The following is a 57,671-nucleotide window of genomic DNA, read 5'->3' on the forward strand; positions in this document are numbered from 1 at the left end:
TGCCGGTGACCACTGCCGCAGCGCAGCCGCCCGCCGCCGACTCACCCGCCGAGAACGCAATCGCGGCCCGATTCGCCAGCGCCTACGAATCCGCCGACATCGACGCGTTGGTGGCGCTGTTGACCGACGACGTCTTCATGTCCATGCCACCCATACCGCTGGAATACCGCGGCCGAGACAGCGTGGCCCGCTTCTTCGCCTTCGCCTTCGGTACGGGTCGGACATTCCAACTGGTGCCGACGCGAGCCAACGGCCAGCCCGCATTCGGCGTCTACCAACACACTCCCACCGGTATGCACGGAGCCGGCGTCTTCGTCCTCACCCTTACCCACGACCGAATCAATGCCATCACCCGCTTCGAAAACACCGTCTTCTCCACATTCGGCCTGCCACAAACCCTCCCGAACACACCGTAAACCGCCTCTGCGGCCATCCCACGCGACACCGACCCGACCAGCGATACGTGATGTCCGCCCGATTCAGCCGCGAAGGCCGCCCAATTGCACCGGCGCGCGGGATCTACCTGGATGACGAGCCGACCGCATCGGCCGATGTCACCTACTGACAGGAGTTCGAAATGACTACCGCAACTCTGACGTTCGTGCTGGTCCACGGGGCATTCCAGACCGGCGCGATATGGGAACAGACCGCAGGCGCGCTACGCGGCAACGGGCACACCGTGCACACCCCGACCCTGGCCGGGCACCGTCCGGGCGATCCGATGACGCTGACACACGCCGACGCTGTCGCCTCCCTGACCGCCTACCTTCACGACCACGACCTGTCCGATGTCGTCCTGGTCGGCCACTCGATCGGCGGCGCCTACATCGCCCAAAGCGCCGAACAGGCGCTGTCGCGAATCAAACGATTGGTATTCCTGAGCGCATTCGTCCCCGCCGCGGGCCACGCACTCGCCGACGAATTCCCACCGGCAGACGCCGCCTTCTTCGACATGACCGACCCCGCGCAGGGCTTCCTCATGCCGTTCCCGGTAATCCGCGAACGCGCTTGCAACGACATGGATTCCGCCGCCGCGACAGCGATCTACGCCCAGATGTCGCCCATGCCGGTCAGCTACTTCACCGACAAACTCGACCTCGAAACGTTTCACGAGCTGATCGCGTCGGGAGGACTGCAAGCCAGTTACGTGAATCCGATCAGTGACTTCGCCATGCCGCCCGGCGAGTACGCTTCCTTCCCGCGATTCGCCCAGCGATTGGGTCCCCTCGCCCGAATCGTGCAGCTTCCGGGCTCGCACTACCTGATGTTCAGCCGACCCGCCGAGCTGGCCGACGGCCTTGTCGCGGCAGGCCGCGACTGATTGGAAACGAGGACGATGCCGTGACAGCCGAGCTGATCGCCAGGTGCCGCGCCGGTGACGCCGAGGCATTCCGCGAGCTCGTCGAGCCCTTCCGTCGAGAACTGATGGCGCACTGCTACCGGTTCCTCGGTTCGATGCACGACGCCGAGGACGCCTTGCAGGAAACCCTGTTGGACGCGTGGAAGGGACTCTGCGGGTTCGAGGAACGGTCCTCGGTCCGGACTTGGCTCTACCGCGTCGCGACGAACCGCTGCCTCAAGACGTTGAGGTCCGCGAGTAGGAGGCCCCGAATGGCGACAACCAGTGAAAGCCCGGCCAGGTTCGACCTGCCCGAGCCGACCGCGCACGGCGAGGTCGTGTGGCTCGAGCCATATCCCGACGTCCTGCTTGCGGGCCTGGGTGACCCCGCTCCCGGCCCCGAAGCACGCTACGAGTCCACACAGGCGATATCGCTTGCCTTCGTCACCGCGGTCCAACTGCTCCCGCCACGTCAACGGGCCGTGCTGATCCTGCGTGACGTACTCGGCTACCGCGCCGCCGATGTCGCCGAATTCCTCGACATCACAGAGGAATCGGTCACCAGCGCCCTCAAACGCGCCCGGGCGGGCGTGCGGCAGCGGGCCGGGACACAGCAGCCGCCACCGCCGCCCGACTCACCGGCCGAGCGGCGGCTCGTCGAACAGCTCACCAGGGCCTTCGAATCCTGCGACGTCGACGGCGTCGTCGCATTGCTCACCGACGACGTCCGACTGACGATGCCCCCGCTGCCGGTCGAATACCTCGGGCGCGAGGCAGTTACACGCTTCCAAACCGCCGTTTTCGCCCACGCCCCCCGCTATCGTCTGATCCCGACACGCGCCAACCGTCAACCGGCCTTCGGCGTCTATCTCCTGGACTCCCGCACGTCGACCTGGCACTCCACAGGTCTGATGGTCCTCACCCTCGCCGCCGACCACATCACCGCCCTGACCCGGTTCGACAACAGCATCCTGGCCCGATTCGGCCTCCCTCGCACACTTCCTGGATAAGCACCGCCCAGTTCTGCCCGAGCGTGGGATCTGAACAAATGACGGCGCACTCTACGGCGCGCCGAACCGTTCAGACGACATCGAAGGAGTCGGCAATGGCGAAGTTCGTGTTCACCTACCGAATGCCCCCAGAATTCACACCCGGCAAGCCCGAAACGCTCCTGGCGTGGGCTGCCTGGTTCGATGCCCTGGGAGACCAGGTCATCGACCAGGGTCTGCCGACACACGGAGCAACGACCGTGGGCGACTGCGGCATGGGCAGCGTGCCCAGCGGCTATTCGGTCGTGGAGGTCGAGAATCTGGGGGCGGCGGTCGCGATCGCCGAGCGCTGCCCAGCCCTGGCCGAGGGCGGTGCAGTCCAGGTCGGCGCGGCGGTGGACCTCGAGGCGGGCACCGCACCAGCCGGTGGTGCGGCATGACCATCGAAATCGGCACGCCGGAAGATCCGATCAGCCGGGCGGGCGCTACGTGGAAGGTGATCGAGTACGTTCTGGTTTCGGCGGACGGCGTCTACGAGGATCCGGTAGGGATGATGCGGGTCGGCGAATACCAGGACGAGGCATATTTGCGCGATGGTTTGGGCCTGCTGCTGGCATGCGACGCAATTCTGTTCGGCCGCACCACCTATGAGGGGTTCGCCAAGCTCTACGGCAGCGGCACCCACAAGCCTATGTGGGCCGACCGGCTCAACACGATCCGGAAATATGTATTCAGCTCCACGTTGGAACACGCCGACTGGGGCAACACGACCATCGTTCGAGGCGACGTCGTCGCCGAGGTGGCCCGGCTCAGACAGGAGGCAGGAGGGAACCTGCTGATCCTGGGCCACGGCCGACTCGGTGAGACGCTGCTGCGAGAACGCCTGATCGATGTCATCGACATGACCGTTTACCCACTACTGCTCGGCCGCGGCAAACAGTACTTCCAAGAAGGTCAATACGCCGAATTGAAGCTCACAGCCGTGAAAACCTTCTCGAAGGTCGTCAAGCTCACCTACGAGACCCATGAGCTGAGATCACGATGACCGACACCCAAAAGGTCGCCTCGGTCACCAGCGCGATATCTGGTCGCGTCTCTTGATCCGCCGCACCAGCCCGTCCAGCTTGCGCACGCCGTGATCGAGCGGATCGGCATCGGCGGGATGGTCGATATCGGCCTCCGTCCGCGACCCGCAACATCGACCGCCACAACCCTCCACGAGAACGACCTCCATGTCATCATCGCAACGAAACACTCACTGCCGCAGTACTTTCCACGAACGCATCAGTGTTCCAGGGAAGAATTTCCAGGGGCAAGTGTGATAGCCGATGGAAGGTCGAAGCGGTCGAACAGCGTGGGCTCTGCGAACAGCGAGATTCGCGTGAGGTGGGTCCGGCTCGTCGCCAGGACGACGATCGTGAAGGGGCGGTAATCGCCGCTGGCGTCGAGACGATAGGCGGCAGCGGCGAGCTGGCCGTTGGCGTGCAGCGGAACCATTCGCCAGTCGCCGGGCCGGCCGATGGCTTGGGTGGCGATGTACGGCACACACGTTGTCTTACCGGCGAACCACGTAGGGGTGCCGGTCATCTCCAGGATGGCGTCGTCGGCCAGGAGATCCTCGATCGCTTCCATGTCCGACTGCTCGAACGCGGCGATGTACCGATCGAGGAGCTGGCGGGCGCGCTTGTCGGTGGGCTCGGCGAGGTCCTGATCGACCACGGTGCGCTGTGCGAGTCGTGCTCGCGCCCGCTGGAGAAGACTCTTGAGAGCCGGGAGCGACACACCGAGCGCGGCAGCGGCCTCGGCGCCGGATTGGGAGAGGACATCGCAGAGTAGGAACGCGGCGCGTTGCCGCGCTGGCAGGATCTGCGCGGCGGCGACGAGCGCGATCCGCACACTCTGACGCGCGACGACCACTTCTGCCGGGTCGCCACGCTCGTCAACAACCAGGCGGTCGGGAATCGGCTGAAGCCAGGCAACATCACCGGCCGGTGGGGCAGCAGCCGCGTGGGGATCAGTCGACGGTGACCCGAGTCCCGATGGCAGCAGACGTCGGTTGCGGCCGTTCAGCGAGGTCAAGCACACGTTGGTCGCGATCCGGTACAGCCAGGTCTGCACCGACGCGCGCCCCTCGAACCGGTCGAACGCCCGCCACGCTCGCAGATAGGTCTCTTGGACCAGATCTTCGGCGTCCTGAACGGAGCCCGTCATCCGGTAACAGTGCGCGAGCAGCCCCCGCCGGTAGCCGGCGGTCGCTGCCTCGAAACGGTCGGAGTCCACGCTGGTCATCGTCACACCATGTCGACTCCCGCCGCTTCTCGAAAGAATCGGCAACCCCGCGATTCCTCGATGCCTTTCGCCGAGTCCAACAGATATGACCGATCTCGACCATCCGATCCTCAATCAAACCGTCCACTCCATCCTTGCCGACTTTCCGCACCTTGCGGTCCTGGCCACCATCGACCCGGACGGCAAGCCACAGACCTCGGTGATCTTCGTCAAGCAAGACGGTGACACCCTCCTGTTCAGCACCATCAAGGGCCGCCGCAAGACCACCAACATGAGCCGCGACCCGCGGGTGAACCTACTCATCCACGGCCTCCCGACCGACCGCCCCAACCAGGCCGGCGACGGACCGAACTATGTCGCCATCACGGGCACCGTCGAACTCACCGACGACCCAACCGGGGCGTTTCACCAGGAGATGTACGACCTGTACATGGGCGGCGCCACTCCTCCCCCCGAACCGGGAGCGCAACGCGTCACTGTCCGGATCATCCCCCAACACGTCTACGTGCCGACGTTCGCGAGCATCTTCGGAGCCGCCGGGAGTGCAGATGAGCAGCGGGCTCAGGAGTAGTGGCACGTCATCGGCCGGGCACGTCCTCGATGGATTGGATGAGCGCGTGGTCCTCGTCCTCGATCTCGAGCACCTCGAACACAGACACACCCTGCTCGCCGATCCGTACACGCTGCCCGACACCGAGTTCGATCACGTGTCGACAACAAGACCTCCGCTTTCGCAGTTCTTGACGAACGGGCGTTCGATGCATATCGCGCACTCGGCGGCGTGACCGGATGGTCGGATGTCGGCACCCTGATCGAAAGCCTGGCCTACGCGCCGGCTGTGACGGGCGAACATATGGGTGAAGCGCATCCGCTGGTGCCGGTCAGCCGCTGACGTGTGCGGTGTTGTCGAGCCAGTGCTGAGCGAGGTCGGTGTCGCCGTCGACGCTGAGGTCGGGTCCGGTGAGGGGCAGTCGCCGGGTCAGGGTCAGAAGCAGCGCTCGTGCCGGGCCGCTCCACCCGCGCTGTGCAGTACGGACTCTCACGTACCTGCGTTTGATCGGTGCGGTGCGCGTTGGGCTCGGATCTTCGCCAGTTCGGCATTGAACTGGACACCGATGACCAGGGCGAGGTTGGAAAGCCAAATCCAGATCAGGAAGACGGCCAGGCCGGCCAGCGAGCCGTAGAGCCGGCCGTAGGTGGCTGCGTGGGAGGCGTAGAGGGCGAAGCCGGCGGAGGAGGCCAGTGACAGCGCGACGGCCAGGATTCCGCCCGGCGCCATCAGGGGTATCGGGCGCGTCCAGCTCGGGCCCGACCGGTACAGCACGAGCACCAGGGTGATGGCGAGGGTGAGGAGCACGGGCCACCGCAGCGCGTCCCAGACCGTGAGTGGGGCGCTGCCGATTCGCAGCAGGCGGCCCATTTCGGCCGCCAGGGTTCCGGTGAGGACGAGAGCGAGAGCACTGGCGACGAGCAGCGAGACCACGATGGCCGCGCTGATGAGAATGCGTGGGGCCGTTCGCCATACGGGGCGGCGGCTGTCGGCGTGATGGATGGCGTAGATGGCGCGCCGGAAGACGCTCAGGTAACTCGATCCCGACCACAGGGCGGCAGCCGTGCCGAAGCCGGTCAGCAGCCAGGCATCCGAGCGCTGGCGGATCATCGCTTGCAGGGCGCTGCGAATCAAGTCCCGCGATTGCGCGGGAACCAGGGCTGTGACGTGCTCGATCAGACCCGGCGTCGCGGCGGGCTGGGACAGCCCGAACACGGAGACGATGACCAGTAACACGGGGAACAGGGCCAGGAAGGTGTAGTACGTCATGGCGGCCGCCCAGTCGGTGATGCTGTCGTCCCAGGCGGTGATCACGGTGCGCCCGAGTGCTGTCGAATACGCGTGCCTTCCCGCCGGGCCGCCGTCGTTGGCGTCGGTGGCCGGTGCGGCGCGGGCACCACCCGTGGGGACGGGATGCTCGGCCGTTGCTTCCTCAGCTGGATGATCGTCTGCATCGCGCGGCTCCTGGCCGCCTGAGCCGATGTGGTGCATGGCGCGTTCCTCTTCGAAGCGGGCGATGATGCGCTGCAGGCGATCGTGGTGGCGATCAGCCGATCGTGCCCTGCGCGCGACTGCGGCGGACCGTCCACATCCTGCCAAAAATCTACAGTAGAAACTCTAGACATTACGTGTTCCGATGTGTAACTTCACTCTCGTTGAAGTGAGAGATCGAGTGACTGGGCAGGTGAACTGCCTGGTATGCGGTACACCCGCCCCCTCCGGCGCAGACGAGAATCCGGCCAACCTCCCGGCCTGGACCGCCGCCGGAGGGGACGGTGCACACCACGATAAGGACCTTCGCAGGCAGGATTCGGCACATATCGGAGGTGGTGGCCACTGAGTAGTCCCTGTCAGTTCCGCACCCGAGAAACTTCGGGTGCGGTGCGCATCATCGGCCCTCGAGGCCGGTGACAGTTGTCCCCTTTATATGTAGATTCCAGGCCCCGGCGCACCCGCGCCGGGGCCTCCCGGCGTTTTCAATCTCGAGAGGTGTTGTGCAGCAATCGGATACGACTCCCACCGACGGTTCCGCTGGGGCCGGCAGACTCGATGACGAGGACTTCCCCGCCTACAGCATGGGCCGCGCGGCAGAGATCCTCGGCGTTACCCAGGCGTTCCTGCGCAGTCTCGACGCCGTGCGCATGTTGACCCCGCAACGCTCCGCGGGCGGGCATCGCCGTTACTCGCGCTACCAGCTGCGGATCGCCGCGCGCGTGCGCGCACTGATCGACGCCGGCAACTCCCTCGAAGGCGCCTGCCGGATTGTGATCCTCGAAGATCAGCTCACCGAGGCCCAGTCCTTGAACGCCACCCTGCAACACGCCTTGGACGAGCACGAATCACAGGACCCGCACCGCTGACGGCGCTCCCGACCAGCGGTGTCACCGGCCGGGCCGCCGGACGACGGACAGCAATCATCGGGGCCGACGGATACATACAAGCGGCCATGTCACGACTTCTTGCCCACAGGGACAAATGTGATTAGCCTTCACATTGTGAATACTCATCACATAGGGGCGGTGCAGCCGCCCTCACGAGCCGTATTGGTAACAGGCTGTTCGTCCGGACTCGGGCGAGCCACGGCGCTGGCGTTCGCCCGAGCCGGATTCCCGACGTGGGCTTCAGCACGCCGGCTGACCGATATCCGGGACCTGGAACAGGCGGGATGTCGAGTAGTGGAACTGGACGTCACCGACGAACAGTCGCGCCGGGCTGCGGTGCGGCAGGTCGAAGCCGAGCACGGCGCGGTTGGTGTGCTGGTCAACAACGCCGGTCACGGTGGCGGCGGGCCGGTCGAAGAGGTGCCGCTGACGATGATGCGAGAAACCTTCGAGACCAACGTCTTCGGACTGATCGCGATGTGCCAACTGGTGCTGCCGAGCATGCGCACCCAACGAGCGGGCACCATCGTCAACATCGGTTCGGCGGCGGGCCTGGTGACACCCCCCACCGGATGCCCGTACGCGATGACAAAGTACGCGCTCGAAGCGCTCTGTGATGCGATGCGGCCGGAGGTGCGGCCCTTCGGCGTGCGGGTAGTGCTGATCGAGCCGGGCTCGGTGCGCACCGAATTCCTGGCCAACAGCGCCCGCCGCACCCCCGCCGAGGCCGGGACCGGCGTCTACGAGGCCTACAAGAACAACGTGGCCGCGATGACCGAGCGAGCGCACCATGACGGCGCCCGCGGCGTGCTCGCCGCCGCCGACGTGGCCGCGGTCATCGTGAAAGCCGCCGCCGCACGAAACCCGAAGGCGCGGTACCGGATCGGCGCGCAGGCCCGGATCGCACCCCTGGCCCGGCGGGCACTCGGCGACCGTGGCTGGGACGCGGTCATGCGCAGGCTCGTTCCCTTCCCGGTGCCGGCGTGACGGGCCGCGCCGCGCGGGCAGGCCGCTACCACCACGGAGACCTGCGCGCTGCCCTGATCGACACCGCCATCGCACTGCTGGCAGAACAAGGCCCGCAGGCCTTCACCATGGCTGAGGCGAGCCGCCGTCTCGGCGTCGCGGCCTCGGCGCCCTACCGACACTTCCACGACCGGGACGCACTGCTCACCGCGGTCGCGGTCCACGCCGCCGAGCTGCTGTCCCACCGTCTGGCCGACATCGAACCGCGCCGGTCCGCGACCGACCGCCTGGCCACTGCCGCACACATCTATGTGCGGTTCGCCTGGGAACACCGGCCGCTGTTCTCCACTCTGACCGGGTCCGGACTGGACAAAACCCGGCACAGTGAGATCGACACCGCCGCAGCACCGATCCATGCAGCGTTCACTAGTCCCGCCGCCGAGCTCGACCGCGAGCACGCCGACCGTATCGCCTCGGCGATCGCGGCCACCGCGCACGGTCACGCATTACTGTTGCTCGACAACGCATTCGGAACAGACGAACGAGCCTGCAACCACGCTGCGGACCAGGCCGCCGCAGCGGTGCGCGCGCTCATCGCAGGGCGGGAGGAACTCACCCGGGCAACGCGGTAACGCCGACACCCCGGCACAAACGACCACACCTACACCGGCATGTGCCGCCGCCGGCACCGAAGTGCTCGGCCGCCGCAAGAAGCGTCACGCGCCCCAGCCCCAGCACGGTCGTCGATGTCGGATTCGACATCGGGCCAGAGCTTTTCGCCGCGCGCAAGGCGGCCTTCGAGACGTCCGCGGAGGCCGGTAAACGAGTTCGGCCGCACATCCGGCGCGCTGATAGCACACCTACTGGACTGCGCCGAAACCGACAGGGACATAACAATTTTGGTCGAATCCTTGCCGGGGTCGAGGCCTTGGCTCCTGAGCACCTTGTCGATCTTCGTGTTGTCAGGGAGCTTCTCGGTGATCGTGTCCAGATCTGGGGCATTCATCAGCGCGCGGTGAGCTAGGCGGGACCCGTACCTCATCTCTGAACTCGTTGGTCCGCAATACTTTCCGAAGGGGCACATCATTATGTGGCGGTTCAGATCGACCCCGCCGATGCCGCCGTCCAACGGCGCCCGCGTGCTTGCGACCCACTGGTCTTTTCCTTTCCACCGGGTCCAGGGATGTCGTAACGCGCAACGGAACGATGCGCTGCCCCGCTCACCCGAGGTTCCGATGCGGCCTGAACGGTGTCGGCCCGTAGTAGCCGTCCGTGACTGCCCCACATCGCCAGGGCGAGATACCAGTCTCGATGACACGAGGGCCACGGCCACTGCTCGAATGGCGGGACTTGCCAGGCGAAGGACGGAGTTCGCCCTCTGCCGGTAGTGCTGGCGTGCGCCTGCGAGAAGGCATGCATATCACCGAAAACGATGGTCGTATTCTCCGAATGACGGGTGCTCACTGGATGTCCGGGGTCGCCTGAGATCGACTTTCGGTTGCCGGACAGGGCTTGATACGGCGCCGGGGTGACACGCCTACGGTGACGGTCGATATCGAGTGGGGCGCAACATGTTCGGGAAACTGGTCGGGGCCGGATCGTGGCGAGGCATTGCGGTCGTCGGGGCCGTGGTCGCCGGGTGGCGCGAGGGTGGCGCACTGACGCTCGCGGCGTTCGGGAACCTCTGACAGGATGCTGGGAGTGCCGTTCGGCGAGCGTGGGAGACGGGATGACGGACAAGACTTTACGGGCTATCGGCGAGTTCTTGAGGTCGGTGCGGCCGCCGGGCTCCTTCGTCGCTTGCCGTACCGCATCGGTCGCGGATCTGGCGATCGAGGTGGAAGGGATTGGCCCGCTTGAGTTTCCGGTGATGCCGGTGCAGGCGCTGAAGTTGCGCAGGATCGCCCGTCCGGCCCGTTACGGCCTGGGTGAGCAGACGCTGCTGGATCCGAGCGTGCGCGATACCGGGGAGATTCCCCGCGAACTCATCACCGTCGACCAGGACCGCTGGCGCCGCGGGGTGGCGCCGGTCCTGGATGCGCTGCGGTTCGATCTGGGTCTGCCGCCGGGTTGCGAGCTCTCGGCCGAGTTGCATTCGATGCTGATCTACGGACCGGGGCAATTCTTTCGGCGGCACCGGGATTCGGAGAAGTCCGACGGCATGATCGCCACGTTGGTGGTAACGCTGCCGTCGACTTTCACGGGCGGGGAGCTGGTGGTCGAACATCACGGTGAGCGGGTGGTCGACCACGGGTCTCCCGGCGAAATCGGCCTGGTCGCGTTCTACACCGACTGCGAGCACGAGGTGCTGCCGGTGACCCGCGGCACTCGAATCTCGCTGACCTACAACCTGATCGCAGGCCCACGCGCCGTCCCGATCGCCGATACCGGCGCGACGGACCCGGCCGTCGCGGCGCTGGCCGAACGGCTGCACGAGCACTTCACCACACCGGTACCGGATACGAGCTGGCGCGGCGGCGATCCCGCATCCCCGCACCCACCGGACCGGCTCGTCTACCTCCTGGATCACCAGTATTCCCAACGCGGATTCGGGTGGGATCGGCTCAAGGGCGCCGACGCGGCCCGCACGCAGGTTCTCCTCGCCGCAGCCTCGGCCGCGGGTTACGACACGGCCCTGGCCCTGGCGGAGGTGCGGGACCACCACAGCAGCGACGACCTCGCGGACGAGTTCTGGATGTGCGGGCGGCGGCGCCGCTGGGAACACATCGACGGCAACTGGGAACTGGTCCAGGACGAGTGGGAACCCAACGAGATCTTGGAGGATGGTCCGCTGGAAGAGGAACGCGCCGAAGGTTCCCTGCCCATCGACCATCCCGACCGGATGACACCCGAAGAACTGGACAAGCCGAACTCACATCTCACGTTGACGTGGTGGATCGACCGAGCGGGAGAAATGACCGGGCCGGTTACCCGAAAGGTCTCTCCCACCGAGATCTGTATCGACACAACAGAATTGGAGCTACAGCCGTTCGCTGTCGAAGCCGAGGGATTCACCGGCAATGAGGGCAACACGGTGGATCGCTGGTACCGGCGCGCAGCCGTCATCGTGCGCCCCGGGAACGGACCCGTTTGAACGAGGAGCAGCACCATACCTGAGCAAGATTCGTCGAGCACGAATCCGGTGAGCACCAATGCCATGCCGAAGGTGTTTCCGACGAGCACTCCCACTCCGACCAGGAAATATGACCTGATAGCACCGAACCCGAACCAGTTGCGTGAAGTCGACCCGTAGCCCGTAGCGGAGCGACGGCCGCGGTGGCCGGTCGCCTACAGAGTCGGCGCAAGACTTTTCCGACACCATGATCTTCGGTGGACTGGCGGTTTCAGCCCGACCAGGCCGAGACCAGCCGGGTCGATGTCACCTCCACCGCTGTCGACAGCGGGCGCGCCGCGGTCACATTGGTGCATTCCGGATTCGAAAACCACGGCGACGGTCCGCAATCCATGCGCGACGCGGTCGGCTCCGATGGCGGCTGGCCGGCGCTGCAGGACGGCTACGCGAAGGCCGCAGCGTTCGACAGGACGACGCACCGCGGCCGGCGGACCTCGGAGGTCCGCCGGCCGCCCCTCATCTGCCGGAGCGAGCGGCAGGGTCGGTTGGCGCCAGCTGCTGCCGAGTGGTGCCGGTTGCCGTCAATTGCCGGTGACGCCAGGCGTTTTGTTCGCTTCGATCGCATAGGCGTCGGTGTAGGTCTTGGACAGGTCGATGTCCTTCGTCACGTGGCCGGCGTCCTTGTCGACGGCCAGGGCGGTCTGGGGTGCGCCGGCCGGCATCATGCCGTCGGGCAGGAACTGGTCCTTGTCTCGTTGCAGGGCCGCGATGTAGTCCGGCTTGGTGATCAGGCCGTTGGAAACGAACTGTGGCGGAAGATGATCGGCGATATCGGTGGCGCTGTGTGTGGCGATGTAGTGCATCGCGGCCACGAGCGCGTTCACTACCGCCTGGGTCTGTTTCTTGTGTGAATCGATCCAACTCGACTGAGCCAGTACCGCGGCGCCGGGATAGACGCCGCCGAACCATTGCTTCGCACCCGCGGTGGTCGCGATGTCGATGGCGGGGGCAGCGACGCCCTTGTGCTGTAGCGCGGTCACGGTGGGCTCGGTGGTCATCGCGCATTGGATCCGGTTCTGCTGCAACGCGGAGACGAGGGTGGAGCCCGCGCCTACGCCGAGGCGGCTGAAGTCCTTCGTCGGCAGACCGGCGTGCGCGGCCAGGCCGAGGGTCAGATCGTCGGTGCCCGAGCCCAGGTCGGTGACGCCGATGGTCTTGCCTTTGAAGTCGGCGGGAGTGTGTACTGCGGAGTCCTTGGCGCACATCACTCGTTCGCCCGGCGCGCCGCTGAGTTGTGCCACCGAGATGATGTTCTTGCCGGCCTGCTGGAAGTTGATGGTGTGCACGTACCAGGCTCCGGCCATGTCGACCTGGCCCGAGGCCACGGCGTCCTCGGCGCCGACGCCGCCTTGTTGTTCGGTGCTCAACTGCATGTCGACCCCGAACTTCTTGTACAAACCCAGCCCGTCGGCGAGTTGATAGGGCAGGTAGATCTGCTTGTCGATGCCCCCGACCATCATGGTGACCGTAGGCAGGCCACCGCTGTTGCTACTGCCGCCGCAGGCAGTGAGTGTGACGGCCAGGCCGACCACAGCGGCGGCCCCGAGCGCACGGAGTGCGGTTTTCATGGGTATTCCTTCGATGAAAAACGTTGCGAATCAATAAAGTCACGGTCAGATGCCGGCGGATGCGGCCGGCGTCGCGGGGCGCCAGGCCAGCAGCCGGCTCTCCAACCGGGTGATGAGGAATTCCGCGGTCAGCGCGATGATGCCGATGATGATCATGGCCGCGAACACCCCGTCGGGGTTGAAGTTGTTCTGCGCGGTGGAGATCACCAGTCCCAATCCCTTTTGCGAGCCGAGGAATTCGCCGACGATCGCGCCGATCACCGAGAAGCCGAACGCGACGTGCAGGCTGGCGGTGATCCAGGTCAGCGCCGAGGGCAGGACCACGTGCCGCACAATGTGCCAGCGCGAGGCGCCCAGTACCCGGACGTTGGCGAGCAGATTGTGATCGACCTCGCGGACTCCCTGGAAGGCGTTGAAGAACACCACGAAGAAGACCAGCACCGCGGCCAGCATCACCTTCGACGCGGTGCCCAGACCCAGCCACACCACGAAGATCGAACCGAGCACGATGCGCGGCATCGCATTGAGCGCCTTGATATATGGGCCCGCTACGTCGGCGAGGAATTGCACCTGACCGAGCAGGATGCCTGCGACGATACCGGCGGCGACGCCGTAGACGAAGCCGAGCAGCGCCTCCTTCATCGTGATCCAGATCTGCTCCCACACCGAGCCGTACTGGGTGCCGTGCTCGATCCAGTCGATCAGGGTGGACACGATGCCGCTGGGCCGGCCGAAGAAGAAGGGGTCCAGCACCTTCCAGCCGGTCAATAGCTGCCAGCCGCCGACTACCACGACGAACACCGCGACCCGCGCGGCATTCACCTCGATCGCGCGCCTGCGCGCCTTGCGGCGGGCCGCAACGGTGAGGTCGATCTCGCTGGTCACGTGGCGGATGTCGTGCTGCAGTGCGGCGAGCGCGGATTCGGGCTGTGCTTGTTCCCGAGCTGCTTGTTCCCGAGATGTCATGTTCGCGCTCCTTCCTGCGGTGCGGCGGTCTGTGCGTAGGCCTGCTCGACCTCTTCGCGTAGCGACTGCCAAATCTGTTGGTGCAGTTCGAGAAAGCGGGGCTGGAACCGGATCTCCTGCACCGCGCCGCGCGGCCGTGGCAGGTCTATCTCGTAGCGGGCCTTGACCGTGCCGGGGCGGGCTGTCATCACCACCACCACATCGGCCAGCGCGATGGCCTCTTCCAGGTCGTGGGTGATGAAAACGACCGTGGGCCGGGTCTGTTCCCACAGCGCCAGCAGTTCGTTGGACATGATCGCCTTGGTCTGCACGTCCAGCGCGCCGAACGGTTCGTCCATCAGCAGGATCGACGGCTCGTTGATCAACGCCGCCGCCAGGCTCACCCGCTTGCGCATACCGCCGGAGAGCTGATGCGGGTAGTGGTTTTCGAAACCGGCCAGGCCCACCCGGCGAATCCAGTCGCGGGCAAGCTGCTGGGCCTGCCGTTTGGGCAGATGCCGGAACATCGGCCCGAGTCCGACATTGGCGAGCACGCTCTTCCACGGCAGCAGTGCGTCGGCTTGGAACATGAAACTGGTGCCCGGCGTGATGCCGGAGACCACCGTGCCGCCGACCCGCGCCGCGCCCGCGGTCGGCCGGTCCAGCCCGGAGATCATGCCCAGCGTGGTCGATTTGCCGCAGCCGGTGGGGCCGACGATCGCGCAGAACGTCCCGGGTTCGATGCTCAAGTCGACATCGTGCAGGGCGGTGAACGCCTCGCCGGTCGGGCTGGTGAATCGTCGGGTTACCCCGGACAGTTCGATCCGGGCGTCGGAACGGGTCGCCGGTGGGGGCTGGGTGGTTCGAGCGAGCATCGCATCGTCTCCTGAACTGGTGGAGCTGGTGATACCGCTCGACTATCGAGGGTGAACCGGGTCACGTCGACCTTTCCGGCACCGGTCGCGCTTTGTGTGGCTTACGCGCATTTCTGTATATAAAGCTCACTGATCGGACGGCGAACCATGCGTTACGATCCCCGGAGTGACGCCCTTCACACGCCGGCGCCGTGGCTGGCGTATCTCGACCCAGGTACTCGTGCTGCTGCTCGGCATTCTGTTCGTGTTCGCGGGCGTCGACGGCTATCTTTCGCTGCGCGACGAAAGTCAGGAGCTGGACCGCGACGCCGGTACGAACTCACTGACCATCGCGCGCATGGTGGCCGCGGACCCTGTTGTGGTGCAAGGGCTTTCCGGATCGGATCCCGCGCGGGTGATCGATCCGATCGCCGAAACGTTCCGGCGCACCACCGGCGCCACCTTCGTCGTCGTGGCGGACCGGCGCGGTGTGCGCTACTCGCACCCCGATCCGGCGTTGATCGGCACCTCACTGCTCAACGACCCCGGGGAGAACCCGGACGCGGTCCTGACCGGTGGCACCTACATCGGGGTGCAGCACGGGTCGATGGGCCGGTCGGTGCGCGCCAAGGCGCCGATCCGCGACGACACCGGCCAGGTGATCGGGCTGGTATCGGTCGGCACCCGGGTACAGGACGTGCACCGGAACCTGTGGTCGCGGCTGGTGCAGAGTTTCCTCCCGCCGTTGCTGGCGCTGGTGCTCGCCGTGATCGGCGCGCTGCTGGTCGCCCGGCGAATCAAACGCCAGACCTACGGCCTCGAACCCGCGGAGATCACCGCCATGCTCGAACAGCGCGAAGCCATGCTGCACAGCACCCGCGAGGGACTGATCACCCTCGACCTCGACGAGCGGGTCACACTGGTCAACGACGAAGCCGAGCGGCTGCTCGATATCGATCGGGCGGCCGCGGTCGGCGAACTCTTGGCGGATCTCGTGCCGGCCGGGCGGGTGCGTGAGGTGCTGGCCGGTCGAGTCAGTGGGCGGGACGAGATCATCCTTGTCGGTGACCACATCCTGGTCGTCAATCACATGCCGGTAGAGGTGCGCGGGCGACCCGTCGGCGCCGTGGTCACCCTGCGTGACCGGACCGAACTCGACGAACTGCTGCGGGAATTGAACGACACCCGCTCCCTGGCCGACGCGCTGCGCGCCCAGGAACACGAATTCGCCAACCGATTGCACGTCATCGGCGGACTGATCGAGCTGGGCCGCTATCAGGATGCGGTGGACTTCATCGACCGCACCTCGCTGGTGCACCAGCAACTGGCCTCGCGGGTGGTCGAGGGTGTCGGTGACCCGATACTGTCGGCACTGTTGCTGGGCAAGGCCGCGGTCGCATCCGAACGCGGGATCGAGCTGGCGGTATCGACCACCGGCACCCTGCACGAGGAACTCGACGGCGTCGAGGGTTTGGTGACCGTGCTGGGCAACCTGATCGACAACGCACTGGAATCCGCCCACGCCGGAGGCCGAGTCCAGGTCACCATCGTCGTCGGCGACGCCGAGCTCGAGTTCCGGGTACACGACTCCGGGCCGGGCATCGATGAATCGTTGTCGCAGGAGATCTTCCGGCACGGCTACACCACCAAGGCCGCCCGGGCCGCCGACCGCCGCCGCGGCCTCGGGCTCGCGCTGGTCAGCCGGGAAGTGCACCGCCGCGGTGGCCGCATCGAGGTCCGCAACGACGGCGGGGCGCTGTTCACCGTCGTCACCCCGTTGCGATACGCGAGCACGACAGCGCAGGACCGATCATGATCCGCACACTCGTCGTCGACGACGACCCCCTGGCGGTGTCGGTGCACCGCCAATTCACCGAGCGTGTCGATGGGTTCCAGGTGATCGGCGAGGCCACCACCGGCACCGGCGCCCTGCGCGCGGTCACGACCCTGACGCCGGATCTGATGCTGCTGGACATGTACCTGCCGGATATGGGCGGCATCGAGGTGCTGCGCCGAATCCGGGCAACGCGCACCACGGCGGTCGACGTCATCGCGATCACCTCCGCCAAGGACGTCGAAATCCTGCGCTCGGCAATGCATTTGGGTGTCGTGCACTATGTGGTGAAACCATTCACCTTCCGGATATTCCAAGAGCGGCTGACCAGCTACGCCGCCGCCCGCACCCAACTCGATCGCATGCGCACACCAGCACAGACAGACATCGATCGGCTCTACGGGCGGCTGCGCAGCAGCGGCGCGGACTCGCTCCCGAAAGGGATCTCCGCGACCACCCTCACCCACGTCTCCTCCCTACTACGCCAAACCCCCGGGGGACTAACCGCCACAGAGCTGGCCACCGCCGCCGGATTCAGCCAAGCCGCCGCCCGCCGATACCTCAAGTTCCTGCACGACAACGGAACTGTGAACATCGCACTGCGCTACGGCGCAGCCGGGCGACCCGAACACCTCTACCGCTGGGGCGAACACGGCGACGGGCAGTGAAGCCGCCGCCGATTCTGGACTCTGTCGAGATCACCGGTTCCGACTCCTCGACGGCGGGCCGCGGGGTTACGGGTGCAGGGCCGGGCCGACATGTGCGGGATGGTTCGGATGCGCTGCTGCACAACGGGTTACCAGACCCCTTCCAAGCTCCCCGCCACCGTCGGCGGTGGCGATGCCGGGCCCGGCCGGCGCCGTTGTGCCCTTGTCGGCCGATCCCGACTCGGTGACGTCGATGAGTGTCGGCCGGTCGGTTCGGTCACGTTTGCGGACCGGTGGCGCCGGGCAGCCAATTTGCGTCTTCAGCAGTATTCGCATCTTCAGCAGTACAGAAGTCCTCGGTTCACTCGAAATGGTGGATAAACCGGCGGCGAGCGGTTCGGGAGCTGGTCGGCCCCGGATCCATGGTCGTGCGCGGGCGTTGAGGCGGCGGTCGCGCGGCGGGCGGCCTGGTCGATCTCGGTGTGGTCGGCGAAGGTCCGACCGGCGGATTCGGTTCAGCCGTGCGGATCAATATCCGGAGGGCGCGGTGGTCAGATGTTCGCGCACGAGGAGCCGGTGAGCCTGCTGGGCGGCGACCGATCGGTTCTCATCGCCGGTGGCCGGCGGTTCCTCCAGGCCGCGGGCGAGTGCCGCCACCGCGTCGCCGAGCAGTTGCAGGCGGTGTTCGAGCGCGTCCATCCGGCGGCCGTCGCCGTGACCCGCGGCACCCGCCGTTTCTCGCGGAGCTTCCGGATAACCGCGCACCAGCTCTCGCAGGGGTGCCGGCAGGACCGCGAACAGCCCGTCCAGCTGGCCGCGGGAGCAGCGTTGCAGCATCACGTCGGTGACCGCGCCGACCAGGGCGGGTACCTGGTCGCGGGTGACCATCGCCTCATGCGCGAACTGAGTGACGAATTCGTCGGTACGGTGCCGGACCGGTACATGGCCGGGTACCCAGTCCTCGTAGTAGATGCCACGCAGGATTTCGGGGAGTTGGGCGGTCAGACGGGCCGAAGCGGCGACGCCGATACGGTCGCGCACGGTGTGCAGCCAGGCGCGCACCACATGGTAGGTGAAGGCGCGGTCGTCGGTGCCGATCCGCTCGGCGACCGCATGCAGCCATTCGTGGGCGGTATGAATCGCGGGTGCGAGGGGATCGCTCTGTGTTGCCATGTATCCAGCGTCGAACTGCCACACGAACGCAACTAGAGTCCGATGTCACTTCGCAGCCTGGTCGACCAGGCCCCGGCGCCGACGGGCGGTCAGCGGAGCTGAAGGGTGCGGGTGTGCGCATCGATGGCGCTGCGCATCTCGGCTCGAGACAGCCCGTGACCGCCGCATTCGCAGCCGGCGGGCACCATATCGTCGGCACCCGGGCCCGCATCGAGCAGGTCGACGTACCGGGTTCGCTTTCGGGGAGCGTGATGCGCCTCGTCGACGAAGTCGCGCCGCCCGTGTGCGTGCATGCCGACCCACGACTCGTAAACCGCGCCTGCGACAGTGCCGAAAACCGTCGCCACATGGTGGCCTCGTCCGCAGCGCACACGCAGCAGAGCGTGCACGTCGTGGTCGCGGTCCTCCAGCGCTCGCCGGGCGAGGAGTTGCCGTTGATCCGGGCCGAGATCCGTTGGCTGCTGCATGGCGCCTCCAAGGCGGGACACGGTGGTCGGTTCAGTCTCGGCCGCACGACAGGGCAGGTGGAAGTGCCACAAGTCGCGGCTTTCGGGGACGGACGACTCGAGGCCGGGTGTCGGCAGACTTTCGCCTCTGTCGACATCCCGGCAATCAGCTGACGATGAAATCGGGCGAACGGGAGTTCGGCATCTACTCGAGGAGGCAGCCACCATGACCACAGCTCGGCAAATCATGCACGCCGGCGTGGAGACGATCTCCGCCCAGACCTCGCTCGCCGAGGCCGCGCGCCGAATGCGCGATCTGGACGTCGGCGCCCTGCCGGTGTGCGATACGCACGGCAACCCGGTCGGCATGGTCACCGATCGCGACATCATCGTCGAATGCATAGCCACCGGCCAAGACCCGCGACACGCCACCACCGGCATGCTCGCAGGCGAGGAACTGATCACGGTCACCGGCGACACCGATATCGGCGACGTGCTGGCCACCATGGAAACCCACCGGATCCGCCGGCTACCGGTCATCGAAGGCAAGGAACTGGTCGGCATCATCAGCGAGGCCGACCTGTCCCGAACACTGCGCGAACAACAGGTCGGCGAATTCGTGGAAGCGGTGTGCGCGCAATAGCCACACCGGCGAACCCTTGACCTGTTTCCGGCAGACACCGAATCGAGACCACGCCTCAGGTCTGTCAGTCGATTGCGGTGCCTCGGAATCGGTTGTGCAACAAAATGTTCGGATCGTGACCGACGATTCGCCCAAGCGCGGGCGGCAAGGCGAATTACGGACCGGTAGCGCAGTAGCCGAATCGGCACCGCACAAGACGTGCGTACCCGTCTGCCCGGCCGAGCCGGACGCCAACTGCCGGGGCGGCCGAACAAGTTGCTCCTGCGAGTGCATCCGCGTGGCGCAACGGCGGCGCAAGCCGGATGGGGTCCGCAGTTCAGCGCGTGGTGTGGGCGCCGCCGTTGAGGTGGATGGTCTGGCCGGTGATGTGGCGGGCGTGCGGGGAGGCCAGGAATTCGATGAGATCGGCCACGTCTCCGGGACGTCCCGGGCGTTTGTCGTGCGTCGCCGCGATCAGCTGTGCGCGGCGTTCGTCGGTGAGCTTGCCCTGGAAGAAGTCGGTGTCCTCGATGTAGCCGGGTGAAACGACGTTGACCGTGATCCCGGTCGGCGCCAGCTCGGCCGACAGGCCCGCCGACCAGGCGGCCAGGGCGGCCTTGGCCGCGCCGTAGGAACTCGAGGCGTACTCGGCGCCGATCGAGCCGACATTGATCAGCGACCCTCCCGAGCGGAGACGGCCGCGCAGCGCGGAGGTGGTCAGCACCGCGCTGAGCAGATTCGCCGACAGGTTGGCATTCCATTGCGCCGCAATATCTTTCAACGACTCCGGCGCGGGAGCGACGAGATCGGCATTGCCGCCCGCCATGTTGACCAGCACGTCCACCCCGTCATCGAGTCGCGCGGCGAACGCCTCGACGCTCGCGGGCTCGCTCGCGTCGCACTCGACTCCGGTGATTCCCAGATCGGCGGCCGTTTTCCGGACCCGATCCGAACGACCGGTGATCACCACGCGATCCCCCAGTTCGCAGAAGCGTTGCGCCACCTGTCTTCCGAGTCCCCGGCTGCCACCGGTGATCACGACGGTTCTGGCCATTAGCACCCTCCTTCGATATATTTAGCGCTAAACATACATGAGGAGTGCGAGGAATGTCGGGCGCGACGAGGGACACCGTGCCGACGGCGGAGCAGATCGCCGCCGCCTGGCAACGCGAATTACCGGGTGCTCGAACCGAATCCATCGAGGTCATCACCCCACTGTGGCGAGTGGCCAAACTGTTGAGCGATGAGCGGCGCCGGACTCTGGACCGGCTCGAGATCGATGAGTCCACACTCGATCTGCTCAGTACGTTGCGCCGTGCCGGTGCGCCCTATCAGCTCACCACCCGCCAGATCACCGCCCGCGGTCTGGTGACCGCCGGCGCCATCTCGCAGCGACTGGCCCGCGCCGAAACCGCGGGCCTGATCACCCGTGCGCCGACCACCGCTTCTCGCCGCGGCGTCCTGGTCACCCTGACCCGCCGGGGCCATGAGCTGATCGAGCGAGTGGTCCGCGAGTTGCTCGATTACGAGACCGCACTCACCGAATCCCTCACCGCGGACCAGCGCACCGCCCTCACGGACGGATTGCGTTGTCTGGCAACGGCGGTACGCCCGGATCACCTGATCTAGGGTCTCGGCCGGCCCTGCATCACTCCGCCGGTCCGAGGCGAGCGGCTGAACTCGGCGCCGACCTCTCGGCCGTCGGCGGAACCGGTAGCAGCGGCGGATTCGGAAACCGGACACCCTCGCCGCTCACCACTTGCGGATGTACACCGCAGGTACAACTTTCGAGGGAAGGGCAGGTGCAGCGCAGACCCCATTCGATGAGAGCCCGCGCCTGCACGAGGGTGGCCATGCGCGCATCGATGTCGGCGAGCTTGGCCGCAGCGAGCGCCCGGGTCGCGGATCGGTCGGGCGTCTCGTCGGCGAGCAGCACGACGATCTCGTCGAGACCGAATCCGGAGGCCTTGCAGATCTCGATCACCCGAAGCCGGGTCAACACCGACTCGTCGTAGCGCCGACGTCCGCCCACGCGTTCCGGCGGCCGCAGCAGCCCGCGATCCTCGTAATAACGCAGTGTCGTCGCCGCGACGCCGGAGCGCCGGGCGACCTCACCGATGGACAGCGGGGCGTTCATGGCACCGATAATGACTCGACATCGGGCTTGACTTCCAGTCGGCTCGAAGTTGTCGAATATCGGCATGTCGCTCTCCTACCCTGACCTGGCCCGGTCCCGTTACGCGCTGCTGCGCAGCTTTCGGCGCGACGGCACCGCGGTCGACACCCCGATCTGGTTCCGGCTCGACGACACCACCCTTCTGTTCCGCACCAAGATCGGCCCGAAGACCCGGCGACTGACCGCCTCCCCGCGCGTCGAGCTGCGGCCCTGCGACTATCGCGGCCGGATCACCGGCGATCCCGCGGCGGTGACCGGACGCGCGACGATTTTGTCCGGCGACGACGCAGAGGCCGCGAACCGAGCGTTGCGCAAGCGGTACGGCTGGCAGTGGAACGTCGTGCCGATGATCCGTATCCCCGGCGTGGTGAACGTCCACCGGGATCTGAGCGCACGCGAGAAGCTGCGGCGAACGCGGGCGAAAACGTTGTGGCCGGACAGTGCGATCGTGCGCGTGGAGCTGGATCCGGCGGGCTGACACCGCCTCCCGTGCACGCGGAACCGGAAGCCGAGGTTGTCGGCGCCGGGGGCTATGGTCTCCGGGCATGCATCCCGACACCGCGCTCGTGGCCGAGATCGTGACCGCGATCGAACCGCTGGACCCGCTCGAGCGGCAGCACATCGACCGGACTCTGGCCTGGCTCGCCAGTACCGACGACATCTTCCGTCGCGTCAAACCCGCAACTCCGCCACAGCATCTGGTCTCCTACGCCGTGCTCGTCGATCCCGATGAACACGGCATCTTTCTCGGCCGGCACCGGCTCGCCGGACTGCACCTTCCGATGGGCGGGCACGTCGAGCCGGGCGAACACCCCCGTACCGCGGCCACCCGCGAGGCAGCCGAAGAACTCGGCGTCGACGCCGAATTCACCGTTGTCGGCGAACGCCCGCTGTTCCTCACCGTGACACAGACTGTCGGCAAAGACCTTCCGCACACCGACGTCTCCCTGTGGTATGTCATCCGCGGCTCTCGCAACCGCGAATACTTCTTGGACCCAATGGAATTCGACGGCGGCGACTGGTGGGACATCACCCGGCGCGGTACCCCGGAATCCGACCCGCACCTCGGACGGTTCCTCACCAAACTCCGGGCCGAGATCTCGCAGGGCAACTCGGCCTGAGCGACGCCGTCCCCGACGACTCCGTCGAACCCGAATTCCGGGACGCGGGAAGGAGTTCGGCGCAGAATGCGCCTGCCGCCGCGCTCTCGCACGCATCGCCGCGGGACATCTCAGCGGACGCGCCCGCTGTCCGGATGCAACCGTCCGGCCCGCACGAGCGTGCGATACGCCGCGCGCTTGCGCGGGCACTCCTGGCGACGGCATGTCCGATGCGCCTGCATCACCCGATGCGCCTGCGCCGCGGTGAACGGCCGCGCCGGTGCGTCATGCGTCCACACCAGAACCCGCGGCGGATCCGCCGCGACTTCGTCGTCGTCGTGCTCCTCGCGCAGGAACACCACCATCACGCCACCGAATACGGCAACCAGGCCGGCGAACACCAACCACCCCGCCCCGGAACTCATCCGGACCACCCGGCCCGCGTATCGGCCCACCGCGAGAACGTCAGGCGCGGAACCACGGACTCCACAGCGACCACCGCCATGAGCGAGTTCAGCTCGAGCGGGCCGAGATGCTCTGGGCTGGAGACGATTACGACATCAACGTCGGCAGCACGCACCTGGTCGGCCAGCGGAATGAGGGAATTCTCGGGCTGCCAGATCACGACATAGCCGAGATGTCTTGCAAGACGCTGGATTTGGGCGCGATGCCACTGCTCCGCGTCACAGTCCGAACCGATCACACCAAGCGCTGTCGGTACCCGCCGCACTTCCCCTGCCTCCCGTCCGTTGGAAAGCTCCGACGCCTCCGGTGGTGGTGGTGGTGATTGTCTGGTGCAGAAAGTTCTCACCCCGCTCACCCCGGCGTCGGGGCCCAGCTGTCAGCTTCACGGCCCGACAGGGCGGTAACAATGGCACTTTCTCGAGCGATCCTCCGGAAGTGCCACATTCGATCGAAAGACGTTGTGCTGATTAGTATTCCAGTAAGAGCAGATCAGACATCTCCCGCATCTCAGCTGTGAGCGTGCGGCGGCGGCCGACGATTCTGCCGAGCAGATCCCGGGCCATGCGTTGCTCGACAAGCCACGGCCCGGCTTCCTTGGACAACCGCACCAGGACCTCGAACGCATGGTCATATCGCCGAAGATCCACATACGCCGCAGCCACGTCCAGGAGGTGGCGGTTTCGGTTATCCGACGTCGGCCTCAGCCCTGGTGGCACGTTTCGGGCGAGCCGCAAAGCCAGATCGGGCCTGTCGTCCACCACGGCGTTCTCAACGCGCTTCATCGCGACGGTAGCCGGATCGAAAGTCGTCCAGTACGAGTGGTATCCGCCGGCCTCACGGCGCATAGCCACGGCACCGGCCTGAGCCAACCGCATCATGTCGTCCGCTTCATCGGCCCGGTTGTCGCGGATCGCCGCAGCCGAACCACGCAACAGCAGCCATCCCCAGGTAGATATTTCCTGCGACGTAGCCACCGATAGTCGCGGCTCGACACGATCGGCCCATTCGGCGGCAACCGTGCGGACCTTCTCGAATTGCCGTTCCACGATCCACAGCCAGCACAGCGTGATCACGGCCGATCCGGCGTCCAAGGTATTGCCGGTGGCCTCGGCATCGGCGAGCGACCGTTCGAGGGCGAGCCTGGCAGGCTCCAGTTGCCGCGTCTGGACCATGACCGACCCGGCGAGTTGCAGAATCCTCGAGCGCATCAATGGGGTCGCGTTCTCTCCGTCCTGTATCAGACGGGGCAGGATGCGCGACAACTGCTCGTACTCGTTGTCGTGGTACAGCTTCGTGGCCGCGGTGAGGGCTTCGGCGAGACTGCGTTCCGCCACCGGCTCAACGGATTTCGCGGCGGCAGAGGTTGTGATCGCGTCGCGAGTCGGCAGCCATAGTGTGCCGTTGCCATTCTCGGGCGAGGCCGGGATGGGGCCGAGAAGCATGGTCACCGAGCAGTCGAGGGCGACAGCCAACCGCCGGAGCGTGTCGATGCGCGTGTTGTCGCGCTCGTCCTGCTCGATCTTGCGAATCAAGGACAGTGAGACGCCCGAAGCTTCGGCCAGTTCGGGTTGCGTCAGCCCGCGTCGCTTCCTGACCGACTGCAGGCGTTCGCCGAGACCGGGACCCATAATGACAAGGGTAGACGCACTACTTGCCGCAAACCTGCGCGGATTGACCTGTAGACCTGCCCAGCCTTCAAGCAAATAGCCCGTAAGGCATTGGGACGCAGAACCTCTGAGATATCGCGGTAAGGCATTGTGCGTGCCGGGTCAACGGAATAAGTCCGTTCGGTCCCGGTCCACAGCGTGAATGCTCCCTGGGTGTCGACCTCGTCAGCGATATGCTAGCAATTTGCCATTGCCCGCAGTCGCACCAATACGTTGGGGCATATGTGGGTATGAGCTGGTCTGATAGTCGCATTATTCGCAGTAGCCAGCGATTCTCGAACATGCTCGGCGGACGTATAATCGGACTCATGACCAGTGGCACCGCACCGGCGGCGGCAGGGCGAAATTCGGACTTGTGGGCGCGGGTTTTCGCGGCAATGTACGACCCGCTGCTGTGGCGGGGCGAACGGGCGGGCATGGGAGCTCGTCGACGCCGGTTGCTCGCCGGCGCGAGAGGGCGGACGGTCGAGCTGGGCAGCGGTACCGGCCTCAATGTGCAGTACTACCCCGGCGACCTCGACGAGCTGATTCTGACCGAGCCCGAGGCGGCGATGCGTGCGCGGCTGGACCGGCGGCTGCGCAGCAGCCAGCGGAAAGCCAAGGTGCTCGACGCGTCGGCGGATCAGCTGCCGTTCGAGGAAGGATCCGTCGATACGGTCGTCTCCACGCTCGTGCTGTGCACCGTCGACCACCCGGAGGCGGTGTTGCGCGAGGTCGAACGTGTGCTTCGCCCCGGTGGCAGGTTGCTGTTCGTCGAACACATCCGCTCGCAGTCGCCGCGACTCGCCAAGTGGCAAGACCGCCTCGAAGCGCCGTGGCGCCGGTTCGCGGAGGGCTGCCGCTGCAATCGCGCCACACGCGAGCTGATCCGGGCATCCGGATTGCAGCTCGACGATGTTCAGGAGGCGACCTGGGAGGGAATGATGGTCCCCATCGTCCGGCCGCTGATCGTCGGCGCGGCAACCAAAACGGACGGCCGAAGCTCTCAGTAATCACACGGCGGAAATGTCGGTCGTTTGCAGGACAGAATAACGACCGGTACAGCGCATACGATCAATTCCTGAAAGGTTCGTCCTGTATTCGCGGTGATCCTCCGGATGACTGTCGGACAGGTAATCCCTCAGGCGGATTGGCGGCCGGCCCCGGTCAAGGTCGGCGGCGCCACCGTGCGCGACTGCTACCACCCGGTCAAGTCGCCTTCCACGGACTGCAAGCCGGTCGGGTATCTTCCCGAGGGCTCGACGGTTCATATCGTCTGCCAAACGGTCGGGCAGGCCGTGTACGGGAAATCCGGCATGACCGAGATCTGGGATTACGTGGTAGCGGACAACGCGAACAATCACCCCAAGATGGAGGGCTGGTGTCCGACTCGAATATCTACACCGGAACCAACGGCGTGGTTACCGAATTCTGTCGCTGACACCGTCGGAATATTCACACCTCGCCTTCCTCTGCCGCAGCTCGCGCGGTGGCGTCACCGACCGCGCGAGCCGCCGCGAGAAAAGCGTCGACCAATGGGGATTCGCGGGATTCCGGTACGGCCAGGCAGACCTGATCGGGGGCCAGTTCGGGAATGGGGACGTAGCTGATGTCGGGCCGCGAATAAAAAGCAGTGGCCGAGCGCGGTAGAAACGAAATGCCTCGGCCGGCCGCGACGTGCTCCAATTTCTCCTCCACGCCCCGCACGAAATGGCCGGTGGTGGGATGCGGGTGCCGGGTCGGCTGGGTATGCGGGTCGACGTGCCAGATCAGCGGCTCACCGGCCAGATCCGCCTCGCACACCTCGGCCTTGCCGGCCAGGCGGTGGTCGGCCGGCAACACCACCACGCGCGGTTCGGTGAACAGCGGCGTCACCCGCAGGCCGGTCTCCTCGATCGGCAGGCGCACATAGGCGACGTCGACCCGGCCGTCGAGCAGCATCGCGGCCTGATCGTCCCACTCCAAGCGCTGCACGTCGACGATCACGTCCGGATGCGCGACGTTGAAGGCGCGCACGGCGTGGGTGACCACGATGCCCATCCGGAATCCGACCACCAGGCGACGACTTTCCCTCGCGGCCACCGCAACTCGGCGCCGGGCCGCGTGCGCGGATGCCAGCAGCGGCCGGGCATCGGCGAGCAATTGCGTGCCCGCGACGGTCAGCGTCACGCCGTGACTGTCCCTGGCGAACAGCGATGCGCCGAGATCGTGTTCCAGCGCGCGAATCTGCCGGCTCAGCACGGGCTGAGCGATGTGCAGGTCCTCGGCGGCCCGCCCGAAATGCAACCGGTCGGCGACGGCCACGAAGTACCGCAGCTTGCGCAGATCCAGATCCATGGCGACCTCCGTTGTCCGGCAATGCCTTCAGGGTATCGCCGACGCCGAAAGAGGTCTTGGACACCCCTTCCGACCAGCGGCATCGTGAAGATGTCCAACCGCGCAAGAGAAAGAAGACCTACGAGATGACTCTCGAAGACAAGCGTGTCGTACTCCTGGGCGGCACCGCCGGTATCGGCCTGGCCACCGCGCAGGCGGCGGCCGCGGCGGGCGCACGGGTCGTGGTGGTGTCCAGCAACCCGGACAATGTCGCCAAGGCCCTGACCCAGCTGCCTGCCGACGCGCAAGGCGAAACCGTCGACCTGACCCGCGAGTCCGAGATCGAGGCGCTGTTCGCCCGCCTGGGCGCGTTCGATCACCTCGTCTACACCGCGGGCGAGTCGCTGGCGCTGTTCCCGTTGCAGGACGTGGCGATCGATACCGCGCAGCGGTTCTTCCAGACCCGCTTCTGGGGCGCCTACACGAGCGTGAAATACGCTGTGCCACATATCAATACCGGTGGCTCGATCGTACTGTCCAGCGGCAGCGCGGTGCAGCGGCCGATGCCGGGCTGGACGGTCTCGGCGAGCATCCTGGGGGCGATCGAGGCGCTGGGCCGGGCGCTGGCCGTGGAGCTGGCGCCGATCCGGGTGAACGTCGTGCGGCCCGGGCTGGTGCGGACCGAACTCTGGCGGGAGTTCCCCGCGGACGTGCGGGAGGAGTTGTTCCGCACGCACAGCGGCGCATTGCCGGTCGGGCGGGTCGGCGCGCCGGAAGACTTGGCCCGCAGCTATGTGCACCTGATGGAACAGGAATACGCCACCGGCGGCATTCTCACCGTGGACGGCGGCGGCCTGCTCGTCTGACCGGGGACCGAAACACGCCGGAACGCAATTCGCACAATTCGAGGTTCGGCCCGCGGCACCACCGCCTAAACTCTGCGACCAGAACGCACGTGATATTCGAGGTCGGGAAAACGAGAAGATAAACAGGAAGACGTCGCGCCCAGGAGGTGTGGAATGTCGGAAACTGATCTTCGGCGGGTATCGGGCCTGATATTGGCCGCGAGCATGGTGCCGCTCGCGGTCGCCCTCGGAACCGGACAGGCCGGTGCTTCGCCCGCCGAACCCGCGCGAGCGCCCGCACAGGCGCCCGTCGCAACACTCTCATCGCCGCTCCCGCAGGTCGGACAGGGTTGGAACCTCGCGTCGCTGCCGGGCGAACTCGCCCCACTCGCACAGCAATTGGGCGCGATCGTGCCCCCGGACGCGCTGTCCCGTATCGTGCCCCCGAATACGTTGCCGGACATCACGTCCCGGCACGCGTCACCGAAATTCATTCCGCGGAAGGCATCGCCGAATTTCGCTGCGGCGGTGCCGGCCCCGAATACCACCCCGGCGGTGGCGGCACATAACGGCACCCCCGCGGTGACAGCGTGGGACGCGAGTCCGCAAGCCGCGCCGCCGAATTCCGCGCCGCGCGTCCAGGCGCCGAATATCGCACCCCGGATCACGATCCCGAATTTCACGCCACCGACCGCGGTACCGGAAATATCGCCAGCGATCACACTGCCGAAGATGACACTGCCGATCGCGCTGCCGAATGTCGCGCCGGCGATCACCCTGCCGGATATCGTTTCCTCGATCACCAGAACGGCGCAGGGCACCCGAATCGGCAATAAAGCCACCGTCATTCCGCTCGTGACCGATGCGATGACCCCGCCCGCACCGGCCGCGGTCACGCCGGATCCGATGCGACCGGTCCAGACTTTCTGCGGTTACCTCCCGGCGAGTCCCGCGCGATGCAGCGCCGCCGTCGTGGACGCGGGCGTCGGCGCTGCGATCGGCGCGGGCATCGCCACCGGACTGAGCGCGCCACTGGTGATTCCGGCCGCGATGGCCGGTGCGGTCGTCGGACTGATCGCCGGAATTCCGTTCCTGCCCACGGGGATGGTCGTCGGCCCGTTACTCGGCGCGGCGGTCGGCGCGGCCGTCGTCGCCGCACCCGCGGCCGTACTCGGCGCAGCGATCGGAGCGTCGATCGGCACGATCGTGGGTATCACCGCCCCGCTGCCGGTGAAGGCCACCGTCGGCCTTCCGGCGCAGCCGACGCGGCCGCCGGCCGCGCGCTGATACCAGCGCCGCCCCGGCACCCGATCACGCGCGGGTGCCGGACGAGGCTCGGCGCATCCCGGCCGGCTCCGCGACCACGGCCGAGCCGGTCCGGCGCCGCGACTCCCGGCGTCCGGCAGCGCTGCCCGCGCGGATCGGCTCGTCCTGGGCCTCACTGATCCAGTCGTGCGTTGATGACCCGGGCGATCTGGGCGATCGCCCCCGGTTCGGTCATCGCCAGGTGAGTGGCATCGATATCGGTGTTGGTGATGGTTCCGCTGATCAGATGCGCCCACCCCCGGTGACCGGTCGCCTCGGGCCGCCGGTCACGCGTGGCGGTGAAATAGAGCATGTCGCTGTCCACGACCGGCGGCTGCCACCGGCTCGCCGCTCGGATCGACAGGTTGTAGGCGTCGGTGAGGCGTTCGATCATGGCCGCGTCGATGCCCAGACCGTCGCCCAGATGCTCGCGGATCAGATCCGCGGCCTCCTCGGCCGTCGCATCGGAGCGTACGAAATCGATGCCCAGCACCGGGCCGAGATTGCTGACCAGCTCACCGGCCATGACGGTCGAGACCGACTCCTCGTCGATGCCGTCCGCTTCGGCGTCCAGCACGGCCAGAAGTGCGACTTGCTCGCCGGCAGAACGCATTTCGGCGGCGACGGCGTGGGCGATCAGACCACCCAGCGACCAGCCCAGGAGATGGTAGGGACCGTGCGGCTGGACCGCTCGGATCTCCTCGGCGTAGCGGCGGGCGATGTCCTCGATCGTTCTGGGGCCGGGGACCTCGCCACCGATCTGCGGCGCCTGGATACCGTAGATCGGCCGGCCGGCGGAGAGGTGTTCATCGAGTGTGTGATAGCACCACGACAGGCCCGAGGCGGGGTGGATGCAGAACAGCGGAGGCCGGGAACCGCTCGTCCGAATCGGCAGCAGCACATCGAATCCGGACGCGGCCGCGGCCGCTCCCCCGGAACGCATCGCGGATTCCAGGCGCCGGGCCAGATCGGCCGGCCTGGGATCCGACAGCATCCAGCTGATCGGGAACTCGTAGTCCAGTTCCTTCTTCAACTCGGTGACGACCTGCACCGACCGCAGCGAATTGCCGCCGAGTGCGTAGAAATCGTCGTCGGCGCCCACCCGGTCCGTACCGAGCACCTGTTCGAAGGTGCGCGCGACCACCCCTTCCAGCCACGTGGACGGCTCCCGGAACTCGCCCACCTCGAAGACCGGGTCCGGTAGCCGCGAACGGTCCAGTTTCCCGGATGCGGTGAGCGGCAATGTATCCAGCGTCGTGAGCGTACTGGGCACCATGTACCCGGGCAGCTCGCTCGCCGCGTGCGCCAGGACCGCGGCGGTATCCACCGCACTGCCCGCGGCAGGCAGGACATACCCGACGAGGCGGTCTCCGGAGCCGTTGGAATGCACCGCCGCGACCGCCCGCGTGATGCCGGGGTACTCCGCGAGCACCGCCTCGATCTCGCCGAGTTCGATCCGCAGGCCGCGCAGCTTGACCTGGAAATCGGAGCGGCCCAGGTACTCCAGCTCGCCGTCGCGGCGCCACCGCACCACGTCGCCGGTGCGGTACAGCCGCCCGCCCGTGCCGTACGGGTCGGGCACGAAGCGCTCCGCGGTCAGACCCGGACGCGACTGATAGCCGCGGGCGATCTGGGTTCCCGCCAGATACAGCTCCCCGGCGACACCCGGCGGCACCGGGTGCAACCGCGAGTCGAGGACGTATGCCCGCGCGTTCCACACCGGGGTTCCCATCGGCATGCTCCCGACGTCGGCCTCGGTCACTCGATGCGCGGTCACGTGGACGGTGGATTCGGTCGGTCCGTACAGGTTGTCCAACTCGACCTCGGGCATGATCCGCCGGACCGCGGCCACCATCTCCGCGCCGAACGCCTCACCGCCCACGAGTATCGCGCGCAGCGACCCGAGAGGCTGAGCCGGTGCCGCGTCCGCGAACGCCGCCAGCATCGAAGGCACGAACGAGGTGATCGTAACCCCTTGGGCGGCAATCGTTTCGGCGAGATAATCGGGATCGCCGTGCCCGTCGGCCCGCGCGATCACCATCCGCGCGCCGACCATCAGCGTCGCGAACAACTCCCAGACCGAGACATCGAACGTCGCCGGCGTCTTCTGCAGCACTACATCCGACGGGTTCAGGTCGTAGGCCGCACACAGCCACCGCACCTGGTTCACCGCCGAACCATGGGATACCGCGACGCCCTTCGGCCGTCCGGTAGATCCCGAGGTGAACAGCACGTAGGCGAGGTTGTGCGGTCGCAGCGGTGCGATCCGATCGGCGTCGGTGACCGGCGCGTCATCGAATCCGGACAGGTCGATCCCGTCGAGACCGGACAGCTCGAGCACGGGTGCGGCGGTCGAGAGCATGTACGCGATGCGATCGTCCGGCAGGTCCGGATCCACCGGGACGTATCCGCCACCGGCGGCGTGCACCGCGTACACCGCGGTGACCTGGTCCAGCGAGCGCCGCATCCGCAACGCCACCAACGATTCCGGACGCACGCCGCGAGAGATCAGCCAGCGCGCCAGGCGATGCACGCGGGCGGCGAATTCGGCGTATGTCAGCGACTGCTCACCGGAGATCACCGCGGTCCGATCCGGGTACGTCCGGGCCGCCTCGGTGAAGGCCGAAGCCAGCGTCTCCTCCGGCGCGAGTACCATTTTCGTCGAATTCCACTGTGCCAGTACGGCTTCGCGTTCCTCGGGGGCAAGCAGCTCCACCTCGTACACCGGCTGCGCCGGATCCGCGGCCACGGCGTCGAGCATCCGCAGCAGCCGGTCCACCAGCGCCGTCACCGTGGTGGCGTCGAACAGGTCGGTCGCGTAGGTCACCGCACCGTTGATACCGGCCGGAGCGCCGTCCGGATCGTACGAGTCCGACACGGTGAACTGCAGATCGAACAGCGAGACATCGGTATCGGCCTCGAGCGTCGACACCGACAGCCCCGGCAGTTCGAACTCCGCGGTGGCCAGGTTCTGGAACGCCAGCATCACCTGGAACAGCGGATGATGGGCGTGCGAACGGACCGGGTTGAGCACCTGCACCAACCGCTCGAACGGCACGTCGGACCGGCCGAACGCGGCCAGATCGGTCTCCCGCACGTGTTCGAGCAACCGGGTGAACGTCATCTCCGGGTTCAGCCGCGTTCGCAGCACCAGGGTGTTGACGAACATTCCGACCAGATCGTCCAGTTCGGGTTCGCCGCGGCCCGCGTACGGGGTGCCGATCGCGACGTCGTCGGTATCGGCCAACCGGCCCAGCGTGGCCGCGAGCGCGGCGTGGAAGATCATGAACAGCGTCGTGTTGTGCGCTCGCGCCACCGCCTGCAACCTCGCGTGCAGATCGGCGGGCAGGTCGATCGGCACACTCGCGCCCGCGTAGGACTGCACGGGCGGGCGCGGCCGGTCGGTCGGCAGTTCCAGCAGCGCGGGCAGGTCCGCCAATTCGGTTGTCCACTGCTTGATCTGGGCGCTCAGCAGCGAACCGGGATCGTCCTCGGAACCGAGCACCTGCCGCTGCCAGATCGCGTAGTCGGCGTACTGGACCGGCAGCGGCGACCAGCCCGGGGCGTGCCCGCGCGTCCGTTCCGCGTACGCGGTCATCGTGTCCCGCGCCAGCGGAACCAGCGAGGATCCGTCACAGCAGATGTGGTGCAGCACGACCACGAGAACCGACTCGTCCTGCCCCACTTCGAACAGCCGAGCCCGCACCGGGGTTTCGATCGTCACATCGAACACCGCACCGGCGAACGCCGAGACCGATTCGGCCAGTTCGGATTCGGCGATCGAGACCACGGTGATCGGCGAGATGGCCGCCGCGACGGGCAGGACGACCTGCGACGGTTCGCCCTCCGAGTACGGGTACACGGTCCGCAGCACCTCGTGCCGGTTCAGCACGTCCTCGATGGCCGCGCGCAGTGCGTCCAGGTCGAGCCGCCCGGACAGCCGCAGCGCGATCGGGATGCTGTAGGCCGCGGACTCCGGTTCGAGCCGGTTCAGGAACCACATCCGCTGCTGTGCGTAGGACAGCGGGATCCGCCGCGGACGCTGCTGTTCGGTCAGCGCCACCCGGCCGGTGTCGGCGTGCGATTCGGCACGCGCGGCCAGTCGTGCGACGGTCGGCGCCTCGAAGACCATCGCCACCGGAATGGTCGCGTCCAGCGCCGCGCCGAGGCGCGCGGCGACACGGGTGGCGATGAGGCTGTTGCCGCCCAGGTCGAAGAAGTCGTCGTCGGCGCCCACCGGACCGGTGATACCGAGGACCTCGGCGAAAACGCCCGCCACGACTTCCTCGCTCACCGAGGACGGCGCCCGGAACCGCTTGGCCTGCACCACTGGTTCGGGCAGGGCCGCCCGGTCGATCTTTCCGTTCGGGGACAACGGCATCCGGTCGAGGATCATCACCGCGGCGGGCACCAGATAGGACGGCAGCGCCTCGGACAGCTCGGCGCGCAGTTGTTCGGCCGAGACGCTCACCCCGTGACCAGGCACCACGTAGGACACCAGCATCGCCGAGCCGGGGCCCGCGTCACGCGAGATGGTGACCGCGTACGCCAGGTCCGCGCGCGACCGCAGCACCGCGTCGATCTCACCGAGCTCGACCCGGTAGCCGCGAAGCTTCACCTGGAAATCGTTGCGGCCCAAGAACTCCAGCGACCCCTCGGAGTTCCGGCGCACCATATCGCCGGTGCGGTACATGCGACTTCCCGGTTCCCCGAACGGGTGCGCCACGAACCGCGCCGCACTCGTCGCGGTCTTGTTCAGGTATCCGCGCGCCAGCGCCGGGCCCGCGAGATACAGTTCCCCGGCCACCCCGACCGGCACCGGCCGCAGCCGGGCGTCCAGCACCAGGACCCGCAGACCGGGTAGCGGACCGCCGAGCGTCGGGCGCTCCCCCGGTTCGAGTGCACTCGTCGCCGTGGCGACCATCGTGGCCTCGGTCGGGCCGTAGAGCACGTGGAACTGCCGCGCACGCGCGAGATCGCTTCGCGCCCAGCGGTTCACCAGCTCCGCCGGTACCTCGTCACCACCGGACATCACCACGGCCAGATCGTCCAGCCCGGCCGGATCCACCGACGCGAGCGCGGCGGGAGTCAGGAACGCGTGCGTGATGCGCTGTGTTCCGAGGAATCGCGTCAGCTCGTCACCGCCGTAGATCCCGGTCGGCGCCACGACCAGCGCCCCGCCCCTGCCGACGGCCAGCAGTATCTCGAGCAGCGAGGCATCGAACGACGGCGAGGCGAAGTGCAGCACCCGCGACGCGCTGCCCGGTTCGAGGTCGCCGCGCAGCCCCGAGACGAAATCGGCCGTACCCGAGTGGGTGACGCCCACGCCCTTGGGTACGCCGGTCGATCCGGAGGTGAACACCACGTAGGCCAGGTTGGCCGCGTGCGGCGGCCGAACACGCTCGTCGTCGCCGATCGGGCCGCTCGCCGACGCGTCGATCCGGGCGGCGACCTCCGGGTCGTCGAGCACGATCCAGTCCACCGAACCCGACATCGCGCCGCGCGCTGAGGATACCGTAACGCCCAGTGCCGCACGGGAATCCGTCACGATCTGCGCGATGCGCCCGGCGGGATAAGCGGGGTCGACCGGCACATAAGGAGCACCCGTCCGGACCACGGCCCACCAGGACACGACCGATTCGATCGACCGCGGTATCGCGACCAGCACCGGGTTCTCCGGTCCGGCGCCCCGGGCGATCAGGGACCTCGCCAGGCGGTTCGCTCGCTCGTCGAGCTGTGTGTAGGTCAACGCGGTGGTTCCCGAGATCAGGGCGACACCGTCGCCGTTGTCCCGCACGGCCGCGGCGAACAGGTCCGTCAGTAGTTCCGGCGGCCGTTGCGCGGCCGGGAGGCGTGCTCCCACCTGTGAGGTGAGCAGCGAGCGCTCGTCGGGGTCGAGCCAGTCGATATCGCCGACCACGACGGCCGGATCGGCGGCGACGGCCTCCAGCACCCGCACGAGGCGTGCGACGAAGCCCGCCGCGGTCGCCTCGTCGAACTGGTCCCGGGCATAGCTCAGGATGCCCGAAAGCCCATGTGCCGCACCGGCGTCACCGGCATCCTCGGAGAGGATGAATTGCAGGTCGAACTGGCTGGCACCGGTGTCCACCTCGGCCCGCGAGATTCGCACGCCGGGCAGCGCCACGTCGACCGTGGATACGTTCTGGAAGGCCAGGACCACCTGGAACAGCGGGTGGCGGGCCGCGGATCGCTCCGGATTCAGCTCCTCCACGACCCGCTCGAACGGGACGTCGGCGTGCTCGAACGCGCGCAGGTCGGTCTCCCGGGCGCGCATCAGCAGATCGGTGAACCGCTCGCCGCCATCGACGCGGGTCCGCAGGGCGAGCGTGTTGACGAACATGCCCACCAGATCATCCAGGCCGGGTTCGGTGCGTCCCGCGATCGGCGTGCCGATCACGATGTCATCGGTGTCGCCCAGGCGGCCGAGGACCGCGGCCAGCGCCGCGTGCACGACCATGAACAGCGAAGTTCCTTGCGCGCGAGCCAGTTCGAGCAGCCGCTCGTGCACCCTCGGGTCGATCCGCACCGGTACCCGGCCACCCGACAGGGAGGCCGCGGCCGGGCGGGGCCGATCGGCGGGCAGATCGAGCCGGTCGGGTGCGCCCGCGAGGGTCGAACGCCAGAATTCCAGCTGCTCGGACATCAGCGAGCCCGCATCGTCCGCGGTGCCCAGCATCCGGCGCTGCCACCACGCGAAGTCCGCGTACTGGACCGGCAGCGGCTGCCATCGCGGCGCATGCCCGGCGATGCGGGCGGCGTAGGCGGTCATCACATCGCGCGCGAGCGGGCCCATCGACTGCCCGTCCCCGGCGATATGGTGCACCACCAGCACCAGCAGGAATTCCGCTGTGTCGCCGTCGTTCTCGGCGTCGAGCTGGAACAGCCCCACGCGCATCGGAACCCGCGCGGTCACATCGAACCCGCGCCGCACGAACTCGCCCACCGTGCCGGCGACCGCGTCGGCCCGCACTCGCAGCCTCTCCACCGGCACGCCGGGCTCGTCGAGCACGACCTGCCGCGGTTCACCCGAGAATTCCGGATAGATCGTGCGCAGTACCTCGTGCCGGGCCATCACATCGGCCAGGGCGGCGGCCAGCGCCGCGACGTCCAGCTGTCCCGACAGCCGCAGCATCACCGGAATGTTGTAGGCGGCCGAGTCCGGCTCGAAGCGGTTCAGGAACCACATCCGCTGCTGCGCCAGCGACAGCGGCACCGGGTCCGGATGTTCCCCGGCCACCAGGGGCAGCCGGCCCGCGCCGCGCAGTGTCGTTGCGAGAGCGGCCAATCCGCTCACGGTCGGGGCCTCGAACACCGATCGCACCGGCACGCGGGCGTCCAGCGCCGCGCCGATGCGCGCCACCACGGTCGCCGCGCTGAGCGAATCACCGCCCAGTGCGAAGAAGTCGTCGTCGGCCCCCACCCGCTCGACGTCGAGCACCTGCTCGAACGCATCGGCGACCAATTCCTCGGCCGCTGAGGACGGCGCCCGGAATTCCGTTGCGACGCTGACGGGTTCGGGCAGCCGCTCCCGATCGAGCTTGCCGTTGGCGGTCAGCGGCACCTCGTGCAGCACCAGCACCGCGGACGGCACCAGGTATCGGGGCAGCGTATCGGCCAGTGCCGCACGCAATTCCGTACCCGAAACCCTGGCCCCGGCCGCGGGCACGACATAGGACACCAGCGTCACCGGTCGCCCGCCGTCGCTGCGCGGCACCGTCACCGCATATGCCACATCCGCACGCGCGCCGAGGACCGCGTCGATCTCGCCGGGCTCGACCCGAGTGCCGCGCACCTTCACCTGGAAGTCGTTGCGGCCCAAGAACTCCAGTTCGCCGTCGGCGGTGCGCCGCACCATATCGCCGGTGCGGTACATGCGCTCGCCCGGCTTCGCGAACGGGCAGGCGACGAACCGCGCGGCGCTGAGCCCGCTCCTGCCGACGTACCCGTCGGCCAGTCCCGCGCCGGACAGGTACAGCTCGCCCACCACACCGTGCGGCACCGGCCGCAACCAGGTGTCGAGCACCATCGCCGCGGCCCGGCCGACCGGCCTGCCGATCGTGATCGGCGCGCCGGGAACCAGCGCGTCACCGGCGGTCGCCCAGATGGTGCTCTCGCTCGGTCCGTACAGGTTGACCATGGTGCGATGCGGCGCCCAGCGCTCGACCAGTTCGGGGCCGACCGCCTCACCGGCCGTCGCCAGCACACACAGTGCGCCCAGGCCGTCGGACGGGACCGTGGCCAGGGCAGAGGGCGTGACGACGGCATGCGAAATATATTCGCGCGACAGCAGTTCGGCCAGCTCCGGGCCGGCGTACACATCCGCGGGAGCGACGACCAGCCGGCCGCCCGAACCGTGCGCCATCAGCAGTTCGAAGATCGAGGCGTCGAAGCTGGGCGAGGCGACCTGCAGAACGACGGACCTCGGCCCGACGTACAGTATCCGCCGCTGTGCCGCGATCAGATCGGCCAGTCCGCGGTGGGTGACCAGGACGCCCTTGGGGATTCCGGTCGAACCCGAGGTGTAGCTCACCCAGGCCAGCTGATCCGGCCGAATCGGTTCGCCGCGTTCGGCATCGGTGATCGGCTCGGCTCCAGGCGCGACCTCGTCGCCGAGCGGCCGCTCCTGATCCAGGATCAGCCAGTCGACAGCGCGGGGCAGCGAGGTCCGCCCGGCCTCGCCGGTGATCCCGAGCGTGGCAGCGGAATCCGCGAGCAGGAATTCGATCCGCTCGGCGGGCAGGGTCGGGTCGATCGGCAGGAATGCCGCGCCGGTCTTGGCCACCGCCCACAGGCTCAGCACGGCCGCGGGCGATCGCGGCAGCAGCACGGCGACGATCCGACCGCGACGAGCCCCGTGCCGCAACAGGTTTCGGGCCAGCCGGGTGGAACGTTCGTCGAGCTGCCGGTACGTCCAGACCTCGGTGCCGTAGCGCATCGCGACCGCGTCGGGGTCGTCGGTCACGGAGGCGGCGAGTATCCGGTCCAGCGTGATCGGAATCGTGGGGCCGGCCACCAGCATCGGGGAGGACGGCACCGACTCCTCGTCGAGGGTCAGCTCACCGAGCCGGGCGGCGACGTTCGCGGTGATCCGGCTCAGCAGCGCGACCGTGCGGTCGAGAATGCGGCGCGCCGAGTCGGTGTCGAACTCCCGATCGTGGAAGCGCAGCACGATCCGCAGTCCGCGCGGCGCACCCTGCTCGTCCTGGGCCGGTTCCACGACCAGGCTCAGCGGGTACGGCGTGGCGTCCACGCCGCCGAGTTCGTCCACCCGCAGCCCGGCCGCGTCGACCAGTTGCTGCAGCGCGGTCCGGTCGACCGGGAACGACTGGAAGGTTATCGCCGTGTCGAAGAGTTCGGGCAGCCCGACGCTGCGGTGGATCTCGGGCAGGCCGATGTGGTGGTGATCCAGCATGCGGGCCTGACCAGCCTGGATGCCGGTCAGCAACTCGCGCACCGTCATCGCCGGCGCGAGCTGGACCCGCACCGGAATCGTATTGAGGAACATGCCGAGGGTCTGTTCGACCTGCGGCAACTCCGCGGGCCTGCCCGAGACCGAGGCGCCGAAGATCACATCGGTCTCACCGGTCAGAACGCGCAGATTCAGCGCCCAGGCCGCCGAGACGACGGTGTTGACCGTGACCTCCGCGTCCGCGGCGGCCGATCGGAGTTCCTCGAACAGATCCGCCGCCAGCTCGGCCTCGACCTCGCCGGCCGAGATCGAGCCCGCCGCCCCGGATCCGCGCGACACCCGGGTGGGCGAGTCGACATCGGAGAAGGCCTGTGCCCAAGCGGCTTTGGCGACAGAGCTGTCCTGTCTGCGCAACCAGGCCAGATAGTCGCGATAGGACGGCGCGGGCCCGGCGGTGCCGATGTGCGCGGGAGATCCGTAGTAGTCCAGCAACTCTCGCATCAGCAGCGGCATCGACCAACCGTCGAGGATGACATGGTGATTCGTGACGAGCAGCCGGAAGGACCCGGGAGCCAGGCGAATCAGCGTGAACCGCACCAGCGGTGCGACCGACAGGTCGAACCCCGCCGCCTCGTCCGCCGCGGCGATGTCCTCCGCCGAGCCCACCTCGTCGTCATCGGTCAGATCGATGTCCCGGAACGGGACCTCGGCGTGGTTCAGCACGACCTGGCACGTCCCGGCGGAGGTCTCCACGAAGGCGGCCCGCAGGATGTCGTGCCGGTCGACCACGGCCTGCGCGGCGCGGCGCAGGCGTTCGGCGTCGACCTCGCCCGAGAATCCGATCGAGGTCTGGACCGTGTAGTTGTCCTCGGCGTCCGGATCGTAGGTCGAGTGGAAGTGCACACCGGACTGCATGGGCGACAACGACCAGATCTCGGACAGGTCGTGATAGTCCCGCTCGAGCCGATCGATATCCTCTCGGCCGAGTTCGACGAGCGGGGCACGGTCCGTTTCGCCGGTGGCCCGCGCGCCGTTCGCCACCGCGGCGAGGGCCGCGACGGTCTTGGCCTCGAACACATCTCGCGGGGTGAGGTGCAGCCCGGCGGATCTGGCCAGCGCCACCATCCGCATCGACACGATGCTGTCCCCGCCGAGCGCGAAGAAGTTGCTGTCCGCGGAGACGGCGTCCAGGCGCAGTACGTCGGCGAAGAGTTTCGCGATGACCAGCTCCGCCGGCGTGGACGGCGCCCGGCCGCCCGCGACGGCTGGGCCGAAGGCACGCTGCCGCAACGCGTTCCGGTCGATCTTTCCGGTCGGCGTGCGCGGCATCCGGTCCAGTTGCACGATCGCGGCGGGGTTCATGTACCGGGGCAGGGTGCTCGCGAGATCGTGGGTCAGCGCCGGGATATCCACCCCGGCCGCCGACGCGGAGACGACGTAGCACACCAGAACCGGTTCGCCCGCAGGCCCTTCCGCGACGACGGTCGCGACGCTCGCCACATCCGGATACCGGGCCACGTGGGCATCGATCTCGCCGGGTTCGATCCGCAGTCCGTGGATCTTGACCTGCTGATCGCAGCGGCCCAGGTATTCCAGGGCCAGTCCGGTGCGATCGCGGACCCAGCGCACGGAATCACCGGTGCGGTAGATCCGCTCGCCGGTGGCCGACCTCGGATCCGCGACGAACCGCGCGGCGGTCACACCGGGGCGATCGACGTAGCCGCGCGCCAGCCCGGGCCCACCGAGGTAGAGCTCCCCGGCGACCCCGATCGGCACCGGCCGGAGCCACATGTCCAGGACCAGCGCGGACATACCGCGGATCGGACCGCCGATCGTCACCGGCTCGCCGGGCAGCAGAGCATCCGAACCCGTTGCCCAGATGGTGCTTTCGGTCGGCCCGTAGTGATTCATCAGCCGCCGCCCGGACGCCCACCGGGTCACGGTGTCCGGCCCGGTCGCCTCGCCGACGACCGCCAGTGTCGTCAACGACGGGATCCGGGACGGGTCCATGGTGTTCAGCACGGACGGCGTCAGGATCGCGTGGGAAACCTGTTGCGCGCGAATCAATTCCTCGAGGTCGACGCCGCCGTACACCTCCGGCGGGGCCACCACCAGACATGCGCCGCTGCTGTGTGCCAGCAGCACCTCCGACACACAGGCGTCGAATCCCGGCGACGCGACCTGCAGCACCGCCGCGTCGGGGCCCGCCGCGAACGCCTCGGCCTGCGCCGCGACGAGATCGGCCAGACCTCGATTGGCCAGCTGCACGGCCTTGGGCTTACCGGTCGATCCGGACGTGTAGATCACGTACGCCGCGTTGTCGGCGCGCACCTCCCCGGTCGCCGGCGGTGTGCCGGATGCGTGCACCGGCTCGGCCTCGGCGTCCAGCGCCAGCCAATCGACGGTATTCGGAAGGCCCTGTGCCACAGCGCTTGTCGTTAGTCCGGCACAGGTTCGGGTATCGGACAGCAACTCCGCGGTGCGCGCGGTGGGATTGCCGGGATCCAGCGGCAGGAACGCGGCGCCGGTGCGGGCCACCGCCCAGATCGCGACGGCCAGTTCGGCCGAACGGGGAACAGCCAGTGCGACAATCGATTCGGCGCGAGCGCCGCGCTCGGTCAGCCACCGCGCCACCGCGTCCGCGCGCCGGGCGAGTTCCCGATAGCTCCAAGTGGTCGCGCCGGATCGTACGGCCACCGCGTCCGGGTACCGTCGCGCGGTGTCCCACAGGATCTCACGCAGCACCGCGTCGGCGACCGGCTCGGCGCCACGAGCCGAAACCAGCTCCGCGAGTTCGGACTCCGCGCCGGAGGAGAGCGTGGCGACCTTCCGATCCGGGTCGGCGACGATCTGGGTGAGCAGCAGCTCGAAACGGTCCAGCAGTGCCCGCGCTTGGTCCTGGTCGAACCGGTCGAGGGCGAATTTCAGTGCGACCGTGTAGGTTCCGGACGCGCCATCGTCCGCGCCGCCGGGCCGCGGCGGGGTCACCTGCAGGCTCAGCGGATACGGCGTGGCGTCGTGTGCGTCGATACCGACCAGGCGCAGGCCCGCGGCACCGAGGTTGCGCGTCAACAGATCCTGGTCGACGGGGTAGGACTCGAGCACCGTCGCGGTGTCGAACATGTCCGCGATCCCGGTGATCCGTTGCAGCTCCGCCAGGCCGATGTGCGAATGTTCCACCATCGCAGCCTGTTCGGATTGCGCGCGCGCGAGCAGTTCGGCGATCGTTTCGCCCGGATCGAGCCGCACGCGCACGGGTAGCGTGTTGACCAGCAGACCGACCATGCGGTCGATCTCCGGGATCTCCGGCGGACGCTGGGAGACGGTGTTGCCGAACACCACATCGGACCGTCCGGTCGCGAGCGCGACCAGCAAGGCCCACGCCACCTGCAACGACGTATTCGCGGTGACGCCGTGCGAGCGGCCCAGATCACCGATCGCGGCGCTGGTCGCGGCGTCCAGATCGAGGGCGACCTCGCCGTTGCGCACGGTTCCGGCCGGGTCCGCGCCGGTGGTGATTCGCGTCGGACTGTCGACTCCGGCGAGCATCCGCTGCCACGCGGCCACGGTGGCCTCGTGGTCGCGCGCCCCCAGCCACCGCAGGTACTCCCGGTACGAGCGGGGCGGCGCGAGCGCGGCGGTGTCGCAATCGGATACGTACAGCGCGAGCAGCTCGTGGATCAGCAGCGGCATCGACCAGCCGTCCAGCACGAGGTGGTGGTTCGTGACGATCAGCCGGTACGAATCCGCGCCGGTGCGCACCAGGTGGAAACGGATCAGCGGCGGCCGGGCGGGGTCGAACGCCGCCGCCTGCGCGGCCGCGAGGCGATCGAGCGCATCGGAACGCGCATCGGCGTCGGCGACCTCGGCGACGCTGCTCGCACCCCAGGCGACCGCGACATCGCCCGAGACGATCTGCCGCGGCCCCGCGGCGCTCTCCACGAATGCTGTGCGCAGGCTGTCGTGCCGGTCGACGAGCACCTGCGCCGCGCGGTGCATCCGCTCGCCGTCCACCGTCCCGGTGAACGTCAGCGCCGCCTGCACGATGTAGCCGTCGTCATCGTCGTCGGCGTAGACCGTGTGGAACAGCAGCCCCGCCTGCAACGCCGTCAGCGGCCACACATCGGTCATCGCCGGGTATTCGCGCAGCCAGCCGTCGATATCGCTCTGGGACACCTCGACCAGCGCGAAGTCCGACGGTGTGAAGACCTGCGCGGTAGCCGTGCGCGCGTGTTCGGCGAGTCCGCTCAGCGCCTGCGCCCACAGCCCGGCGAGTTCGGCGACCTGCTCCTCACGCAGAATCCGCGAGGCGAAATCCCAGGTCGCGTCGAGCTGGAGTCCGTCGGGCCCCGGCTCGGCGATCGCGTTGACATCCAGTGCCGCGGACAGCGCCATCGCCGGATCGCTGGTGCCGGTGAGGGCGGTGAATTCCGTTGTGGGCGTCCATGGTCCGGAGAGTTCCGCGGTACCGACCCGTCCCAGATAGTTGAAGCTGATCTGCGGTTCGGGCAGGCCCGCGAGTTCGGCGGCCCCCTCGGGATCGAGGTAGCGCAGCATATCGAAGCCGATGCCGTGGTCGGGCACCGCGCGCAGTTGCTCCTTGACCTGCCGCAGTGCCAGCCCCGCGGCCGCACCGCCCGCCAGCGCGTCGTCGAGGTCGATCTCGGCGAGACCGATCCGCAGCGGGTAGCGGCTGGTGAACCAGCCCACCGTCGCGCCGAGATCCGCGCCGGGGACGGCGTTCTCCTCGCGGCCGTGACCCTCGAGCGAGATCAGCTCGTCCGCGACCGCCGTACCGTGCCGCCGTCGCCACGCACCCAGGGCCAGCAGCAGCGCGGTCAGCAGCGGCTCGTTGGCGCCGCAGTGAAAACGTTCCGGAATGGTGGTGAGCACGGCGTCGGCGACCTCGGCCGGAACGCGCTGATGCACCCGGTCCGAGGTGGCGCCGAGGTCCAGGCCCGGGTCGAGCGGGCGCGACCCGAGCAACCGATCCCCCTGTCCCAGAATGTCTTTCCACATCTCGAGCTCAGCGGACCGGCGGTTCGCCGCCTGCTCGACCAGGCCGTGCGCCCAGCGGCGGAACGAGGTGGTCGCCGGGGCGAGCTGCGATTCGCCGCCGTCGGCGGCCTGCGACCAGGCCTGCGCCAGGTCGGCGAGCAGAATGCGCCACGAGACCGCGTCGACCGCGAGGTGATGGATCACCAGCCACAACAGATCGGGCCGGGAACCGTCGACGTCCTGCAGCCATACCGCTTGCACCAGAACGCCTTCGGCCGGATCCAGGCGATCGGCTGCCTGTTGCAGCTGCCGGTCGACCTCGTCGGCGTCGCGGTGCTCGAGCCGCACCTCCGCGAGCGCGGCGTCGGCGTCGACCGCCCCTTGCCCGAGTACCTCGACGAAACCGTCGGGCGACTGCGCGCCCCGCAGCACGGCGCGCAGCATGTCGTGCCGGTCGAGCAGGATCCGCAGCGCGCGCACCAGGCCCGGTCGGTCGACGTCCTCGGGCAGCTGCACCAGCGCGGCCTGCGCGAATCGGTCGTAATGCCCACGGGCGATCATGGCGCGCACGATCGGGGACAGCGGCATCGACCCGACGCCGGCACCGGACAACTCGGCCAGCACGGGAGTATCGCCCACCTCGGCCGCGGTGGCAGCCAGACCCGCAACGGTCTTGTGCGCGAACACATCCTGGGTGGAGAAGCTCAGGCCCATCGTCTTAGCGCGCGCCACCAGCCGGATGGACAGAATGCTATCACCGCCCAGAGCGAAGAAACTGTCGTCCGCACCGACTCTCGGCACACCGAGCACCTCGGCGAACAGCTCCGCCAGCGCCTTCTCCCGGGGAGTGGCCGGTGCGCGCCCCTGCGGCGCGGCCCCGAATTCCGGTGCGGGCAGGGCCTTGCGGTCGAACTTGCCGAACGCGTTCACCGGAAGGGCGTCCAACGGGCACAGCACTGCCGGAACCATATGCGGCGGAAGGGATTCGCGGGCGAAGCGCTGCAGCTCGACGATATCGATCCGGCGGCCCTCGACCGGGACGACGTACGAGGCCAGCACGGTCGTGCCGACGTTGTTCGGCACCGGCACCGTGACGGACTGGTCGACGTCCGCGTGCGTGGTGAGGGTGTCGTCGATCTCGCTGGGCTCGATCCGATAGCCGCGTATCTTGACCTGAAAGTCGCTGCGCCCCAACAGTTCCAGCGCGATTTCCGAATCCTCGCCGCTCCACCGCGCGATATCGCCGGTGCGGTACATCCGCTCGCCGGCGTCGCCGTACGGATCGGCGACGAACCGCGCGGCGGTCTCCCCGAACAGATGGCTGTATCCCCGGGCCAGGCCCGGCCCGGCCAGGTACAACTCGCCGGCGGTGCCCTTGGGCACCGGTTGCAGGGTCCGGTCCAGCACCATCGCCGAGACGCCGCGGATGGGGCCGCCGACGGTGTGCGACCGGTCGGCGCGCAATGCGGCGCCGACGGCGGTCACCGTGGTCTCGGTCGGCCCGTACTCGTTGTACATGGACAGCGATCGCGTCCACCGCTCGATGACATGCGGTGCGCACACGTCACCGCCGACCACGACGACCTTCAGATCGGCCGTTCGATTCGGGTCCACGGTCGCCAGCATCGCGGGCGTCAACGTCAAGTGGGTCACGTGCTCATCGGCCAGCAGCCGCGTCAGCGGCTCGCCGCCGGTCACCTCGGGCGGCACCACCACCAGCGTCGATCCGTTCGCGAAACAGGTCAGGAACTGCTCCAGCGAGGCGTCGAAACTGGGTGAGAGCGCATAGGACACCCTCGATGTGCTGTCGACGCCGTACGTCGCGGCGCGATCGGCGATGAGGTTGGCCAGACCGGAGTGCGTGACCTGCACGCCCTTCGGCAGTCCGGTCGAGCCGGAGGTGTAGGTCAGGTACGCGATGTTGGACGGCCGCAGCGGCCGGATCCGCTCGTCGTCGGCGATCGGGCCGTCGGCGGCCTGGTCGCAGGCGAGCACGGTCGCAGGGTCGTCGAGGGTTACCAGGCGCGTCGTCGACGGGAGCCGGTCGGCGAGGGCGCCGACCGTGACCGCCACGTTCGCGCCGCTGTCGGCGATCATGTGCGCGATCCGCTTCGCCGGATAGTCCGGTGCCAACTGCACGAAGGCCGCGCCGCATTTGGTCACCGCCCAGGTCGCCATGACGGATTCGGACGAGCGGCGCAGCAGGATCGCCACGACGGTGTCCGGCCCGCAGCCCAGAGCGATCAGATGCCGGGCGAGCCGGGAGGATTTCTCGTCCAGCTCGCCGTACGTCATCGATCGGCCGGACGAGGCGATCGCGGGAGCGCGGCGAGCGCGGCGAGCGCTCTCGGTCAGAATGTCCGGCAGCAGCCGCGGCCGGACCCCGCCGGGACCGCGCACGGGCAGCAGTTCGGACCGCTCCGCACCTTCCAGCAGCGGCAGCCGATCGACCGGGTATTCCTCGCCCCCGTCGAGGAACTCCCGCAGAAACATGAGAAACCGCTCGTGGTGCCCGGCCAGTTCCGACGTGCTGTATGCACTCGGATTGCCCTGGAAATCGATATGGGTACTGTCCCGGCCCGCACCCGGATAGATATTGACGAAAAGGTCGGCGGTCGGGCCGGAGGTGAGCACGTTGAGGCGTCCGGTGGTATTGCCCAGAACGACCTCGTTCTCGACCATCATGATATTCACGGCCGGACCGAATGACGCCGCCTCGTCACGGGCGATGCCCATATCGTGGAATATGTCCTCCTGCCGGTAACGCTGCCGCCGCAGCGCACTGGTCAATTCGCTCTGCGTGCCGGTGATCACCTCGCCGACGGTGCGGCCCGCGACCCGCACGCGCAGGGGCACGACATTCGCCACCATCCCGCCGGAACGGCGCAGTACCGCGGAATGCCGGCCGGAAACGGGCAGGCTCAGCAACACCTCGTCGCTCCCGGTCATCCGGGCCAGATAGGACGCGAAGGCCGCGACGATGACCGGGGTGACGCTCGTGCCGCGCTCGCGCACGACCTCGTCCAGCGCACGCGCGGTGCGCTCCGGCAGCGGCGTGCTGACCAGGATCGGATGAATGGTGGGCTTGCCCACCCGATCGGCCAGGCTCACCACGGGGGGCGCGTCGGCCAGATGTTCGGTCCAGTACGCGCGGTCGTTCTCCATGCGCGACGAATCACGGTATGCGAGATCCTGTTCGACCACCTCGCCGATATCACGGGCGGCGGGCGGGGGAGCCTGCTCGCCGGCGATCCACGCGTTGTACAGCTCGGTGATGCGGTGCATCATCGTCACCGCCGCGAATCCGTCGAGCGCGATGTGGTGGGCCCGCTGATACCAGAGGTAATGTTCCCCGCCGACCCGGTAGATCACACTCGCCATCAAGTCGTCGCGCAGCAAATCCAATGGGGCCGAATACTCTTCGACCATCAGCCGGCGTGCCGTGGCGACCGGGTCGGGCTGCTCGCGCAGGTCCACGATCGATACCGGCGCGCCCTCGCCGTCGTCCACGAACTGGCGTGGTTCCCCGTCGACCTCGATCAGATGCAGATGACCGGACCCGAATTCGCGGCTGGCGGCCTGACACGCCTCGACCAGCAGATCGGTATCCAGCTCACCGACGATCTCGACATACTGCGCCACGGATATCGGCGACGACTCGGCAAGGTGCTGGGCGAACCAGATTCCTCGCTGGGCCGCGGTCAAAGGGCGCACATCGAAGGACGGCCGTCCCCCGGCCATGCCATTGTTCGATTGGGGCATATCGATCTCCACAGCTCTTCCCCTGCCGCGCCACAGCGATCGGGTTATGTTTCTGCAACAATTCCGATGCCGACGCGATAGATGTTTGCGGTTTAATAACTGCGTTCGAGTTTCCGCTCATGAACGACTCATCGCAGTTGACGTCCGCTCCGCCGGCTCCCACCGACAGCCCCGATTCCCGGACGACTCAGTCATGTCTCTATCGTCTGGCCTTTGCCAACCCGAACCACAGGGACCAAGGTCACAAACGCTGGGTGCCCTTCGCCCTTGCACATTGAAAGTCGCCAAAGAATTGCTGCGCCCTCAAAGTCGACGCAAACCGGCTACGGAACCGTCAGACGGGTGAAACAACTGCCGTTCAGAGCAGTAAATCAGCTATGGCGCGGCTAAATATTCTTTGAGAATGACCGCCGGGAAAACGCGGATGAAACCATTCAGCTCTAACCCTCACATCGACGTCTAGAGTCGGGCCGCATGGACACGGCTACGGTTCTCGGCAGGCCACCGGAGCCGCCCGCGCCCGACGCCGATTCCCCTCCGGGGCATGATGAAAGTTCCGATTCGAACCATCGAGGAGTCAGCGTATGCCCCGTATCGCGACCGCCGACCATGTCGAACTGACCACGCTGCTGGAGTTCCTGCGACCCCGGCACCGCGGCGTACTGATCACTTCCCGCGCCGACGGGAGTCCGCAGATGTCGCCCGTGACCTGCGGCGTCGATTCCGGGGGACGCATCGTGGTCTCGACCTATCCGGCTCGCGCCAAGGCCGTCAACGCGCGACGGAACCCGCGGGTGTCGATCTGCGTACTGTCCGACGAGTGGAACGATGCGTACGTCCAGGTCGACGGGCGCGCCGAGGTGCTGGACATGCCGGAGGCGCTGGAGGGCCTGGTCGATTATTTCCGCTGCATCTCCGGCGAACATCCCGACTGGGACGAATACCGCGAGGCGATGGCCCGGCAGAACAAATCCCTCATCCGCATCCACATAGAACGCTGGGGGCCGGTCGCCACCGGCGGATTCCCCCCGCCCGCGGATTCCTGACCCGTCAGGCCGGAGACTCGATCCGGCGCTCGGTGATCGGCACGCTCAGCGAGACTCCGTTGAGATCCAGATAGAGCACCCGCTCGGTGACCGATACCCCGAGGGCGTTGCGGCGTTCGAGCGCGGCCACGGCGGAATCGACCACGGCCCGCTCGAAACCGAATACCGGAATCTGCGAAGCGCGGTAAATTCGCTTGCCGGACAACGCCGTCAACACCTTGTCCGGATCCCGATGGGTGTACACCGCCACGCGATCGGCCGATTTGGCGCCGCGATGCAACCGATCGGCATCGGGCGCTCCGACCTCGATCCACGCGGTCAACCGTCCGCTGAGATCACGCACCAGCACCGCGGGCTCGTCGGTGCACGACACGCCGCCGTCGCTGAACGCGATTCCCTCCTCGTACTCGAGGCAGTACGCCAGAATTCGCGTCACCATGAATTCGGCCGTCTCCGACGGATGCCGAGCCACCCGCAACTCGAAGTCCGCATAGATCCCCCGATCCACATCGGCCAGTTGGACCGTGAACGTATACAGAGTCGCGCCGAGTGCCACAAGTCCCCGAGCTTAGCCCGTCGCCACCGGCGGATTCTCCCTGTCCGAGGATTCCCGGCCTCTCAGCCCGATGGCAGAACCATCAAGCTCTTCCGCCAGCCGGTACCCCCACTGCTCGGCGATGATCGCACCGCGCCTGCGCGCAGCCTCATCCGCGCCGACCCGCTCGCGGTACGCATCTCTGTCCCACTTGCTGAAACTGCCCATACTTCCCACCCTCGACACGCTTCGGGAGTAGGACTACCGGACGAGTTCCTCGAGAAGGAACTCACCGACGACCACATGCTCCAGGTACACCGATCCGTCGCGATGCATCCGATGCAGGCGGTACTCGCGAGCATGAGCGTCGAGCCGGAATTCCAGGACCTCGGCGATCTGGTACTTCACATCGAGCACGACCACCAGGTACAGCGGAATTCCGGCGCGGGCGTACTGCACCTTCTTGTCGAGTAGGTCCTCCGCCGCGGTCGACGGCGAGGAGACCTCGACCACGATCAGAGCATCGTGCGCCTCGGGCTTCGCGCCGGCCTCATCCAGGCAGCGATATACGACCACATCGGGTCGGCGGAAGGTGAATCGCGGGACCCGCCACAACACCACGTCGATATCGGTATCGACTCTGACGCAGGGCTCGGTCGAGGGGAGCGACTCGAGAGCGTTCGCCATACGGCGGGCGATCCGGTTGTGCTCAGGGGACGGAGATTCACAGACGATCACATGTCCGTGGACCACCTCGATACCGCGAGCGATAACCTCCGGCAGTCGCCGGTATTGTTCCTCGGTCATCTCGTGTGGCAGCGAATCCACCGATTGGATCGTCATGCAATGAGCGTACCGAGTGCGGGCGCGGGCAGTGGTCAGTGATCGGCGGCCGCGTAAACCTCGAGATTCGACTCCTGTTGCGGTCAGTGTGCGCTCGCTGTCGCCGGCTCCTTCGGTGGGGTTGTGCGGGCAACGGTGGTGGTTTGCTTCGATGTGGTTGTCGTGCTTGGGGTTTCGGTTGCCGACGTGGTGGCCGGTGCGGGGGTTTCCGGGGTGCGAGCGACCGCGGTCGCCTTGGGCTCGGTGGTTGTCGTGGTGGGATGGGGTGCGGTTGTCGTGGTGGTGGGGGACGCCGTCGTCGTGGGGGCCGCCGACGTTGTCGTCGTGGCGGGGGCGGTTGTCGTGGTCGGGGTCGCTGTCGTGGTCGATGCGGCCTTGGTTTCGGCCGCGGCCTTGTAGGCGGCCTGGACATCGGTCGCGTCGGGCTTGGCGGTGGTGTCGATCTGCTTGCCCGCCTGGGCCTGCTGGGCCAGGTGGGTGAGCCAGGCCGCGGCGTATTCGGCCGAGGTCAGCGGCTTTCCGTCGGCGGTGCTCGAATCGCGCCAGTAGTCGAAGTGGTGGCCTGTGCCGTTCGGGCCGAGGGTGAGTTGATACGGATCGCTCAGGATCACCGGAATCGTGTTCTGATTGGTCACGATCAGGCCGACGACCTCGTTGAGCACCTTCTGCGGCAGATAGGCCAGCGGCGCCAGCTCGTCGGTCGAGATCGATTGCGCCGGAGCTGGATCCGCCTGCTGCTGACCGGGCTTGTACCCCGGCTCGGACACCTTCAGCAGCACCTGGAGCAGAGTTTCCTTACTGGCCATCCAATTCGGCTGCGACCGGATGTATTCGAAGGCGTTGTAACCGATCCGGGCCAGTACGGTCGCGACGTCCTGCCCGGTCGCGGGGGTCAGTCCGTCGGCCTGCAGCTTGTCCACGTTCAGCTGCCGCCCGACGTTGGCGGCCAACTGCAGCAGCGAGATGTTCTGCGGCGCGGCGCAGGTCAGATCGCCCTCGGAACAGAACGAGGCGACCTTGCCGTCGAGCGAGCCGAAATCACCGCTGTTGTCCGGCAACGCGCCCTGACCCGAGATCGGCGTCGTCCCGTTCTGGTACTTCTGGTCGAAGCCGTCGGGGTTGCTGTAGGGATTCTGGGCACCCGGGAACGGACCGTCCCCCGCGGACCGGCCCGAATCGGCAAGAATGACCACACCGGTCACGCTGGCGGGATCGACGATCGCGTAGGAGCCGTTCTTCGCGGGCTCCTGATGGCCGACCTGCATGGCCACCCGGCGCACCACATCCGCACCCTCGCTGTAGCCGACGATGGCGAATTTCGTTGCGGGACAGGCCTGTTTGATCTGCTCCATCACCTTCTCGGTATTCGCCACGCCCGCGTCCACCGCGTCCTCGTAGCTGTTCATGTTCGCCGGATAGGAGATGTAGACCGCCGCGTACGAGCCGGGGCCGACCTTGCCGTTCGGCGCGTTCACCACCGGATCGACCCATTGGCTGTGATAGTCGTCGGACAGCGCGGCGGGCAACTCCTTGCCGTCCGCTCCGACCAGCAGCTTCGTCGTGGCCGCGGAAGGGCTGTCGTTACGCCCGGCGACCGAGATGGTCACCATGTCGTGACAGTCGGTGACCGACGAGATCAACCGCGGCGCGGCCGTGCGCGGCCCCCCGTCGGGCAGTACCGCGACAGCGACGGCGACCGCTGTGCCCAATATCACGGGCGCCGCGACGGCCGCCGTAAAGCGATGGCGCACAACGAATGTACGTTTGCGTGCCCAGAATTCACGAGATGACATGCCCGATCCCCATTCCGAAGTGACGAGTGGAGGAACCGGCCTCCCCGAGGACCATGTGCCATACGGAACGTCGTCACGGACGCCATGGGCGTTACGAAGACTGGACAATCGACCGGAAACTGGATGCCGGCGGTATGCCGCGATTCCTGTCGTACCCCTGTGGCAGGGTGTGCCCCAGCACGCACGACCGCCGACCCGGTGCCGGATCGACAGCCGAACCGGATGTCGGGCAGGATGTACGGCGCGGGACAGGCAACTGGAGGGAGCGAGGGCACATGCTGCGGTTGATCATCGGTATTGCGGCCGGATACGTACTGGGCGCGAAGGCCGGGCGGGTCCGCTACGAGCAGATCAGCAAGACCACACGTGCGATCACCGAGAGCCCGGTCACTCGCAAGCTCGTCCAGGCCGGCCGCCAGAAACTGTCCGACAAGCTCAGCACGCAGCCCAAACTCGAGCCGATGGAACCGATCGACGAGCGCACCACGGTGCTGGTGCCGCACGATCAGCTGCGCGGCTGAGGGCTACCGCTCAACCGGATCAGGTGGCGGCGAAATCGCCCGAGTTCCCCATCGCCTGCGCCTGCAGACTCCTGCGGTACTGCTCGAGCGCGACCAGATCGCCGAACAGGGCCATGTACGCCTCGGGCTGCTCGGTCGAGGAGATGCGCTGCAGCTTCGACTTCAGCTCCGCGACCTGACGACCCACCCACGCCTCCTGGGTGCGCGCGAGCACGCCGGTGATGAAGCGCTGGACGTCATCGATCGATTTGATCGGCAACGGCAGCGCGGCCAGTTCGGAGACCAGCGCCCGCAGCGTGAGATCGTCGGTGTGGTCGGCGACCCGGGCCACCCATTCGGCGCCGCCGATTCCGGCCGAGGTTCCGCCGGACTCGGTGATCGCCGAGCGCACGGCGACGTACGCCGGATGTGTGAACGCCTCCGGCTCGATCGCGTCGAATGCCGGACCGGCCAGCGCCGGATATTGCAGTGCCGCGGCCAGCGCGTGACGCTGCGGCAGCAGCACGGGATCGTTCGGATTCAGCGGAGCCGCCGGACGTTCGACGGCGGGCTGCGCCGCGGGCTCCGCGCCTGGCCGGCGCGCGGCGGCCGATGATCCGTTGCCCTGGGTGCGGTTCCGGCGCGCCTCGTCGCCGACCCGGCGAACCACCATCTGGATGTCGTCCCAGCCGATCCAGCCCGCCAACCGCGTCGCGTAGGCCTTGCGAGTGGCGTTGTCGGTGATCTGCGCGACCACGGGCACCGTGCGCCGCAACGCCTCGACCTGTCCCTCCGCGGAGTCCAGATCATATTGCGCGAGATAGCCCTTCACGATGAACTCGAACAGCGGGATCCGGCGCGCGACCAGATCCTTCAACGCCGCATCGCCCGAACGCTGACGCAGCTCGCACGGGTCCTGACCGTCCGGCGCGATGGCGATGTAGGTCTGCATGGCGATCTTCTGATCGCCCGCGAACGCCTTCTGCGCCGCCGCCAGACCGGCCTCGTCGCCGTCGAAGGTGTAGATGAACTCACCGCTCATCCAGGTGTCGTCCATCAGCAGACGGCGCAGCAGCGACAGATGTTCGCCGCCGAAAGCCGTACCGCAGGACGCCACAGCCGTTTTCACCCCGGCCATGTGCATCGCCATCACGTCGGTGTAGCCCTCGACGACCACCACCTGACGCCCCTTGGCGATCTCCCGCTTGGCGTGGTCGAGGCCGAACAGCACCTGAGACTTCTTGTACAGCAACGTTTCCGAGGTGTTGATGTACTTCGCGGTCATCTGGTCGTCGTCGAACAGCCGACGCGCGCCGAAGCCGATCACCTCGCCGCCGAGATTGCGGATCGGCCACAGCAGCCGCCGGTGGAACCGGTCGATCGGCCCGCGCCGCCCCGGCTTGGACAGGCCCGCCGCCTCGAGCTCCTTGACGTTGAATCCCTTGCGCAGCAGGTGTTTCGTGAGGGTGTCCCAGCCGCCGGGCGCGTAGCCGCAACCGAACTGCTGCCAGGCCGCCGCGTCGAACTGCCGATCGGTGAGGTACTTGCGCGCGGTCTCGGCCTCGGGCTCGCGCAACTGCGCGATGTAGAACTCGTGCGCTGCGGCATTGGCCGCGACCAGCCGCGCCCGGGTGCCACGATCGCGCTGCACCGAGGTGCCGCCACCCTCGTAGTTGATCTTGTAGCCGATCCGATCCGCCATCTGCTCGACGGCTTCGACGAATCCGACATGCTCCATCTTCTGCAGGAAGGCGAACACATCGCCGCCCTCACCGCAGCCGAAGCAGTGGAACAGCCCGTGATTGGGCCGCACGTGGAACGACGGCGACTTCTCGTCGTGGAACGGGCACAACCCCTTCAGCGAATCGGCCCCAGCCCGCTTGAGCGCGACGTACTCCCCTACGACATCCTCGATCCGCACTCGCTCACGAATTGCCGCGATATCGCGATCAGGAAGTCTACCGGCCACGGGGTCCGAGTCTAGCTCCCCCGCCTTGCCACGACTTCAGCCTGCTCCCCGCCTCCGCCGGGGCGAGACAGCCGCCGAGGCCGGATCCCACCATCGCCGGGTGGTACCGAATATGGCATGAACAAGACGACCGTCTACCTTCCCGACGAGCTGAAGGCCCGGCTCGACGCGGAGGCTACGGCCACTGGCGTCAGCAAAGCGGAACTCATCCGCCGTGGTATCGCGATGTTGCTGGACGCATCCAAGCGCCCGCGCAACGACGCACCGCTGCCGGTCTTTCGCAGCGGACGTCCGCGCAGTGCCGATGAAATGCGTGAGGACATCTGCCTGGAGATCAAGCAGCGGTCGGCTCGTCGGTGATCATCGTCGCCGACACCTCGGCACTCTTCGCGGCATTCGACGCCGACCAGGCCGAGCACGAACTGGCAGTGGCGGTCATGGAACACGAGAGACTGGTGATATCACCACTGGTACTCACCGAATTGGACCACCTGACTCGCCGCGACCTCGGATTCGCAGCGGCCATGCGGATCACCGATGCGCTGCTGGCTCGGGCGATCGATGGCCGCTTCCGCCTCGCCGCGGTGCGAGCCGAATACGAGGGGTTGCAACTCGACCTCGCCGACGCGGTCGGTGTCGCGCTGGCTGACAAGTACAAGACCGACTCCGTCTTCACGCTGGAGCAACGCGATTTCCGCGCCATCGAGCCGCTGACAGCGCGTTTCGACTCGTTCCGAATTCTGCCTGCCGATAGATAGCGGTTCGGTATCTGGCCGGAGATTCCCTTATCGCCGCAGAGTCTGCCTGACCGCGCGAACGATTATGCCGCCGCACATACCGCGAAGCCGGTCGTCGGCGGGCACCCGGCCTGATTGCCTGACGACCGGCTTCGGCCGGTTTCTGCGAAGAATGGGTCAGCGGCGCCAGCCCTGGAACCACCCCTGGTTGAAGTTGCCGAAGTTGTTGACGAAGGGGTGGAAGAAGTCGGTGAAGGGCTGCCAGATGCTGTGGAACATGGTGTTACCTTTCAGTCGGGATCACGAATCGGCATTTGCCCGATTCATACTGCCGAGATCGAGTTTCAGTGGTTCGGATGAGCGCATCGTTGGTTCGAACTGTCAGAATTCTGAGTGACGTGGCTCATGCCCGTTCGGAAATACAGCTCGCACACAGCGTGAACAAAAGCGGGGCCCATTATCGGTCGTGAATATGGCAGTTATCGACCTGAACATGGAGAAAGGTTTCGCGATGGGGCTCTTGATTCTGCTCGCGCTCGCGGTGGGCGCCGGATTTCTGATCGCCTCGATGACCGGGCGGTCGCGGGCGATGCGCTCGCACCCCTACGTCGCGGATGCGGTTCCCGCACAGAACCGGGTGGTCATCGACGGTAACGAATACATAGGCTCGGACCGGCGAGGGGCGTCGACACCGTACTACTTCAGCGGTGGAACGGTCGGCGGCCGCACCGTATCGCCGGGCTGGTACAGCACGCCGTGGTGGAAGACCGCTCTCGTCGCCGGTGCTGCGGGTGTGGGCGGCGCGCTGCTCGCCGACACGCTCATGGACGGATTCGGTCACCACCATCACATGGGCGGTCCGGGATTCGGCGGATTCGGGCCGGATATGGGCGGACCGGGATTCTTCTAGTCACGCGCGCCCATTTCGAACATTCATCGGCGAGCGACTCGGATTCATTCGGATCGCTCGCCGTATCGAATCACCGCGAAAGAACATCGCCACAACGATTTCGGCGATGACGCCTATTCGGTTGCGGCAGCCACCCTTTCGAGGCGGCTCTCGGTGTAGGAAGCGATCTGGTCGACGACGACGCGGATGCGCGCGGCATCGTCGTGCGCCGCGTTCCACCAGGGCAGCAGAACCGGGTCCAACGTGCGCGGCGCGTCGGACAGCAGGTGGTGGGCGACCAGGTGGATACGTTCGCGCTGGGCCTTCTGACGCTCGTTGTGAGCCGGATCGGACATCACATAACGCAGCGCAACCGTTTTGAGCATCGCGACCTCCGCAGCCACAATGGGCGGAACCTCCAGATCCGCGGCGTAGCGGGACAGGCGACGGCCACCCCATGCCTCCCGGGTGGCCGCTACCGCGGCGGTGGCGAAGCGGCCGACCAGATCGCTGGTGAGCCGCTTCAACGCCACCGAGGCCCGCAAGGTGCCGTCGTAGCCGACGGCCTCGGCGATCACCGGCAGTTCGGACAGGCGCTGCGCGGCCGCGACCAGATCATCGATGGACAGGCCACGATGCTGGGCATGCCCGAGTTCGGCCAGCGCGACCTGCTCGATCGGATCGGCCAGTGCGCGCAGATCGATGCGGCCCGCGATCACTCCGTCCTCGACGTCGTGCACCGAATACGCGACGTCATCGGACCAGTCCATCACCTGGGACTCGAGGCACTGCCGCAGCGTCGGCGCATCGCGACGGACCCACTCCAGGCGGTCCACATCCACGGCGTAGACACCGAACTTGCGGATCGAATCCGTTCTGCCCCAAGGGTATTTGATCGTCGCGTCCAATGCGGCGCGGGTCAGGTTCAGCCCGAAACTCTCCCCGTCCGGGCCGAACACCTTCGGCTCGAGCCTGGTCAGGATGCGCAGATTCTGCGCATTGCCCTCGAAACCGCCGAAGTCCGAGGCGAATTCGTCCAGGGCGCGCTCGCCGTTGTGACCGTAGGGCGGGTGCCCGATATCGTGCGCCAGCCCGGCCAGATCGACCACGTCCGGATCACAGCCGAGCTCGTCGGCGATGCTGCGGCCGATCTGCGCGACCTCCAGCGAGTGGGTGAGGCGGGTACGCGGCGTGTCGCCGTCGCGCGGGCCCATGACCTGCGTTTTGTCCGCGAGCCGGCGCAATGCGGCCGAGTGCAGCACACGGGCGCGGTCGCGGGCGAAATCGCTGCGCCGCTCGGCGACCGACGACCAACCCAGGCCCGCGCTCTTGGCCGACTCGGTCACCATACGTTCATGATCCTGCGCGGTGTACGCCTGCGCGATGCCGCGCTCGGCCGAACCGCCGGGGAGGCCGCCGGTCATCACATCTCCTCGAAAATCACTGCTCCGCAGTGTATTTGAAGTCTGCGGGGAAGTGTGTCAGCTTGTACCAGAGCAGGGCGACGGTCTCGCGCGCGATGCCGTGGAACTGCGATTCGCGGGTGTAGACCGCAGGGCCGGTGCGAGTGGGCGCCGTCC

At 67.4% G+C, this 57,671-nt stretch carries 49 protein-coding genes (2 of these 49 cut by a window edge); 27 read left to right on the forward strand and 22 right to left on the reverse strand.

The genetic code is table 11. From position 1 onward, the window contains the following. The 5 genes from AC5WS7_RS20205 to AC5WS7_RS20225 form a co-directional block, all read left to right on the forward strand. A protein-coding gene (locus tag AC5WS7_RS20205; protein ID WP_495956435.1) for a sigma-70 family RNA polymerase sigma factor crosses the window boundary here: on the forward strand, positions 1 to 416 show its 3' portion. 595 nt of this gene lie to the left of the window's left edge; only the last 416 of its 1,011 coding nucleotides appear in the window; its start codon lies off the left edge, out of view; its stop codon occupies positions 414 to 416. Positions 417 to 577: 161 nt separating this feature from the next. After that, the gene (locus AC5WS7_RS20210; protein ID WP_495956098.1) at positions 578 to 1,321 is read left to right on the forward strand and encodes an alpha/beta fold hydrolase; all 744 of its coding nucleotides are present in this window, start codon (positions 578 to 580) and stop codon (positions 1,319 to 1,321) included. Positions 1,322 to 1,341: 20 nt separating this feature from the next. After that, complete coding sequence (locus AC5WS7_RS20215) at positions 1,342 to 2,349, forward strand: sigma-70 family RNA polymerase sigma factor (protein WP_495956099.1); 1,008 nt, start codon at positions 1,342 to 1,344, stop codon at positions 2,347 to 2,349. 95 nt (positions 2,350 to 2,444) lie between these two features. Then, positions 2,445 to 2,768, forward strand: a complete 324-nt coding sequence (locus tag AC5WS7_RS20220) for a YciI family protein (RefSeq protein WP_495956100.1) — start codon at positions 2,445 to 2,447, stop codon at positions 2,766 to 2,768. Continuing rightward, positions 2,765 to 3,373, forward strand: a complete 609-nt coding sequence (locus tag AC5WS7_RS20225) for a dihydrofolate reductase family protein (protein WP_495956101.1) — start codon at positions 2,765 to 2,767, stop codon at positions 3,371 to 3,373. Before AC5WS7_RS20220 ends, AC5WS7_RS20225 begins: the two co-directional genes overlap by 4 nt. Positions 3,374 to 3,397: 24 nt before the next feature. Here AC5WS7_RS20225 and AC5WS7_RS20230 read toward each other — a convergent pair whose 3' ends face one another. Both AC5WS7_RS20230 and AC5WS7_RS20235 read right to left on the reverse strand, forming a co-directional pair. After that, on the reverse strand, positions 3,398 to 3,562 hold the full coding sequence (locus AC5WS7_RS20230) for a hypothetical protein (RefSeq protein ID WP_495956102.1): 165 nt from the start codon (positions 3,560 to 3,562) through the stop codon (positions 3,398 to 3,400). Between the two features lie 50 nt (positions 3,563 to 3,612). Further along, positions 3,613 to 4,617, reverse strand: a complete 1,005-nt coding sequence (locus tag AC5WS7_RS20235; protein ID WP_495956103.1) for an RNA polymerase subunit sigma-70 — start codon at positions 4,615 to 4,617, stop codon at positions 3,613 to 3,615. An 85-nt stretch (positions 4,618 to 4,702) separates the two neighbouring features. Here AC5WS7_RS20235 and AC5WS7_RS20240 point away from each other — a divergent pair, with 85 nt between their 5' ends. Next, complete coding sequence (locus tag AC5WS7_RS20240) at positions 4,703 to 5,188, forward strand: PPOX class F420-dependent oxidoreductase (RefSeq protein ID WP_495956104.1); 486 nt, start codon at positions 4,703 to 4,705, stop codon at positions 5,186 to 5,188. Beyond that, positions 5,166 to 5,402 (forward strand): hypothetical protein, encoded by a 237-nt coding sequence (locus tag AC5WS7_RS20245; protein ID WP_495956105.1) that lies wholly within the window; start codon positions 5,166 to 5,168, stop codon positions 5,400 to 5,402. The genes AC5WS7_RS20240 and AC5WS7_RS20245 overlap by 23 nt, the downstream gene beginning before the upstream one ends. A 96-nt stretch (positions 5,403 to 5,498) precedes the next feature. On the opposite strand, the gene AC5WS7_RS20250 is transcribed toward AC5WS7_RS20245, so the two are convergent. Then, complete coding sequence (locus AC5WS7_RS20250) at positions 5,499 to 5,660, reverse strand: hypothetical protein (RefSeq protein ID WP_495956106.1); 162 nt, start codon at positions 5,658 to 5,660, stop codon at positions 5,499 to 5,501. Then, positions 5,657 to 6,658 (reverse strand): YihY/virulence factor BrkB family protein, encoded by a 1,002-nt coding sequence (locus AC5WS7_RS20255; RefSeq protein ID WP_495956107.1) that lies wholly within the window; start codon positions 6,656 to 6,658, stop codon positions 5,657 to 5,659. Before AC5WS7_RS20255 ends, AC5WS7_RS20250 begins: the two co-directional genes overlap by 4 nt. A 503-nt stretch (positions 6,659 to 7,161) precedes the next feature. On the opposite strand from AC5WS7_RS20255, the gene AC5WS7_RS20260 reads away from it, so the two are divergent. From AC5WS7_RS20260 to AC5WS7_RS20280, 5 genes are all read left to right on the forward strand, one after another. After that, a complete protein-coding gene (locus AC5WS7_RS20260; protein ID WP_495956108.1) occupies positions 7,162 to 7,527 on the forward strand; it encodes a helix-turn-helix domain-containing protein in 366 nt (121 codons plus the stop codon). 135 nt (positions 7,528 to 7,662) lie between these two features. After that, the gene (locus AC5WS7_RS20265; RefSeq protein WP_495956109.1) at positions 7,663 to 8,535 is read left to right on the forward strand and encodes an SDR family NAD(P)-dependent oxidoreductase; all 873 of its coding nucleotides are present in this window, start codon (positions 7,663 to 7,665) and stop codon (positions 8,533 to 8,535) included. Then, positions 8,532 to 9,146 (forward strand): TetR/AcrR family transcriptional regulator, encoded by a 615-nt coding sequence (locus AC5WS7_RS20270; protein ID WP_495956110.1) that lies wholly within the window; start codon positions 8,532 to 8,534, stop codon positions 9,144 to 9,146. The genes AC5WS7_RS20265 and AC5WS7_RS20270 overlap by 4 nt, the downstream gene beginning before the upstream one ends. 41 nt (positions 9,147 to 9,187) lie before the next feature. After that, positions 9,188 to 9,538 (forward strand): AcrVA2 family anti-CRISPR protein, encoded by a 351-nt coding sequence (locus AC5WS7_RS20275; protein WP_495956111.1) that lies wholly within the window; start codon positions 9,188 to 9,190, stop codon positions 9,536 to 9,538. A 705-nt stretch (positions 9,539 to 10,243) separates the two neighbouring features. Further along, on the forward strand, positions 10,244 to 11,608 hold the full coding sequence (locus AC5WS7_RS20280; RefSeq protein WP_495956112.1) for a 2OG-Fe(II) oxygenase: 1,365 nt from the start codon (positions 10,244 to 10,246) through the stop codon (positions 11,606 to 11,608). Between the two features lie 560 nt (positions 11,609 to 12,168). Here the strand turns inward: AC5WS7_RS20280 and AC5WS7_RS20285 are convergent. The 3 genes from AC5WS7_RS20285 to AC5WS7_RS20295 are packed head-to-tail and all read right to left on the reverse strand — an operon-like array spanning position 12,169 to position 15,035. Next, entirely contained in the window at positions 12,169 to 13,215 is a 1,047-nt protein-coding gene (locus AC5WS7_RS20285) for an ABC transporter substrate-binding protein (protein WP_495956113.1), read from the reverse strand. A gap of 45 nt (positions 13,216 to 13,260) precedes the next feature. After that, positions 13,261 to 14,181: an ABC transporter permease gene (locus tag AC5WS7_RS20290; RefSeq protein ID WP_495956114.1), complete on the reverse strand. Its 921-nt coding sequence runs from the start codon at positions 14,179 to 14,181 to the stop codon at positions 13,261 to 13,263. Next, positions 14,178 to 15,035 (reverse strand): ABC transporter ATP-binding protein, encoded by an 858-nt coding sequence (locus AC5WS7_RS20295; protein ID WP_495956115.1) that lies wholly within the window; start codon positions 15,033 to 15,035, stop codon positions 14,178 to 14,180. The genes AC5WS7_RS20290 and AC5WS7_RS20295 overlap by 4 nt, the downstream gene beginning before the upstream one ends. 166 nt (positions 15,036 to 15,201) lie before the next feature. Between AC5WS7_RS20295 and AC5WS7_RS20300 the strand changes: the two genes are divergently transcribed. Then, the gene (locus AC5WS7_RS20300; protein ID WP_495956116.1) at positions 15,202 to 16,830 is read left to right on the forward strand and encodes an ATP-binding protein; all 1,629 of its coding nucleotides are present in this window, start codon (positions 15,202 to 15,204) and stop codon (positions 16,828 to 16,830) included. Further along, positions 16,827 to 17,516 (forward strand): response regulator, encoded by a 690-nt coding sequence (locus AC5WS7_RS20305; RefSeq protein WP_495956117.1) that lies wholly within the window; start codon positions 16,827 to 16,829, stop codon positions 17,514 to 17,516. The genes AC5WS7_RS20300 and AC5WS7_RS20305 overlap by 4 nt, the downstream gene beginning before the upstream one ends. A gap of 507 nt (positions 17,517 to 18,023) precedes the next feature. Here the strand turns inward: AC5WS7_RS20305 and AC5WS7_RS20310 are convergent. Then, on the reverse strand, positions 18,024 to 18,668 hold the full coding sequence (locus AC5WS7_RS20310) for a DUF2267 domain-containing protein (protein WP_495956118.1): 645 nt from the start codon (positions 18,666 to 18,668) through the stop codon (positions 18,024 to 18,026). Positions 18,669 to 18,781: 113 nt separating this feature from the next. Here AC5WS7_RS20310 and AC5WS7_RS20315 point away from each other — a divergent pair, with 113 nt between their 5' ends. Next, positions 18,782 to 19,288 (forward strand): hypothetical protein, encoded by a 507-nt coding sequence (locus AC5WS7_RS20315; RefSeq protein WP_495956119.1) that lies wholly within the window; start codon positions 18,782 to 18,784, stop codon positions 19,286 to 19,288. A 52-nt stretch (positions 19,289 to 19,340) separates the two neighbouring features. After that, entirely contained in the window at positions 19,341 to 19,757 is a 417-nt protein-coding gene (locus AC5WS7_RS20320; RefSeq protein WP_495956120.1) for a CBS domain-containing protein, read from the forward strand. A gap of 316 nt (positions 19,758 to 20,073) precedes the next feature. Here AC5WS7_RS20320 and AC5WS7_RS20325 read toward each other — a convergent pair whose 3' ends face one another. Continuing rightward, a complete protein-coding gene (locus tag AC5WS7_RS20325; RefSeq protein ID WP_495956121.1) occupies positions 20,074 to 20,790 on the reverse strand; it encodes an SDR family NAD(P)-dependent oxidoreductase in 717 nt (238 codons plus the stop codon). A gap of 53 nt (positions 20,791 to 20,843) precedes the next feature. Between AC5WS7_RS20325 and AC5WS7_RS20330 the strand changes: the two genes are divergently transcribed. Next, positions 20,844 to 21,365 (forward strand): MarR family winged helix-turn-helix transcriptional regulator, encoded by a 522-nt coding sequence (locus AC5WS7_RS20330; protein ID WP_495956122.1) that lies wholly within the window; start codon positions 20,844 to 20,846, stop codon positions 21,363 to 21,365. A 19-nt stretch (positions 21,366 to 21,384) separates the two neighbouring features. On the opposite strand, the gene AC5WS7_RS20335 is transcribed toward AC5WS7_RS20330, so the two are convergent. Continuing rightward, positions 21,385 to 21,873, reverse strand: coding sequence for a MerR family transcriptional regulator (locus tag AC5WS7_RS20335; protein WP_495956123.1), 489 nt, complete (start codon positions 21,871 to 21,873; stop codon positions 21,385 to 21,387). A 64-nt stretch (positions 21,874 to 21,937) separates the two neighbouring features. On the opposite strand from AC5WS7_RS20335, the gene AC5WS7_RS20340 reads away from it, so the two are divergent. After that, on the forward strand, positions 21,938 to 22,390 hold the full coding sequence (locus AC5WS7_RS20340; protein ID WP_495956124.1) for a PPOX class F420-dependent oxidoreductase: 453 nt from the start codon (positions 21,938 to 21,940) through the stop codon (positions 22,388 to 22,390). Between the two features lie 67 nt (positions 22,391 to 22,457). Further along, positions 22,458 to 23,033 (forward strand): NUDIX domain-containing protein, encoded by a 576-nt coding sequence (locus AC5WS7_RS20345; RefSeq protein WP_495956125.1) that lies wholly within the window; start codon positions 22,458 to 22,460, stop codon positions 23,031 to 23,033. Between the two features lie 110 nt (positions 23,034 to 23,143). Here AC5WS7_RS20345 and AC5WS7_RS20350 read toward each other — a convergent pair whose 3' ends face one another. From AC5WS7_RS20350 to AC5WS7_RS20360, 3 genes are all read right to left on the reverse strand, one after another. Further along, positions 23,144 to 23,437, reverse strand: a complete 294-nt coding sequence (locus tag AC5WS7_RS20350) for a hypothetical protein (protein WP_495956126.1) — start codon at positions 23,435 to 23,437, stop codon at positions 23,144 to 23,146. Then, complete coding sequence (locus AC5WS7_RS20355) at positions 23,434 to 23,715, reverse strand: hypothetical protein (protein WP_495956127.1); 282 nt, start codon at positions 23,713 to 23,715, stop codon at positions 23,434 to 23,436. The genes AC5WS7_RS20350 and AC5WS7_RS20355 overlap by 4 nt, the downstream gene beginning before the upstream one ends. Before the next feature lie 229 nt (positions 23,716 to 23,944). Further along, on the reverse strand, positions 23,945 to 25,105 hold the full coding sequence (locus AC5WS7_RS20360) for a helix-turn-helix domain-containing protein (protein WP_495956128.1): 1,161 nt from the start codon (positions 25,103 to 25,105) through the stop codon (positions 23,945 to 23,947). Positions 25,106 to 25,452: 347 nt separating this feature from the next. On the opposite strand from AC5WS7_RS20360, the gene AC5WS7_RS20365 reads away from it, so the two are divergent. Next, a complete protein-coding gene (locus AC5WS7_RS20365) occupies positions 25,453 to 26,136 on the forward strand; it encodes a class I SAM-dependent methyltransferase (protein ID WP_495956129.1) in 684 nt (227 codons plus the stop codon). Between the two features lie 442 nt (positions 26,137 to 26,578). Here AC5WS7_RS20365 and AC5WS7_RS20370 read toward each other — a convergent pair whose 3' ends face one another. After that, positions 26,579 to 27,460 (reverse strand): LysR family transcriptional regulator, encoded by an 882-nt coding sequence (locus tag AC5WS7_RS20370; RefSeq protein ID WP_495956130.1) that lies wholly within the window; start codon positions 27,458 to 27,460, stop codon positions 26,579 to 26,581. A 125-nt stretch (positions 27,461 to 27,585) separates the two neighbouring features. Between AC5WS7_RS20370 and AC5WS7_RS20375 the strand changes: the two genes are divergently transcribed. Beyond that, a complete protein-coding gene (locus tag AC5WS7_RS20375; RefSeq protein WP_495956131.1) occupies positions 27,586 to 28,305 on the forward strand; it encodes an SDR family oxidoreductase in 720 nt (239 codons plus the stop codon). A gap of 153 nt (positions 28,306 to 28,458) precedes the next feature. Further along, positions 28,459 to 29,571, forward strand: coding sequence for a hypothetical protein (locus tag AC5WS7_RS20380; protein WP_495956132.1), 1,113 nt, complete (start codon positions 28,459 to 28,461; stop codon positions 29,569 to 29,571). A 151-nt stretch (positions 29,572 to 29,722) separates the two neighbouring features. On the opposite strand, the gene AC5WS7_RS20385 is transcribed toward AC5WS7_RS20380, so the two are convergent. After that, on the reverse strand, positions 29,723 to 47,779 hold the full coding sequence (locus AC5WS7_RS20385) for an amino acid adenylation domain-containing protein (RefSeq protein WP_495956133.1): 18,057 nt from the start codon (positions 47,777 to 47,779) through the stop codon (positions 29,723 to 29,725). Between the two features lie 584 nt (positions 47,780 to 48,363). On the opposite strand from AC5WS7_RS20385, the gene AC5WS7_RS20390 reads away from it, so the two are divergent. Continuing rightward, the gene (locus AC5WS7_RS20390) at positions 48,364 to 48,825 is read left to right on the forward strand and encodes a PPOX class F420-dependent oxidoreductase (protein WP_495956134.1); all 462 of its coding nucleotides are present in this window, start codon (positions 48,364 to 48,366) and stop codon (positions 48,823 to 48,825) included. A 4-nt stretch (positions 48,826 to 48,829) separates the two neighbouring features. On the opposite strand, the gene AC5WS7_RS20395 is transcribed toward AC5WS7_RS20390, so the two are convergent. From AC5WS7_RS20395 to AC5WS7_RS20410, 4 genes are all read right to left on the reverse strand, one after another. After that, positions 48,830 to 49,381, reverse strand: coding sequence for a YaeQ family protein (locus AC5WS7_RS20395; RefSeq protein ID WP_495956135.1), 552 nt, complete (start codon positions 49,379 to 49,381; stop codon positions 48,830 to 48,832). Positions 49,382 to 49,393: 12 nt separating this feature from the next. Then, entirely contained in the window at positions 49,394 to 49,588 is a 195-nt protein-coding gene (locus AC5WS7_RS20400; protein ID WP_495956136.1) for a hypothetical protein, read from the reverse strand. A 33-nt stretch (positions 49,589 to 49,621) separates the two neighbouring features. Next, a complete protein-coding gene (locus AC5WS7_RS20405) occupies positions 49,622 to 50,203 on the reverse strand; it encodes a Uma2 family endonuclease (RefSeq protein WP_495956137.1) in 582 nt (193 codons plus the stop codon). Between the two features lie 83 nt (positions 50,204 to 50,286). Next, a complete protein-coding gene (locus AC5WS7_RS20410; protein ID WP_495956138.1) occupies positions 50,287 to 51,996 on the reverse strand; it encodes a cutinase family protein in 1,710 nt (569 codons plus the stop codon). Between the two features lie 275 nt (positions 51,997 to 52,271). Here AC5WS7_RS20410 and AC5WS7_RS20415 point away from each other — a divergent pair, with 275 nt between their 5' ends. After that, positions 52,272 to 52,517, forward strand: coding sequence for a hypothetical protein (locus AC5WS7_RS20415; protein ID WP_495956139.1), 246 nt, complete (start codon positions 52,272 to 52,274; stop codon positions 52,515 to 52,517). Positions 52,518 to 52,536: 19 nt separating this feature from the next. Here AC5WS7_RS20415 and dnaG read toward each other — a convergent pair whose 3' ends face one another. Continuing rightward, entirely contained in the window at positions 52,537 to 54,465 is a 1,929-nt protein-coding gene (gene dnaG / locus AC5WS7_RS20420) for a DNA primase (RefSeq protein ID WP_495956140.1), read from the reverse strand. A gap of 117 nt (positions 54,466 to 54,582) precedes the next feature. On the opposite strand from dnaG, the gene AC5WS7_RS20425 reads away from it, so the two are divergent. The 3 genes from AC5WS7_RS20425 to AC5WS7_RS20435 all read left to right on the forward strand — a co-directional run bounded on the left by AC5WS7_RS20425 (position 54,583) and on the right by AC5WS7_RS20435 (position 56,112). Next, positions 54,583 to 54,825 carry a ribbon-helix-helix domain-containing protein gene (locus AC5WS7_RS20425; RefSeq protein ID WP_495956141.1) on the forward strand — a complete coding sequence of 81 codons (243 nt, stop codon included), beginning with the start codon at positions 54,583 to 54,585 and terminating at the stop codon, positions 54,823 to 54,825. Then, positions 54,822 to 55,223 carry a PIN domain-containing protein gene (locus AC5WS7_RS20430; RefSeq protein ID WP_495956142.1) on the forward strand — a complete coding sequence of 134 codons (402 nt, stop codon included), beginning with the start codon at positions 54,822 to 54,824 and terminating at the stop codon, positions 55,221 to 55,223. Before AC5WS7_RS20425 ends, AC5WS7_RS20430 begins: the two co-directional genes overlap by 4 nt. Before the next feature lie 490 nt (positions 55,224 to 55,713). Beyond that, positions 55,714 to 56,112: a hypothetical protein gene (locus tag AC5WS7_RS20435; RefSeq protein WP_495956143.1), complete on the forward strand. Its 399-nt coding sequence runs from the start codon at positions 55,714 to 55,716 to the stop codon at positions 56,110 to 56,112. A 113-nt stretch (positions 56,113 to 56,225) separates the two neighbouring features. On the opposite strand, the gene AC5WS7_RS20440 is transcribed toward AC5WS7_RS20435, so the two are convergent. Together AC5WS7_RS20440 and AC5WS7_RS20445 are read right to left on the reverse strand one after the other, a co-directional pair. Further along, positions 56,226 to 57,515 (reverse strand): deoxyguanosinetriphosphate triphosphohydrolase, encoded by a 1,290-nt coding sequence (locus AC5WS7_RS20440; protein WP_495956144.1) that lies wholly within the window; start codon positions 57,513 to 57,515, stop codon positions 56,226 to 56,228. A gap of 16 nt (positions 57,516 to 57,531) precedes the next feature. Next, positions 57,532 to 57,671: the 3' portion of a YdcF family protein gene (locus AC5WS7_RS20445; RefSeq protein ID WP_495956145.1), read on the reverse strand. It continues 553 nt past the right edge of the window; 140 of the gene's 693 nt are visible here — the last part of the coding sequence; its start codon lies beyond the right edge, outside the window — the gene reads right to left on this strand; the stop codon is at positions 57,532 to 57,534.

The organism is Nocardia sp. PLKS1-43, assembly GCF_059510335.1.

Excerpts from the sequence above, each read along its gene's own strand:
- AC5WS7_RS20290 (WP_495956114.1), bottom strand. The coding sequence starts at position 14,181 with ATGACATCTCGGGAACAAGCAGCTCGGGAACAAGCACAGCCCGAATCC.
- AC5WS7_RS20350 (WP_495956126.1), bottom strand. The coding sequence starts at position 23,437 with ATGAGTTCCGGGGCGGGGTGGTTGGTGTTCGCCGGCCTGGTTGCCGTA.
- AC5WS7_RS20435 (WP_495956143.1), top strand. The coding sequence starts at position 55,714 with ATGGGGCTCTTGATTCTGCTCGCGCTCGCGGTGGGCGCCGGATTTCTG.
- AC5WS7_RS20220 (WP_495956100.1), top strand. The coding sequence starts at position 2,445 with ATGGCGAAGTTCGTGTTCACCTACCGAATGCCCCCAGAATTCACACCC.
- AC5WS7_RS20400 (WP_495956136.1), bottom strand. The coding sequence starts at position 49,588 with ATGGGCAGTTTCAGCAAGTGGGACAGAGATGCGTACCGCGAGCGGGTC.
- AC5WS7_RS20415 (WP_495956139.1), top strand. The coding sequence starts at position 52,272 with ATGCTGCGGTTGATCATCGGTATTGCGGCCGGATACGTACTGGGCGCG.
- AC5WS7_RS20335 (WP_495956123.1), bottom strand. The coding sequence starts at position 21,873 with ATGAACGCCCCGCTGTCCATCGGTGAGGTCGCCCGGCGCTCCGGCGTC.
- AC5WS7_RS20235 (WP_495956103.1), bottom strand. The coding sequence starts at position 4,617 with ATGACCAGCGTGGACTCCGACCGTTTCGAGGCAGCGACCGCCGGCTAC.
- AC5WS7_RS20375 (WP_495956131.1), top strand. The coding sequence starts at position 27,586 with ATGACTCTCGAAGACAAGCGTGTCGTACTCCTGGGCGGCACCGCCGGT.
- AC5WS7_RS20245 (WP_495956105.1), top strand. The coding sequence starts at position 5,166 with ATGAGCAGCGGGCTCAGGAGTAGTGGCACGTCATCGGCCGGGCACGTC.
- AC5WS7_RS20380 (WP_495956132.1), top strand. The coding sequence starts at position 28,459 with ATGTCGGAAACTGATCTTCGGCGGGTATCGGGCCTGATATTGGCCGCG.
- AC5WS7_RS20390 (WP_495956134.1), top strand. The coding sequence starts at position 48,364 with ATGCCCCGTATCGCGACCGCCGACCATGTCGAACTGACCACGCTGCTG.
- AC5WS7_RS20340 (WP_495956124.1), top strand. The coding sequence starts at position 21,938 with ATGTCGCTCTCCTACCCTGACCTGGCCCGGTCCCGTTACGCGCTGCTG.
- AC5WS7_RS20210 (WP_495956098.1), top strand. The coding sequence starts at position 578 with ATGACTACCGCAACTCTGACGTTCGTGCTGGTCCACGGGGCATTCCAG.
- AC5WS7_RS20385 (WP_495956133.1), bottom strand. The coding sequence starts at position 47,779 with ATGCCCCAATCGAACAATGGCATGGCCGGGGGACGGCCGTCCTTCGAT.
- AC5WS7_RS20405 (WP_495956137.1), bottom strand. The coding sequence starts at position 50,203 with ATGACGATCCAATCGGTGGATTCGCTGCCACACGAGATGACCGAGGAA.
- AC5WS7_RS20230 (WP_495956102.1), bottom strand. The coding sequence starts at position 3,562 with ATGGAGGTCGTTCTCGTGGAGGGTTGTGGCGGTCGATGTTGCGGGTCG.
- AC5WS7_RS20240 (WP_495956104.1), top strand. The coding sequence starts at position 4,703 with ATGACCGATCTCGACCATCCGATCCTCAATCAAACCGTCCACTCCATC.
- AC5WS7_RS20305 (WP_495956117.1), top strand. The coding sequence starts at position 16,827 with ATGATCCGCACACTCGTCGTCGACGACGACCCCCTGGCGGTGTCGGTG.
- AC5WS7_RS20280 (WP_495956112.1), top strand. The coding sequence starts at position 10,244 with ATGACGGACAAGACTTTACGGGCTATCGGCGAGTTCTTGAGGTCGGTG.
- AC5WS7_RS20360 (WP_495956128.1), bottom strand. The coding sequence starts at position 25,105 with ATGGGTCCCGGTCTCGGCGAACGCCTGCAGTCGGTCAGGAAGCGACGC.
- AC5WS7_RS20295 (WP_495956115.1), bottom strand. The coding sequence starts at position 15,035 with ATGCTCGCTCGAACCACCCAGCCCCCACCGGCGACCCGTTCCGACGCC.
- AC5WS7_RS20330 (WP_495956122.1), top strand. The coding sequence starts at position 20,844 with ATGTCGGGCGCGACGAGGGACACCGTGCCGACGGCGGAGCAGATCGCC.
- AC5WS7_RS20345 (WP_495956125.1), top strand. The coding sequence starts at position 22,458 with ATGCATCCCGACACCGCGCTCGTGGCCGAGATCGTGACCGCGATCGAA.
- AC5WS7_RS20410 (WP_495956138.1), bottom strand. The coding sequence starts at position 51,996 with ATGTCATCTCGTGAATTCTGGGCACGCAAACGTACATTCGTTGTGCGC.
- AC5WS7_RS20365 (WP_495956129.1), top strand. The coding sequence starts at position 25,453 with ATGACCAGTGGCACCGCACCGGCGGCGGCAGGGCGAAATTCGGACTTG.
- AC5WS7_RS20440 (WP_495956144.1), bottom strand. The coding sequence starts at position 57,515 with ATGACCGGCGGCCTCCCCGGCGGTTCGGCCGAGCGCGGCATCGCGCAG.
- AC5WS7_RS20285 (WP_495956113.1), bottom strand. The coding sequence starts at position 13,215 with ATGAAAACCGCACTCCGTGCGCTCGGGGCCGCCGCTGTGGTCGGCCTG.
- AC5WS7_RS20310 (WP_495956118.1), bottom strand. The coding sequence starts at position 18,668 with ATGGCAACACAGAGCGATCCCCTCGCACCCGCGATTCATACCGCCCAC.
- AC5WS7_RS20370 (WP_495956130.1), bottom strand. The coding sequence starts at position 27,460 with ATGGATCTGGATCTGCGCAAGCTGCGGTACTTCGTGGCCGTCGCCGAC.
- AC5WS7_RS20320 (WP_495956120.1), top strand. The coding sequence starts at position 19,341 with ATGACCACAGCTCGGCAAATCATGCACGCCGGCGTGGAGACGATCTCC.
- AC5WS7_RS20225 (WP_495956101.1), top strand. The coding sequence starts at position 2,765 with ATGACCATCGAAATCGGCACGCCGGAAGATCCGATCAGCCGGGCGGGC.
- AC5WS7_RS20425 (WP_495956141.1), top strand. The coding sequence starts at position 54,583 with ATGAACAAGACGACCGTCTACCTTCCCGACGAGCTGAAGGCCCGGCTC.
- AC5WS7_RS20325 (WP_495956121.1), bottom strand. The coding sequence starts at position 20,790 with ATGGCCAGAACCGTCGTGATCACCGGTGGCAGCCGGGGACTCGGAAGA.
- AC5WS7_RS20255 (WP_495956107.1), bottom strand. The coding sequence starts at position 6,658 with ATGCACCACATCGGCTCAGGCGGCCAGGAGCCGCGCGATGCAGACGAT.